The 57671-nt window shown below is 39.1% G+C and carries 52 protein-coding genes and 1 other annotated feature; of the genes, 2 read left to right on the top strand and 50 right to left on the bottom strand.

Going from position 1 to position 57671, the window contains the following annotated elements:
- Positions 1-1847 precede the first annotated feature (1847 nt).
- From opp4C to FH508_RS05005, 19 genes are all read right to left on the bottom strand, one after another.
- Positions 1848-2756 carry an oligopeptide ABC transporter permease gene (gene opp4C, locus FH508_RS05095; RefSeq protein ID WP_173477826.1) on the bottom strand — a complete coding sequence of 303 codons (909 nt, stop codon included), beginning with the start codon at positions 2754-2756 and terminating at the stop codon, positions 1848-1850.
- A 13-nt stretch (positions 2757-2769) separates the two neighbouring features.
- A complete protein-coding gene (gene opp4B / locus FH508_RS05090) occupies positions 2770-3735 on the bottom strand; it encodes an oligopeptide ABC transporter permease (RefSeq protein ID WP_173477827.1) in 966 nt (321 codons plus the stop codon).
- A 94-nt stretch (positions 3736-3829) separates the two neighbouring features.
- Positions 3830-5563 carry an oligopeptide ABC transporter substrate-binding protein gene (opp4A, locus tag FH508_RS05085; RefSeq protein WP_173477828.1) on the bottom strand — a complete coding sequence of 578 codons (1734 nt, stop codon included), beginning with the start codon at positions 5561-5563 and terminating at the stop codon, positions 3830-3832.
- Positions 5564-5624: 61 nt separating this feature from the next.
- Positions 5625-6614 (bottom strand): ABC transporter ATP-binding protein, encoded by a 990-nt coding sequence (locus tag FH508_RS05080; protein WP_173477829.1) that lies wholly within the window; start codon positions 6612-6614, stop codon positions 5625-5627.
- Positions 6615-6623: 9 nt separating this feature from the next.
- Positions 6624-7622 carry an ABC transporter ATP-binding protein gene (locus FH508_RS05075; protein ID WP_173477830.1) on the bottom strand — a complete coding sequence of 333 codons (999 nt, stop codon included), beginning with the start codon at positions 7620-7622 and terminating at the stop codon, positions 6624-6626.
- Between the two features lie 720 nt (positions 7623-8342).
- Positions 8343-8972, bottom strand: coding sequence for an orotate phosphoribosyltransferase (gene pyrE, locus FH508_RS05070; protein WP_139860207.1), 630 nt, complete (start codon positions 8970-8972; stop codon positions 8343-8345).
- Positions 8969-9679, bottom strand: coding sequence for an orotidine-5'-phosphate decarboxylase (pyrF, locus tag FH508_RS05065; RefSeq protein ID WP_139860209.1), 711 nt, complete (start codon positions 9677-9679; stop codon positions 8969-8971). Before pyrF ends, pyrE begins: the two co-directional genes overlap by 4 nt.
- Positions 9679-10590: a dihydroorotate dehydrogenase gene (locus FH508_RS05060; protein WP_139860211.1), complete on the bottom strand. Its 912-nt coding sequence runs from the start codon at positions 10588-10590 to the stop codon at positions 9679-9681. The genes pyrF and FH508_RS05060 overlap by 1 nt, the downstream gene beginning before the upstream one ends.
- Entirely contained in the window at positions 10587-11360 is a 774-nt protein-coding gene (locus FH508_RS05055) for a dihydroorotate dehydrogenase electron transfer subunit (RefSeq protein WP_139860213.1), read from the bottom strand. Before FH508_RS05055 ends, FH508_RS05060 begins: the two co-directional genes overlap by 4 nt.
- A 1-nt stretch (position 11361) precedes the next feature.
- Positions 11362-14559, bottom strand: a complete 3198-nt coding sequence (gene carB / locus FH508_RS05050; protein WP_173477831.1) for a carbamoyl-phosphate synthase large subunit — start codon at positions 14557-14559, stop codon at positions 11362-11364.
- Entirely contained in the window at positions 14552-15652 is a 1101-nt protein-coding gene (locus tag FH508_RS05045) for a carbamoyl phosphate synthase small subunit (RefSeq protein ID WP_173477832.1), read from the bottom strand. Before FH508_RS05045 ends, carB begins: the two co-directional genes overlap by 8 nt.
- A complete protein-coding gene (locus FH508_RS05040) occupies positions 15652-16929 on the bottom strand; it encodes a dihydroorotase (RefSeq protein WP_173477833.1) in 1278 nt (425 codons plus the stop codon). The genes FH508_RS05045 and FH508_RS05040 overlap by 1 nt, the downstream gene beginning before the upstream one ends.
- Position 16930: 1 nt before the next feature.
- A complete protein-coding gene (locus FH508_RS05035; protein WP_173477834.1) occupies positions 16931-17809 on the bottom strand; it encodes an aspartate carbamoyltransferase catalytic subunit in 879 nt (292 codons plus the stop codon).
- 207 nt (positions 17810-18016) lie between these two features.
- Complete coding sequence (locus FH508_RS05030; protein WP_173477835.1) at positions 18017-19327, bottom strand: solute carrier family 23 protein; 1311 nt, start codon at positions 19325-19327, stop codon at positions 18017-18019.
- A 20-nt stretch (positions 19328-19347) separates the two neighbouring features.
- Positions 19348-19890: a bifunctional pyr operon transcriptional regulator/uracil phosphoribosyltransferase PyrR gene (pyrR, locus tag FH508_RS05025; RefSeq protein ID WP_173477836.1), complete on the bottom strand. Its 543-nt coding sequence runs from the start codon at positions 19888-19890 to the stop codon at positions 19348-19350.
- Positions 19891-20232: 342 nt separating this feature from the next.
- Positions 20233-21144, bottom strand: coding sequence for an RluA family pseudouridine synthase (locus tag FH508_RS05020; RefSeq protein ID WP_173477837.1), 912 nt, complete (start codon positions 21142-21144; stop codon positions 20233-20235).
- The gene (lspA, locus tag FH508_RS05015) at positions 21141-21620 is read right to left on the bottom strand and encodes a signal peptidase II (protein ID WP_173477838.1); all 480 of its coding nucleotides are present in this window, start codon (positions 21618-21620) and stop codon (positions 21141-21143) included. The genes FH508_RS05020 and lspA overlap by 4 nt, the downstream gene beginning before the upstream one ends.
- A gap of 648 nt (positions 21621-22268) precedes the next feature.
- Positions 22269-23837 carry a sodium/solute symporter gene (locus tag FH508_RS05010; protein WP_173477839.1) on the bottom strand — a complete coding sequence of 523 codons (1569 nt, stop codon included), beginning with the start codon at positions 23835-23837 and terminating at the stop codon, positions 22269-22271.
- 21 nt (positions 23838-23858) lie between these two features.
- A complete protein-coding gene (locus tag FH508_RS05005) occupies positions 23859-24188 on the bottom strand; it encodes a DUF485 domain-containing protein (protein WP_173477840.1) in 330 nt (109 codons plus the stop codon).
- A 245-nt stretch (positions 24189-24433) separates the two neighbouring features.
- Here FH508_RS05005 and FH508_RS05000 point away from each other — a divergent pair, with 245 nt between their 5' ends.
- Positions 24434-25612, top strand: a complete 1179-nt coding sequence (locus tag FH508_RS05000) for an AraC family transcriptional regulator (RefSeq protein WP_173478120.1) — start codon at positions 24434-24436, stop codon at positions 25610-25612.
- Positions 25613-25785: 173 nt separating this feature from the next.
- Here the strand turns inward: FH508_RS05000 and ileS are convergent, their stop codons facing one another.
- The 31 genes from ileS to FH508_RS04845 form a co-directional block, all read right to left on the bottom strand.
- A complete protein-coding gene (ileS, locus tag FH508_RS04995) occupies positions 25786-28554 on the bottom strand; it encodes an isoleucine--tRNA ligase (protein WP_173477841.1) in 2769 nt (922 codons plus the stop codon).
- A 198-nt stretch (positions 28555-28752) separates the two neighbouring features.
- Positions 28753-28975 (bottom strand) — a binding site (T-box leader).
- A 107-nt stretch (positions 28976-29082) separates the two neighbouring features.
- Positions 29083-29607, bottom strand: a complete 525-nt coding sequence (locus FH508_RS04990) for a DivIVA domain-containing protein (protein ID WP_173477842.1) — start codon at positions 29605-29607, stop codon at positions 29083-29085.
- Positions 29608-29702: 95 nt separating this feature from the next.
- A complete protein-coding gene (locus tag FH508_RS04985; protein WP_173477843.1) occupies positions 29703-30491 on the bottom strand; it encodes a YlmH family RNA-binding protein in 789 nt (262 codons plus the stop codon).
- Positions 30492-30595: 104 nt separating this feature from the next.
- Positions 30596-30874: a YggT family protein gene (locus FH508_RS04980; RefSeq protein ID WP_173477844.1), complete on the bottom strand. Its 279-nt coding sequence runs from the start codon at positions 30872-30874 to the stop codon at positions 30596-30598.
- A 20-nt stretch (positions 30875-30894) separates the two neighbouring features.
- Complete coding sequence (locus FH508_RS04975) at positions 30895-31392, bottom strand: cell division protein SepF (protein ID WP_173477845.1); 498 nt, start codon at positions 31390-31392, stop codon at positions 30895-30897.
- Entirely contained in the window at positions 31376-32080 is a 705-nt protein-coding gene (locus FH508_RS04970; protein ID WP_173477846.1) for a YggS family pyridoxal phosphate-dependent enzyme, read from the bottom strand. The genes FH508_RS04975 and FH508_RS04970 overlap by 17 nt, the downstream gene beginning before the upstream one ends.
- A gap of 170 nt (positions 32081-32250) precedes the next feature.
- Positions 32251-32487, bottom strand: a complete 237-nt coding sequence (locus tag FH508_RS04965) for a YlmC/YmxH family sporulation protein (RefSeq protein WP_173477847.1) — start codon at positions 32485-32487, stop codon at positions 32251-32253.
- A 175-nt stretch (positions 32488-32662) separates the two neighbouring features.
- Entirely contained in the window at positions 32663-33436 is a 774-nt protein-coding gene (sigG, locus tag FH508_RS04960) for an RNA polymerase sporulation sigma factor SigG (RefSeq protein WP_173477848.1), read from the bottom strand.
- Between the two features lie 114 nt (positions 33437-33550).
- Positions 33551-34258: an RNA polymerase sporulation sigma factor SigE gene (sigE, locus tag FH508_RS04955; protein WP_024362133.1), complete on the bottom strand. Its 708-nt coding sequence runs from the start codon at positions 34256-34258 to the stop codon at positions 33551-33553.
- A 13-nt stretch (positions 34259-34271) separates the two neighbouring features.
- Positions 34272-35105, bottom strand: coding sequence for a sigma-E processing peptidase SpoIIGA (locus tag FH508_RS04950; protein ID WP_173477849.1), 834 nt, complete (start codon positions 35103-35105; stop codon positions 34272-34274).
- 201 nt (positions 35106-35306) lie between these two features.
- Positions 35307-36476: a cell division protein FtsZ gene (gene ftsZ / locus FH508_RS04945; protein ID WP_173477850.1), complete on the bottom strand. Its 1170-nt coding sequence runs from the start codon at positions 36474-36476 to the stop codon at positions 35307-35309.
- A 53-nt stretch (positions 36477-36529) separates the two neighbouring features.
- Positions 36530-37813, bottom strand: a complete 1284-nt coding sequence (gene ftsA / locus FH508_RS04940) for a cell division protein FtsA (RefSeq protein WP_173477851.1) — start codon at positions 37811-37813, stop codon at positions 36530-36532.
- A gap of 95 nt (positions 37814-37908) precedes the next feature.
- A complete protein-coding gene (locus tag FH508_RS04935; protein WP_173477852.1) occupies positions 37909-38280 on the bottom strand; it encodes a small basic family protein in 372 nt (123 codons plus the stop codon).
- Positions 38201-39007, bottom strand: coding sequence for a DUF881 domain-containing protein (locus tag FH508_RS04930; protein WP_173477853.1), 807 nt, complete (start codon positions 39005-39007; stop codon positions 38201-38203). The genes FH508_RS04935 and FH508_RS04930 overlap by 80 nt, the downstream gene beginning before the upstream one ends.
- A gap of 149 nt (positions 39008-39156) precedes the next feature.
- A complete protein-coding gene (locus FH508_RS04925) occupies positions 39157-39885 on the bottom strand; it encodes a DUF881 domain-containing protein (protein WP_173477854.1) in 729 nt (242 codons plus the stop codon).
- Entirely contained in the window at positions 39863-40717 is an 855-nt protein-coding gene (locus FH508_RS04920) for a cell division protein FtsQ/DivIB (protein WP_173477855.1), read from the bottom strand. The genes FH508_RS04925 and FH508_RS04920 overlap by 23 nt, the downstream gene beginning before the upstream one ends.
- 22 nt (positions 40718-40739) lie before the next feature.
- Positions 40740-41819, bottom strand: a complete 1080-nt coding sequence (gene ftsW, locus FH508_RS04915) for a putative lipid II flippase FtsW (protein WP_173477856.1) — start codon at positions 41817-41819, stop codon at positions 40740-40742.
- A gap of 40 nt (positions 41820-41859) precedes the next feature.
- Positions 41860-43209, bottom strand: a complete 1350-nt coding sequence (gene murD / locus FH508_RS04910; RefSeq protein WP_173477857.1) for a UDP-N-acetylmuramoyl-L-alanine--D-glutamate ligase — start codon at positions 43207-43209, stop codon at positions 41860-41862.
- Complete coding sequence (gene mraY, locus FH508_RS04905; protein WP_173477858.1) at positions 43206-44180, bottom strand: phospho-N-acetylmuramoyl-pentapeptide-transferase; 975 nt, start codon at positions 44178-44180, stop codon at positions 43206-43208. Before mraY ends, murD begins: the two co-directional genes overlap by 4 nt.
- Positions 44181-44305: 125 nt before the next feature.
- On the bottom strand, positions 44306-46222 hold the full coding sequence (locus FH508_RS04900; protein WP_173477859.1) for a stage V sporulation protein D: 1917 nt from the start codon (positions 46220-46222) through the stop codon (positions 44306-44308).
- Positions 46223-46280: 58 nt separating this feature from the next.
- Positions 46281-48497: a penicillin-binding protein gene (locus FH508_RS04895; RefSeq protein ID WP_173477860.1), complete on the bottom strand. Its 2217-nt coding sequence runs from the start codon at positions 48495-48497 to the stop codon at positions 46281-46283.
- Positions 48494-48862 (bottom strand): cell division protein FtsL, encoded by a 369-nt coding sequence (gene ftsL, locus FH508_RS04890; RefSeq protein WP_173477861.1) that lies wholly within the window; start codon positions 48860-48862, stop codon positions 48494-48496. Before ftsL ends, FH508_RS04895 begins: the two co-directional genes overlap by 4 nt.
- Positions 48863-49813: a 16S rRNA (cytosine(1402)-N(4))-methyltransferase RsmH gene (rsmH, locus tag FH508_RS04885; RefSeq protein WP_173477862.1), complete on the bottom strand. Its 951-nt coding sequence runs from the start codon at positions 49811-49813 to the stop codon at positions 48863-48865.
- A 60-nt stretch (positions 49814-49873) separates the two neighbouring features.
- A complete protein-coding gene (mraZ, locus tag FH508_RS04880) occupies positions 49874-50305 on the bottom strand; it encodes a division/cell wall cluster transcriptional repressor MraZ (RefSeq protein WP_139860193.1) in 432 nt (143 codons plus the stop codon).
- A 253-nt stretch (positions 50306-50558) separates the two neighbouring features.
- Complete coding sequence (bshC, locus tag FH508_RS04875) at positions 50559-52175, bottom strand: bacillithiol biosynthesis cysteine-adding enzyme BshC (protein ID WP_139860192.1); 1617 nt, start codon at positions 52173-52175, stop codon at positions 50559-50561.
- 99 nt (positions 52176-52274) lie between these two features.
- Positions 52275-52670 (bottom strand): DUF3397 domain-containing protein, encoded by a 396-nt coding sequence (locus FH508_RS04870; RefSeq protein ID WP_139860190.1) that lies wholly within the window; start codon positions 52668-52670, stop codon positions 52275-52277.
- Positions 52667-53569 (bottom strand): ketopantoate reductase family protein, encoded by a 903-nt coding sequence (locus FH508_RS04865; protein ID WP_173477863.1) that lies wholly within the window; start codon positions 53567-53569, stop codon positions 52667-52669. Before FH508_RS04865 ends, FH508_RS04870 begins: the two co-directional genes overlap by 4 nt.
- A gap of 388 nt (positions 53570-53957) precedes the next feature.
- Positions 53958-54335, bottom strand: a complete 378-nt coding sequence (locus FH508_RS04860; protein ID WP_173477864.1) for a transcriptional regulator — start codon at positions 54333-54335, stop codon at positions 53958-53960.
- A 110-nt stretch (positions 54336-54445) separates the two neighbouring features.
- Positions 54446-55213, bottom strand: a complete 768-nt coding sequence (locus FH508_RS04855; protein WP_173477865.1) for an enoyl-CoA hydratase/isomerase family protein — start codon at positions 55211-55213, stop codon at positions 54446-54448.
- A 225-nt stretch (positions 55214-55438) separates the two neighbouring features.
- Entirely contained in the window at positions 55439-55612 is a 174-nt protein-coding gene (rpmF, locus tag FH508_RS04850) for a 50S ribosomal protein L32 (protein ID WP_010858320.1), read from the bottom strand.
- 24 nt (positions 55613-55636) lie between these two features.
- Positions 55637-56170, bottom strand: coding sequence for a YceD family protein (locus tag FH508_RS04845; protein WP_139860422.1), 534 nt, complete (start codon positions 56168-56170; stop codon positions 55637-55639).
- A gap of 259 nt (positions 56171-56429) precedes the next feature.
- Here FH508_RS04845 and FH508_RS04840 point away from each other — a divergent pair, with 259 nt between their 5' ends.
- Complete coding sequence (locus FH508_RS04840) at positions 56430-57641, top strand: nucleotidyltransferase (protein ID WP_139860424.1); 1212 nt, start codon at positions 56430-56432, stop codon at positions 57639-57641.
- Positions 57642-57671: the final 30 nt, after the last annotated feature.

Below are 57671 nucleotides of genomic sequence, written 5' to 3'. Positions count from 1 at the left end.
CCCTCGCTCCGCGGAATTACTCTCTCACTTCGCGGAATCGGCCCCTCGCTCCGCGGAATTACACCCTCAACCCGCGGAATCACACCTCGCTCCGCGGTATCAGCCCTCGCTTCGCGGAATCAGCCCCTCGCTCTGCGGAATTACTCCCTCAACTCGCGCAATCACACCCTTGCTCTGCGGAATCAACCCCTCGCTCCGCGGAATCAATCCTCTCTCCGCAGAATCACACCTCACTTCGCGGAATCAGCCCCTCGTTCCGCGGAATTACTCCCTCAACCCGCGGAATCAGCCCCTCGCTCTGCGGAATTACTCCCTCAACCCGCGGAATCACACCTCTTCACGGAATTACTCCCTCGCTCCGCGGTATCACACTCTCGTTCCGCGGAATTACACCCTCGCTCCGCGGAATTACTCCCTCGCTCCGCGGAATCACTTCCTCAATCCGCGGAATCACTCCCTCAACCCGCGGAATTACACCCTTGCTCCGCGGAATCACACCTCACTTCGCGGAATTACACCCTCAACTCGCGGAATTACTCTCTCGCTTCGCGGAATCAGCCCCTCGTTCCGCGGAATTACTCTCTCACTTCGCGGAATCGGCCCCTCGCTCCGCGGAATCACACCTCACTTCGCGGAATCAGCTCCTCGTTCCGCGGAATTACTCTCTCGCTTCGCGGAATCAGCCCCTCGCTCCGCGGGATCAGCCCCTCGCTCCGCGGAATCGGACTCATCCCATAAAATCAACCTTCGCTTTGCGGGATCAGCCCTCGCTTCGCGGAATCACACCTCACTTCGCGGAATTACACCCTCAACTCGCGGAATTACTCTCTCGCTTCGCGGAATCACACTCTCGTTTCGCGGAATCAGCCCCTCGTTCCGCGGAATCACACCCTCACCCCACGGAATTACTCCCTCGCTCCGCGGAATCACACCTCGCTTCGCGGAATCACACCCTCGTTCCGCGGAATTACTCCCTCGTTCCGCGGAATTACACCCTTGCTCCGCGGAATTACTCTCTCGCTTCGCGGTATCAGCACTCACCCCATGGAATCAATCCTCACTTCGCGGAATCAGCCCCTCGTTCCGCGGAATTACACCCTCAACCCGCGGTATCAGCTCCTCGCTTCGCGGAATTACTCCCTCGTTCCGCGGAATCACACCCTCAACCCGCGGCATCACACTCTCGTTTCGCGGAATCAGCCCCTCGTTCCGCCGAATTATACCCTCGCTCGCGAAATCACAGCCTCACCTCGCGGAATTACTCCCTCGCTCCGCGGAATCAATCCTCTCTTCGCAGAATCACACCTCACTTCGCGGAATCATTCCCTCGTTCCGCGGAATTACTCCCTCGCTTCGCGGAATCGGCCCCTCGCTCCGCGGAATTACTCCCTCGCTTCGCGGAATCAACCCCTCGTTTCGCGGAATTACACCCTCAACCCGCGGAATCACACCTCACCCCGCGGAATTACACCCTCAACCCGCGGAATTACTCCCTCGCTTCGCGGAATCGGCCCCTCGCTCCGCGGAATTACTCCCTCGCTCCGCGGAATTACACCCTCAACCCGCGGAATTACTCCCTCAACCCGCGGAATCACACCTCTTCGCGGAATCAGCTCCTCGCTTCGCGGAATCAATCCTCGTTCCACGGAATTACTCCCTCGTTCCGCGGAATTACTCCCTCACCCCGCGGAATTACTCCCTCGCTTCGCGGGATCGCACTCATCCCCTAAAATCAACCTTCGCTTTGCGGGATCAACTCTCGCTCCGCAGAATCCCCCTTCTCCACACCAACAGCAAATGGCACCTATCAAAGTTTGACTTTGATAGGTGCCATTTATTTACCAACATTATCTTCTTGATTTTGGATTCATTGCATCTTTTAGTCCTTCTCCGATAAAATTGATCGATAAAATGACTAATGTAATGGCTGTTGCTGGTGGAATCCAGATCCAAATTTTATCTCTTAGCACGTCTGAGTTTCTAGCCTCGGCTAGCATATTTCCCCAACTTGGTGTATCTGCTGGCACACCGAAGTTTAAGAAGCTTAATGCCGACTCAATAACAATTGTTACCGCCATTAATAATGTAGCTTGTACAATGATTGTAGAAGCGACGTTCGGTAATAAATGTTTCATAATGATTTTCGATGATTTACAGCCGATTGACTGTGCAGCTAAAATGTACTCATTTTCTTTTTCTGCAAGAATTCGACTTCGTACAACACGGGCAACACTACCCCAGCTTAATACGGAAATGACAATGATTAACGTCCATAAGCCTGATACTTTACCAACTAAAATCGTATTTAGCACGATCACAAAAACTAGTAATGGGAACATTAATACAAAGTCAGTGAAACGCATTAAAATTTGATCGATTTTGCCCCCAAAATAACCTGAAATAGACCCTATAGTTGTCCCAATTAAAACAATGAAAAACATACAACCTATACCAACCGTTAAAGAAGATTTACCTGCATAAAGCATTCGTGTAAATACATCACGGCCATTTGTATCGGTTCCAAGCCAATTCTCACTGGAAGGTGGTTGGCTAATTTTCATAAAGTCTACACGCACGATATCTTTTGTCGTAATATATGGTGCTAAAAACGATAGAATAATAACGATTAGTAAAAAAATAAGGCTTATCATAGCTAATTTATTTTTAACGAACTTTCTTCTCGCTATCACCCATGGAGAGGGGCTTTTATTCGGTGTTTTTGATGCAGACGCTTCTTGTTTTGTTATAATCTCCACATTTTTCCCCTCCCTAATCTAGTCTAATTCGCGGATCTACTATACCATACAATAAATCGGCTACTAAATTCCCAAAAAGTGTTAAGAACGAAAGTAACATAGTTATCGACATCATGACCGCATAATCTCTTCTACCAACGGAATCTAAAAATAGTGCGCCTATTCCGGGATAAGTAAAGATGGTTTCTGTTATTACTGCACCGCTTATTAATGTCGCGATGTCAAAACCAAGAAAAGTAATAATCGGAATAATCGAATTTCTTAAAATATGCTTGTTGTAAATTTTTGATTCCTTTGTTCCTTTTGCTCTCGCTGTACGTACGAAATCTTTTCTACTGTTTTCAATAATATCGTTTCGTAAAAATTGCGTATAGGATGCCGTTCCCATTAATCCTAAAACAAGTGCTGGTAATAATACGTGATGGACCCTACTTAAATAGTAAGCAAACGTTCCTTCTTGAAGTCCTACGCCAACTGAGCCGTTGAATGGGAACCATCCTAGTTGGAAAGAGAACACATAAATGGCTACAATACCAGCGACAAACGATGGAATCGCTAAAGCCAAATAATTGTATGAAGCTATTAAATTATCACCAAGTGTATAAGGCTTTCTCCCTGCATACATGCCCATGAAAAAAGCAAATATATACGTAAAAATTAAAGAGGTTACTGCTAAAAATAATGTATTCGGAATTCGTTGTGCAATAACATCTACTGCAGGTTTTTTATAAACTGTTGATTTGCCAAAATCCCCTTGTACAAAATTAGACATCCATCTTCCATATTGCACGATAATTGGATCATTATAGCCTAACTTCTCTCTCATTTCCTCGATGTATTGTGGGTTTGTATTTGAAGGATCAATTTCTCCCGCAAATGGATCTCCTGGCATCATTTTTGCTAAGAAGAACACAACTAACGAAATAAGGAGTAACAATGGAATCATGCCGAGTAATCTTCGAAGTGTGTATTGAAGCATGTGACGTCCCCTTATCAATTAAAATTTACTACTATCAGGCTCCTTAAAAGAGCCCAATAGTAGTAGGTTTCTCAGCCTTTTTTAGGCATTAAATTTACTCGACAATATGCCATTTATAAACGTCTGTTTGGAAACCAACAGCGTTAATATGAACACCTTGTAGTCGGTTGTTAATACCATATAAATCTAGGTTTTCCCATAATGGAAGTGCTGGTAATTCTTCGTTGAAGTACTTTTGCCAATCAACATAAACTTTTTTACGGTAGTCTTTATCAAATGCCGCTTCGCTTAACGCTTCTTTTAATAATTTGTCGTTTTGCTCATCTACATAACGACCGTAGTTCCATTCTGCATCATTTGCCCATAAACCAGATGGATCTGGATCAGAACCCATGCTCCAAGAACCGAAGAATGCCTCTAATGCAGCATCATCATTATCTTTCATTTCATTGTACAAGTTAAACTCTACTAAGCTACCTGTTGCTAATTCAGTTTTTACACCAATATCATTCCAAGATTGGATGATTGCTTGTGAACGACCTTCAAATGCTGCTGGTCCTGCATAGTGTCCAAATGAAATTTTAAATGGTTGGCCTTGTGGATCTTCAACAAATCCATCGCCATCTTTATCCACATAGCCTGCTGTTTTTAATAGTTCTTTTGCTTTATCTACGTTAAAGTCATATGCATTTAAATCTGAAGCATCTGCAGCAGTCCAGAAAGTAACTGGAATAACTGTATTCGCAACTTCAGCTTTTCCTTCTAAGAAAGCATCGATCATTGCTGGACGGTTAAGAGCATATAATAGTGCCTGACGTAATTCTTTTGAATTGAATTTATCAAAATCTGCTACATTTTTAAGAGTAGCTTGATCACGATGACCAAAACGAAGCCCGATATAAGAATAGCCTACACCAGTCGTTTCTTCGATACGTACATTGCTTAATGCTGAAAGCTCTTTCACAGATTGTGGTCTAATATCCATGATGTCGATTTCTCCGTTTTGGAACGCACCCGCAGCTAATGATGGGTCAATAACTTTTACAATAATACCATCAAGCGCTGGTTTCCCTTTCCAGTAATCATCAAAACGCTCTAATTCAGAATACTCGCCGTCCACAACTTTTTTCACTTTAAACGGCCCGTTTCCTACAGGTGTTTCACGCACTTGTTTTGATTCACTTAAATCTTTAACTGCAATGCCTTCATAATGTTTCTTTGGCATTGGATATTGCCAAATGCTCTCTAGATTATTAATTTTCACTTCTTTAAATGTCACTTTAATTGTATAAGGATCAACAACTTCAATTCCTGAAATTGTATCAGCTTTTCCTGCTTTTTTATCTTCTGCCCCTTTTACACCTTCAACATAATTAAAACGAGGACCATCATAATCAGGGTCTGCTAACGTTTCTAATGCAAATACCCAGTCTTCCCCTGTTAATTCATCACCATTGTGCCATTTTACGCCCTTTTCAAAGTTGAATGTATACGTTAATTTATCTTCACTAATATCCCACTTTGCAAGGTTTGGTATATATTCTAACTCATCATTTACATCATAAACGCCATCCATCATGAAGTTTTGAATATATGCATCCACAATACTTCCCGCGAATGCAGGGTCAAATACGCCCTCTGGCGCTTGGTCTGTACCGAATGTTACAACGCCACCTTCTTTAGCATCAGTCGTTGTCGTTACTGGTGTTTCCGTATCCTTTCCTGTATCTTTGTCGTCCGTTTTCGATGAATCATTATTACATGCTGCTAGGAACAATGCCATGACGAGCATAAGTAAAAGTGACCATAATGTTTTAGTCTTTTTCATTTTTTTCCCCCCGATAATTTTTTATTTTGAAAAGCATTTTATCCTTTTTTTTCTTGCCAGCTTAATATAAATGGCAAGCAACTTTGTGATCTGGCTTCACCTCCTTTAATACTGGTTTTGTTAAGGAACATTCCATCATGGCCTTTGGGCATCTTGGATGGAATGGGCATCCTTGCGGAGGATTAGCTGGGCTCGGTACATCGCCCTGTAAAACAATGCGATTGCTTTTTTTCCGAGGATCTGGCACGGGTATTGCTGAAATGAGCGCTTGAGTATATGGATGCAACGGTTCATCATAAATGCTTTCCTTGTTCGCAATTTCAACAATATTGCCTAAATACATCACGCCTATGCGGTCACTCATATGTTTAACAACGCTTAAGTCGTGGGCAATAAATAAAAACGTTAAATCAAACTCATCCTGCAACTCTTTTAGTAGATTCAATACTTGAGATTGTACGGAAACGTCTAAGGCAGAAACTGGTTCATCGGCAATTATTAGCTTTGGCTTAAGTGCTAATGCTCTTGCAATACCAATTCGTTGACGTTGACCACCAGAAAATTCATGTGCATATTTATAATACGCGTCCTTCGGCAGCCCTACTTTTCTCAATAATTCAATGACTTCTTCTTTTAAAGAATCCAACGATTTGTTGTGGAAATTCATAATAGGCTCAGCTACGATACTGCCAACCATTTGCATTGGATTTAATGAAGCATAAGGATCTTGGAAAACCATTTGGATATCTTTTCTTATTTCTCTTAATGATTTGCCTTGTAATGTCGTAATATCCTGACCATTAAACACGATTTGTCCTTCTGTAGAATCTAACAATCTAATAATCGTTCGGCCAGTTGTTGATTTTCCGCAACCAGACTCACCAACTAACCCTAATGTTTCACCATTTTTAATAGAAAATGATATATTATCTACAGCTTTCACGTGTCCGACTGTTTTTTTGAGAAATCCACCTTTAATCGGGTAATAGGTTTTTAAGTTGTTCACTTCAAGCAAAGTTTCTTTATGTTGTTTGATTGTCGTATCAGTCATGTTGTTACCTCACACCTTCTCTAGGATAGAACCTTCATATAGTAAGCACGAAACCTCATGACCCTCGCCAATATGGACAAGCTGAGGTGTTACCGTACTACACTCTGGTTTCACTGACGGGCATCTATCGGCAAATCGACAGCCGACTGTCGGCATATTTTTTAAAGATGGCACAATACCTTGAATTGTCGTTAGCTCACTAACCTCAATATCAATACGTGGAATGGATGCCATTAATAGCTTTGTATAAGGATGCTTCGGATTATAAAAAAGATTGTCCACACTCGTACGCTCTACAATTTTTCCAGCATACATAATGATGACTTCATCACACATTTCTGCCACTACACCTAAATCATGCGTAATTAAAATAATAGACATATCATTTTCCGCTTGAATTTTTCTTAGCAGTTCAAGTATTTGGGCTTGTACAGTTACATCTAATGCAGTAGTAGGTTCATCAGCAATTAAAAGCTTTGGATGACAAGCGATGGCAATTGCAATCATGACCCTTTGTCGCATCCCACCTGATAGTTGATGTGGATATTCATCGACAATTTTATCTGGTCTTGGTATGCCTACACTTTTTAATAATTCAATTGATTGCTTTCTTGCTTCTGTTTTCGAGATTGGTAGATGGTTTAATAAAATCTCCTCAATCTGATTGCCAATTGTAAATACAGGGTTTAAAGATGTCATAGGCTCTTGGAAGATCATACTAATATCTTTGCCTCGTATTTTATTCATCTCATCACTTTTGTAGCCTTCAATATTTTTGCCTTGAAACTTTATTTCTCCTCCAGTAACTTTGCCAATCCCTTGAGGAAGTAATTGCATGATTGATAGTGACATCACACTTTTCCCACAACCAGATTCCCCTACAATACCTACAATTTGGCCTGGCTTAACGGTAAACGAAACGTTATCAACCGCGTGATATATTTCTCCGTCTATATCAAAACCAGTTTTAAGGTTTTTCACTTCAAGCATTAAATTCATTTCACTCATCACACCTTTTTGTATTTTTTCTAAATAGAAATATGTAGTAATAACTTACGATGACAAACTTTTCTGATTCAATATTCAGAAAAAAGATTCAAAAATTGATTAAACTTATTTCAATATTATTTCTACTCAAATTTTTAATAGTTTTCATCTTATTCAATTAAAAAACATATTAATAAATTTTTTACAGAAGAAACAAAAAAGCATCTAACTATATACTTATGGAATTATCTGAAAATTATTCATATTGCTATTTTATATAGAAATAATGCATTTAATCAAGAGTTTTTTTACAACACTCATAATGTTATATACATAATAAACCATACAACTATTACAAAAAATTATATATTTTTTCTATTCTTTACAAACATATATTTGCTAGCCTTCTTATTTTTTCTATTATCCATCATTTATTTATTATTTAGATATAATAATAATCAATACCCTATTTCATGCTCTCCCTACTTAAAGCATTCTTTTATTTGGTAAACTTGAATATTTTAGGAACAAATCTATAATTCTGTTTATTTACAATATTCAATTATTATCTTTATATAGTTTTTCGGTTTAAAGTATTAACAACAAAAAGCACTTTTTGCTACAGTAAAAAACTATTTTTTTATTAATTTTTCAAAACGTACATCTTCATAAAAAAAACGATCATCGGCTAATCTAACCGTGATCGTTTTTTTAAAGTTCTTCTTATTATTCTATTTAACCTTATAGTTCGCCAGCTTTCAGTTTTGCATGCCAATCTTTTAAAAATGGAATATCTTCCTCTTTAATAGCACCTGATTCGTTCGCTGCTTCAATTAAATAATCAAAGTTTGTTAAAGATACATATTGGATGCCAGCTTCTTCAAATGCTTGCTCAGCACGTGGTAAATTATATGTGTAGACACATACGACACCTAGTACCTCACAACCTGCTGCACGTAAAGCTTCTACTGCTGTAATAGAGGAACCACCTGTTGACACAATATCTTCTACTACAACGACTTTTTGACCCGCTGCGTATTTTCCTTCAATTTGATTGCCACGGCCATGCTCTTTTGCCTTTGAACGAACGTACACCATAGGTAAGTCTAAAATGTCACTTACCCACGCAGCATGTGGGATACCTGCTGTAGCAGTACCCGCTACGATTTCTGTAGCCTCAAAATTTTCTTTAATGATTTTTGCTAAGCCGTTTGCCAATTGCTTACGGATCACTGGATCTGAAATAGTTAAGCGAGTATCACAGTATATCGGTGATTGAATGCCTGATGCCCATGTGAAAAGATCTGTTGGATTTAATTCAACTGCGCCTACCTTTAGCATAGCGTGTGCGATTTCGTTTTGTAATGTCATTTTGTTGCCTCCCATAATTCACTTACGATTTTATATGCTGCCACTGGATCTTGGGCGCCTGTAACGGCACGCCCAACTACGATTAACGAAGATCCATCACGTTTTGCGCCATCTGGCGTAGCGATACGTTTTTGATCGTGTGCGTCACCACCAGCTAAACGAATACCTGGTGTGACACGTAAGAATTCCTCACCGCACACTTCGGCGATTGCCTGTGCTTCATGAACCGAGCAGACAACACCATTTAAGCCTGCTTGTTTTGTTAAGCTAGCATAATGTAATACAGATTCTTGTAATGTTAGTGCAATTTTTTGCTCTGTTTGCATTTGCACTTCAGTAGTAGATGTTAATTGTGTCACAGCAATTAACGCTGCACGCGCTCGACCCGCTGGTGTACCCGCTTCTAGGCCTTCGAGTGCTGCTTCCATCATTGGGCGACCGCCTGCTGCATGTACATTGACTAAATCTACCCCTAATTTTGCTAAACCTTTCATCGCTGAGCCAACAGTATTTGGAATATCATGTAGCTTTAAATCTAGGAAAATATCGTGACCTAAATCCTTCACTTTACGTACAATATCAGGACCTTCCTGCATATAAAGCTCCATACCAATTTTTACGAAAAGAGGCTCTTGAAAATGTGCTAAAAACTTGAAAACTTCCGCCTCACCTGGGAAATCAAGTGCTAGTATTGGTTTTGTATTCATTAACGATGGCTCCTTCCGATTATGTCCGTAATATGCTCTACGCCTAATGCGTCAAGCTTTGCTGGTAACTCCTCAATGATGTTCGGGCAAACGAAATGGTCTACAAAATTGGCTGTCCCAACTGCAACTGCTGATGCACCTGCTGACATAAAGTCAATAACATCTTGCGCTTCGCTCACTCCGCCCATTCCAATAATCGGAATATTAACGGCTTTATATACCTCATATACCATACGAATGGCAACTGGTTTTACTGCTGGACCAGATAAGCCTCCTGTACCATTTGCAATAACTGGTTTACCTGTACGCTCATGTAAACGCATGCCGATTAAAGTGTTAATCATCGTAATACCATCCGCTCCGCCTGCTTCCACTGCTTGAGCGATTTCTACGATATTCGTTACATTTGGTGATAATTTTACGTAAACAGGTACTTCTGAAACAGCTTTTACTGCCGCAACGAGCTCTCGTGCTGTTGCTGGGTCTGTACCGAATTGAATACCCCCACATTTTACATTCGGGCAAGAAATATTCAGTTCTAGCGCTTTTACATTCGGTGCTGCAGAGATGCGACGTGCAACTTCCACATAATCTGCTGTTTCAGTTCCAGCTACATTGGCGATGATTGGCACATCATAGCCTTCTAAAAACTTTAATTCTTCATTCATTACTTTTTCAATACCAGGATTTTGTAAGCCAATGGCATTTAGCATCCCTGCTGCTGTTTCCGCTACACGTGGTGTTGGATTGCCAGGTCTTGTTTCCACTGTTGTTGCTTTAATCATAATAGCGCCAAGCTTCGATAAATCGTATAGCTGTGCATATTCACGACCAAAGCCGAAGCAGCCTGAAGCTGGCATAATTGGATTTTTTAAATTTAAGCCAGGTATTTGGATATTTAAACGACTCATAATGCCACCGTACCTTTCGGGAATACTGGACCGTCAGAGCACACTTTGACATAGTCTTTTTCAATTTGATCTGTTGTCTTGCATACACATGCGAAGCAAGCCCCAATGCCACATCCCATGCGCTCTTCAAAAGATAAGTACCCTTCTTTTTCTGGGTAGAAGCCTTCTAACGCTTTTAGCATTGGTAGAGGACCACAAGAATAGAACACATCAAACTCGGGTGCACGCGTTTCTAACACGTTTGTTACAAAGCCCTTCGTTCCTTTCGATCCATCTACTGTTACGTAATGCGTTTCACCAAGTGCATTAAACTGCTCCTCATAGAAGCAAACATCTTCTGATTGGAAGCCTAATACATGGATTGTTTTCACACCACGAGCATGAAGCTGTTTGGAAAGTTCATGTAAAGGTGGTACACCGATGCCGCCACCAACTAACAATGCAGTCCCACCTGCCTTTACAGCGTCGACTGGGAAGCCATTACCAATTGGGCCAAGGACATTGACTAACTGCCCTTCACGATTTGTTGCTAATACTTGCGTTCCTCGACCTTCCGCACGGTAAATCATTGTAAATTCACTGTTGTCTTTATCTATGTTTGCTATACTGATTGGTCGACGTAAAAGCGGCTCCAATGAATCTGACACCTTTACATGGACAAACTGGCCAGGAGTCATATCCTGAACCAGTTCACCACGAAGTGTCAATTCGAAAATGTTTGTCGCAATTTGCTTTTGAGAGACGACCGTCATTTTCTCTTGACGAATCATATTAATGTACTACCTCCGCTTTTGGCATTTGTTCTGCTGTAAATGTCATTGATTCAATTACACGCAGCATTGCTTCTGCTGTATCTAATGAAGTTAAGCAAGGTACGCCATTTTCTACAGATTCACGACGAATTCGGAATCCATCACGAGCTGGTTGTTTGCCTTTTGTTAATGTGTTGACTACTAACTGTGCTTCACCGTTTTGAATTAAGTCTAATAGCGTTTGGCCTTTTGCACCGATTTTACCTACAACATCTGTACGTACGCCTGCTGCTTCAAATGCTTGTGCTGTACCTTCTGTCGCAACGATGCGGTAGCCAACTGTTGAGAAGCGTTTGGCAAGTGCAATTGCTTCTTCTTTATCCTTATCAGATACAGTGAATAATACTGTGCCTTCTGTGCGAATTTCCATGCCAGCTGCAACTAAGCCTTTGTAAAGGGCTTTTTCTAAAGTGGCATCTTTCCCCATTACTTCCCCGGTTGATTTCATTTCAGGCCCTAATGTAATGTCCACGCGGCGTAATTTTGCGAATGAGAATACTGGTACTTTCACAAACACACCTTTTTGCTCTGCTGCTAAGCCTGTTGGATAGCCTTGTTCTACGATTGATTTACCAAGAATGGCTTTTGTTGCAATGTTTGCCATTGGAATGTTCGTAATTTTACTTAAGAACGGTACTGTACGAGATGAGCGAGGGTTTACCTCAATCACATATACTTCACCATGTGAAATTACATACTGGATGTTCATTAAGCCGATGATACCAAGACCTTTTGCTAGACGCGTAGTATAGTCGACTAACGTATCTTTTTGCGTTTGTGTTAATTTTTGTGGTGGGTATACAGAAATCGAGTCACCAGAGTGTACCCCTGCACGTTCGATATGTTCCATAATACCTGGGATTAATACATTTTCACCGTCACAAATCGCATCTACTTCAATTTCTTGACCTGTTAAGTATCGGTCTACTAAAACTGGGTGATCAGGTGAAGCCTCAACAGCGTTTTCCATATAATGTTGTAATTCTTCTTCGTTATAAACAATTTCCATTGCACGTCCACCTAGTACATACGAAGGGCGTACTAGCACTGGGAAGCCTAAGCGTTCACCAATCGCAAGTGCTTCTTCTGTTGATACAGCCGTTTCACCTGGAGGCTGTGGAATGTCTAATGCATGTAATGCTTGTTCGAATTTATCGCGGTTTTCAGCACGATCGATGTCTTCTAGCGATGTACCTAAAATTTTCACACCATTTGCAGCCAATTTATCAGCTAGGTTAATAGCTGTTTGACCACCGAATTGCACAACTACGCCAATTGGTTGTTCTAAATCGATAATGTGCATTACGTCCTCGATCGTTAATGGCTCAAAGTATAATTTATCTGAAATTGAGAAGTCAGTTGATACTGTTTCTGGATTTGAGTTAATAATGATTGCTTCATAGCCTGCTTCTTGGATAGCCCAAACTGAGTGCACTGTAGCGTAATCGAACTCTACTCCTTGACCGATACGGATTGGGCCTGACCCTAATACGATGACAGATGGTTTATCAGACTTGATAGATTCATTTTCTTCCTCATAAGTGCCATAGAAATATGGTGTTTCTGATTCGAACTCTGCTGCACATGTATCCACCATTTTATAGACAGGGACAATGCCATTTTCTTTACGATATGCATAGATTGCTTCTTGCGTTGTGTCCCATAGTTCCGCGACTTTTTTATCCGCAAAGCCTAAACGTTTTGCTGTACGTAATACTTTTTTATCGTTTTTATTGTCAGCAAGTGTTTGCTCCATATCTACGATGTTTTTGAATTTATTTAAGAAGAATAAGTCGATTGCAGACCATTCATGAATTTGCTCGATTGTTACTCCGCGGCGCAATGCTTCTCCGATGAAGAATAAACGCTCATCGCCCGCTTTACGGATGCGTTTTTCAATCCAAGAATCAGAGTTATCTTCAGCATGTTTTAGCTCTAGATGAACTTGACCTGTTTCAAGTGAACGTACAGCTTTTAGCATTGCTTCCTCGAACGTACGACCAAGCGCCATTACTTCCCCAGTAGCCTTCATTTGTGTGCCTAGGTTACGTTTTGCTGATTCGAATTTATCGAATGGCCAGCGTGGAATTTTCGCGACGATGTAGTCTAATGCTGGCTCGAAGCAAGCGTAAGTTGAACCAGTAACTGGATTTTTAATTTCATCTAACGTTAAGCCTACTGCAATTTTTGCTGCTAGCTTCGCAATTGGGTAACCCGTTGCTTTTGAAGCTAATGCAGATGAACGAGATACACGTGGGTTTACTTCGATTACATAGTAGTCGAAGCTATATGGATCAAGGGCTAACTGTACGTTACAGCCACCTTCAATTTTTAGTGCGCGAATAATTTTTAGTGAGATATTACGTAACATTTGGTTTTCGCGGTCAGAAAGTGTTTGTGTTGGTGCTACTACGATTGAATCACCTGTATGAATACCGACTGGATCGACATTTTCCATGTTACAAACAACAATTGCATTGTCAGCTGCATCACGCATTACTTCATATTCAATCTCTTTAAAGCCCGCAATTGATTTTTCAAGTAAGCATTGTGTCACTGGCGAATATTTCAAACCTGATGTAACGATTTCTTCTAAGTCTTGATCGTTATAACAAATACCGCCACCTGTACCTCCAAGTGTGAATGCAGGGCGCACGATTACTGGATAACCGATTTTTGCGACAAAGTTTTTCGCTTCATCTAAGTTATGGATAATGTCTGACTCAGGTACTGGTGCACCAAGTTCGTACATTAAGTTACGGAATAAGTCACGGTCTTCTGCTTTATGGATAGCATCAAGTTTTGTACCAAGAATTTCGATATTTAGCTCATTTAAAATTCCTGAGTTGTCTAACTCGATTGCCATATTTAAACCTGTTTGACCACCTAGTGTTGGTAGGATTGCATCTGGACGTTCTTTACGTAAAATGCGTGATACAAATTCTAGTGTGATTGGTTCAATGTATACTTTATCTGCAATTTCAGTATCTGTCATAATTGTTGCAGGGTTTGAGTTTATTAAAATAACGCGGTAGCCTTCTTCTTTTAATGAAAGACAAGCTTGTGTGCCTGCATAGTCAAATTCTGCTGCTTGTCCGATGACGATTGGGCCTGACCCGATTACTAAAATAGTTTCTATATCTGTACGTTTAGGCATGTTGTTTCCCCTTCCCTGCTTCTACTTCCATCATTTCAATGAATTCATCAAATAAGTGGTTTGAATCTTCTGGTCCTGGTGATGCTTCTGGGTGATATTGTACCGTGAAAATCGGATATTTCTTATGACGTACGCCTTCACAAGTACCATCATTTAATGCGATATGTGTTAATTCTAAATCTGTATCTTTTAAAGACTCAATATCGATTGCATAGCCATGGTTTTGAGATGTTAAATCTGTACGACCTGTGCGTAAATCTTTTACTGGATGGTTACCACCACGGTGACCGAATGGTAATTTAAATGCCTTTGCGCCACTTGCTAATGAGAATATTTGGTGCCCTAAGCAAATACCGAACATTGGCACTTTTCCGATTAAATCGCGTACAGTTTCGATACCTTCTGCAACGTCTTCAGGATTCCCTGGACCGTTTGACAGCATAATGCCATCTGGATGCCATGCTAAAATTTCTGCTGCTGGTGTGTTGTAAGGAACAACGAGTACATCGCAATCACGTTTATTTAATTCACGAAGAATACCATGCTTCATACCGTAGTCAATTAATACTACTCGTTTGCCACGACCTGGAGATGGGTATGCAGCCTTTGGCGATACTTCGCGCACATGATGTGTAATGGCTGGTGTCGCTTGTAGTTTTGCGACGGTTTCTTCTACATTCACTTCTTCGTCAGCCGCTGTTAATATCGCTTTAACAGATCCTTTGCTACGAATAATGCGTGTTAATTTACGTGTATCAATACCTTCAATCCCTGGGATATCTTTTGATGTTAAATATTCATCAACTGTTAAATCACATCTGAAGTTTGACGGTGTTTTTGCTAGTTCGCGAACTACAAATCCACGAATTGCAGGTGTAATAGATTCGAAATCATCACGGTTAATACCGTAGTTACCGATAAGTGGGTATGTTAACGTTACGATTTGTCCGTAGAATGAAGGATCTGAAATCGTTTCTTGATAACCTGTCATCCCTGTTGTGAATACGATCTCACCTTGTGAAGCTCGCTCGCTACCGAACGCTGTGCCTGTAAATACTGTGCCATCTTCTAAAATAAGTAAACGTTTTTTCATTACTCTGCCTCCTGGTATACGATATTACCTTCAAAAATAGTTACTACTGGCCAACCTTTCGCAACCCAACCATTGAATGGTGTATTGCGACCTTTTGATACAAAACCTTCTGCATCAATTGTTTGTTCTTTCTTTACATCAATTAAAACCATGTCTGCTGATGCACCCACTTCTAACGTTCCGTATGGTAAGTCAAAAATTTGGGCAGCTTTCACAGTCATCCAATCAATTAATTGCTTTAAAGTCCATTTCCCTGTTTCAACAAATTGTGTATATAACAATGGGAAGGCTGTTTCAAAACCGACGATGCCAAATGGTGCGCCCACCATACCGCAACATTTTTCTTCTATTGTATGTGGTGCATGATCTGTTGCGATGCAGTCGATTGTGCCATCAAGGAGTGCTGCATGTAGAGAATCTTTATCGTCCGCACCGCGTAATGGTGGGTTCATTTTCCAGTTCGCATCATCTGATGGAATATCCATCTCTTCAAGTAATAAGTGGTGTGGACAAACTTCTGCAGTGACGCGAATGCCTGCTGCTTTTGCGTCTCGCACTGAGCGCACAGATTCTTTTGTTGATACGTGACACACATGGTAGCGTGCACCTGCAGCTTCGGCAAGAAGAACATCGCGTGCGATTTGAACAGATTCACAAATGGACGGAATACCTGGTAACCCTAGCTCCTTGTTGCGCTTGCCCTCATGCATGACACCATCATAAATTAATGAATTATCTTCACAGTGTGCTACAACAACCATGTCATGCTTTGCTGCATCCTGCATTTGTTCGTACATCGTTGAAGCTAATTGGATTCCTACTCCATCGTCTGAGAAAGCGACAGCACCATGTGCTTTTAATTCCGCGATATCCGTACGAACTTCACCAGAAATGTCTTGTGTTAATGAGCCATATGGCAATACACGAATCACTGCACTTTCTTTTATAAGACCGTTAATTAGTTGCATGTTTTCTACAGTGTCAGGCACTGGTTTTGTATTCGGCATTGCACAAATCGTTGTAAAACCACCTTTAGCTGCTGATGCAGAGCCTGTGGCAATTGTTTCTTTATGTTCAAAACCTGGCTCGCGCAAATGTGTGTGTACATCTACAAAGCCTGGAGCAACAACTAAACCGTTTCCTTCGATAATTTCCGCACCAGCTACATCGACCTCTTGTCCAATGGCAGTAATTTTGCCATCGACCATGGCGATATTCACTGTATGCAGTTCACCTTGTTCATTTAACATTTGCACATTTTGAAGTACTTTTGTCATGTTATTCTCTCCCTTGTAAAATTGTTTCGATAATTGCCATGCGTGTATATACACCGTTACGTACTTGCTCAAAAATGCGAGAACGTTCGCATTCAACTAGCTCTGATGCAATTTCTACATCACGGTTAACTGGTGCAGGATGCATAATAATTGCTTTTTCCTTCATTTTCTTCTCACGTTCCACTGTCAATCCGTACTCTTCATGATAGCTTTCTTTTGAGAAGCTTTTATTTACTTTATGACGTTCATGTTGTACACGAAGTAACATAATGACATCGCTTATTTCGATTAAATCATCCCAAGAATGATGTGCGTTGAAATCTCCTGCCCATTCTTCGGGGCACAGGAAGTGCACATTTGCTCCTAGTCGTTGTAGCGCCGAAGCATTTGATTTCGCGACACGACTATGCGATATATCTCCCGCGATTGTGATATTTAACCCTTCAAAAGAACCAAACTCTTTTTTTATCGTATACAGATCAAGTAATGATTGTGATGGATGTTGACCAGCGCCATCGCCTGCGTTTATAACTGCAACATGAATGCCTTCTAGTAGCTCGTTATAATACTCATCCTCTTTTGCTCGGATAACGACCGCATCCATGCCAATCATTTCTAATGTTTTGACTGTGTCGTACATCGTTTCACCCTTTGTCACACTTGAAAAGCCTGCGTCAAACGGGATTACAGTACAGCCGACTTTCCGCTCTGCCATCTCAAAGCTCGTTTTCGTTCGGGTACTTGGTTCAAAAAATAAGTTTGCAACGTTGTAAGCACGAGATAACGATGATGTTTCGCCATTTTCAAAAGCCTGCGCACGATGTAAAATGCTGTTAATTTCTTCAGTTGTTAAATGTTCCATTGATAATAAGTTCTTCATCATGTACCTCCATTAGATTGTGTGTCATGAACGTCTATGTATGACGTTCTTCATTATTTAAGTGTCTAAATAATGTAAAAGCCCCGCTGATGTCATCAGCGAGGCATAAGGAGGCGTGACAAACTATAGTAAGCTGTATTGCTTACTGATTGCTTGTCCACAACTTCCCTTTTTTTGCCTCTCTGGACAATTCATTAAAAGGTACTACTATGAATTATTATTTTGATTGTAAGGTACTGGTATATCGGCTTCTTTTTTGCCTGGTAAAACCGCGTTTAGCACAACTCCGATAATGGCTGCTAACGCCATACCTTCTAGACTTAGAGATTCTGTGACGATAAATTTCGCACCGCCGATACCTATTACTAGAATAACAGAGGCAATCACTAGATTGCGGCTGTTCCCAAAATCAACATGGTTATCTACTAGCATACGTAAACCGCTTGAAGCGATAATACCGAACAGCAGAATGGAAACTCCGCCAAGAACAGCTGTTGGAATTGTTGCGATTACTGCCATTGCTTTCCCGAAGAATGACAGGACAATCGCTACCACTGCCGCTCCTGCTATTACGTACACACTGTAAACACGTGTGATTGCAAGAACACCGATGTTTTCGCCGTACGTTGTTTTTGGTGGACCTCCAATGAACGCACTCACTAATGTCCCAAAGCCATCACCTAGTAATGAGCGATGTAAGCCTGGTTCTTTAATATAATCTCGATTTACTACTTTTCCTAGTACAAGCTGGTGACCGATATGCTCTGAAATTGTCACAATGACAATCGGTACCATCGCTAGTAAAATCGTAGATGTAATCGTAAAGTCATAATCTATACCTGGAATGATGAAATGTGGTACTGCAAACATCTTCGCTTCTTTAATCGGCTCGAAGTTGACGATACCAATACAGATTGAATATACATAGCCTACGATCAGGCCGATTAATATCGGCATTGTACTTAAAATCCCCTTAAAGAAGATTGTAAAAATGATTGCCGTAAATAATGTGACAAGTGCTGCTGAGAAATGCAGTAAGTTATACTCTCCATCAACATTCATCGCCATGCCTACTGCTGTTCCTGATAAGCCAAGGCCGATCACCATAATAACTGGACCAACTACGATTGGAGGAAGAATTTTCATAATCCATTTATAACCGCTCTTCCAAATGATGAGTGACACAATGCCGTAGGTAACACCGACGGCCATCGCCCCTATCATAGCGTTACCTGGGTTGACACTTAAGCCATTGTCATCTAAACCGCCTGCAGCAAGTAAAATCGGTGCGATAAAGGCAAACGATGAGCCTAAATATGCTGGTACTTGAAACTTCGTAATTAATAAGAAGAACAATGTGGCAATCCCGCTTGTTAGAAGGGCGATTGCTGGGCTAAGTCCTACTAGCTGTGGTACTAAAATCGTTGACCCGAACATGGCAAACATGTGTTGAAAACTTAATGTCACCAATTGGACTGGAGTCGGTTTATCATTTACATCTAACACTGCCTTTGACATAACGTTTCCTCACTTTATAGTTAGTCTTCTTTATAAATAATGACGCAATCTTCACCGTCAACTTCAGTTAAATTAACAACGATCCGCTCTGTTCCAGATGTCGGCACATTTTTTCCAACATAGTCCGCTCGAATTGGCAACTCTCGGTGGCCTCGATCAATCAATACTGCCAGTTGAATTTGGGCTGGTCGTCCTAAGTCCATTATGGCATCTAATGCAGCTCGAACTGTGCGGCCAGTATATAGTACATCATCAATTAAAATTATTTTTTGGTTGGCAACAACATAATTGATATCAACTTGCTCGACATGTGCTTGCTCATTTTCATGCTTTGTCGTTAAATCATCTCGGTAAAGTGTAATGTCTAGCTCACCAGTACGAATCGCTTTACCTTCTATTTTTTCGATACGCTCCGCTAAGCGTCTCGCTAGAAAGGCACCGCGCGTTTTTATACCGACTAATATACATTCATCAATGCCTTTATTACGTTCAATTATTTCATGTGCAATACGTGTTAATGCTCTTGTCATCGATGGCCCATCTAATAGCTCATTTTTTGACATATTTTGTCCTCCTCTCTAGAATCTATTTTCAGTGTTGTCCATAATGCGCAACTTTTATCAAAAAGAATTCCTGATGAAAGCTTTGTAGCACATTCGGATTGTTACGCGATGCTCCCTAAGTCGTTAAGCATCATTGTCAACGGCATAAAAAAACCTCTCGAGGCGAATAGCCTGAGAGGGTTGAGTACGTGTTTAAATAGCATGTCGAAAAAATTTGCAGCACAAATTTTTGCAACACGTTCACATGTACCTTCTCAGCCTCTCTGGACTGCCATTAAAGGTGAATATTAAATTAAAGTCGTTCATTCACTTTCGTTAGTATAGACCTTCTTTAAATATTCGTCAATCCTTATTTCGTAATTCCTCTAATAATTGTACATAATCGACAGGAAGTGGTGCTTCAAACTCCATATATTCACCTGTTGTAGGATGATTAAATCCTAAAATTCCTGCATGTAATACTTGTCCACCAAAATCAATTGTCTTTCTCGGTCCATATTTTGGATCACCGACAAGTGGGAAACCAATATAATTCATATGCACGCGAATTTGGTGTGTACGTCCTGTTTCAAGGCGGCATTCTACAAGTGTGTAATCACCGAAACGTTCAATAACTTGGAAGTGTGTTACCGCATGTTTTCCTTTATCAACAACTGCTTGCTTTTGACGATCCTTTTGATCGCGGCCAATCGGTGCGTCAATCGTCCCTTTATCATGTGCAATATGTCCATGAACAAGAGCTGTATATTTACGCGTTACCGTTTTGTTCACAAGTTGATCGACTAACGATTCATGCGCCACATCGTTTTTCGCTACCATCAGTAAACCTGATGTATCTTTATCAATACGATGTACAATACCTGGGCGCATTACACCATTAATGCCCGATAAATCTTTACATTGATACATTAAACCATTCACAAGTGTACCTGTCATATGACCAGGCGCAGGATGGACAACCATACCCTTTGGTTTGTTGACAACGAGCACATCCGCATCTTCATAAACAATATCAAGTGCTAGGTTTTCAGCGATTACATCTAAAGGTTCTGCCTCTGGCACGATGATTTCTACTACATCGCCTGCTTTTACCTTATATTTCGCTTTTACTGTCTCACCATTTACTTTAACAATTCCTTCTGTAATCCAATTGCTAATTTGTGTACGAGACCATTCTGTTTGTATACTTGAAATCGCTTTGTCAATGCGCTCTCCTTGCTGTTGTTCTTCGATTGTGTATGATACTTGCGTCATTGTTTCACCTGTTTCTTTTCTTTTTTATCTTCGGCGATTAAACCAATCATTAATACGACAACGGCAATTGTTAATGCTGCATCCGCAATATTAAAAATTGGGAAATCGTAATTCATAATAGGGATTAATACGTCGACAAAATCTACTACTTCTCCTCTAAATAAACGATCAATAAAGTTACCAACGGCGCCGCCCAATAACAGCATTAAACCCACTTGGAAAAGAGGCTTGCCCTTTGCTTCTTTATGATAAAAGTAAATGATGGCGCCAATAACAGCAATTGTCACAATGGAAAATAACCACATTTGCCCTTCTAGCATTCCCCAAGCTGCACCTCTATTGCGATGCGATAAAATGCCAAACCATGGATCCCATACGGAAATGCGTTCACCAAACTCCATATTTTTCACAATTAGCCATTTTGTCCATTGATCTAAAATAATCACAAAAGCGGCCAATCCATAATATTTATACACAGCTATTCCTCCGATCACTCAACATCTTACCTATTCTACCATAAGAGCTTATATAGCAATAACTAATATAACATGAAAATATGACGGAAACACAAGGCTGTGGCCCAAAAGCAAAAATCGGCGTGCTTAATCAATCGTTCTGTCAAAAAAATCACATAAACGCCATGCCTTGTCCAAAAAAGTTCAATAAGTTGTCCCCTATTTTGGACGACTTCTACGTAAAATAGGAAGCCGTTGATTGCCGTTCCAGACGCTCCCTTTCCGCAGGCACAGCTCCAACTAATTTTTGCGGCAGAAGCCGCAAAAATGGATTTTCTGCTTGTACTGTTCCCGCAGGAGTGTCGCACCTTCCACTCCAATTAACTAGTATCGCCTGCTAACCTAAAATAGACTGCTCCTAAAAAATACATGAGGTGATGATAACTCTTTTTGCCTTTCCTCCCAAAAGTATCCGTGTTGGGCTTGCCTCGTGGAAAATATCCAACTTTGCATAGCCCAATAGACGATTGCGGACACATTACTTTAAAAGAAGCATTAATTGATTGACTCAAAATAAAAAGACAGTAGACCAACTCCATCTTCTTTGAGTTGGTCTACTGTCTAAGCTTTTTACAATTTATTACTAAATAGTGAAAGTTGTATCAGGACCTATACCGTTTCAGATTCTTTCGAGTGTACGCGCTTCATAAAATCATTTACATCTGCAGGGACTTTCCGATCTAACAATGACACAATAATGACAGACAGGAAACCTACTGGAACTGTTATAATACCTGGAATTTTAAATTGTAAGAAACTCGGAAGTGTTCCTGGTAAAAAAATCATCCACATGGAGACAACAAGTCCAATCACCAATCCTGCAATAGCCCCTTTTTCAGTCATCCCTCGCCACCAAATTCCTAAGATGAAAATCGGTGTAAATGTACTCGCAGCAACTGTAAATGCTAAAGCGACTAAATGACCGATAGAAGCATCTTTAACAAGTAAACCTAGACCGCCATAAAGAATACCTAAAATAACAATAGCTACTTTTCCAGCAACTACTCGCTGTTTTTGCGTAATATCTTTTTTCATAAAGCTAGCATATAAATCATGTGCTAATGCACCAGAGCTTGTAATAAATAGGCCTGATAAATTAGAGAAGATAGCAGCAAATGCCCCAGCAATAACGAGGCCGAGAAGCCAGTCGCCTCCTAAGGCAAGCGCAGTTGTTGGAATAACCATGTTATTGCCACCAAGTACTAAATCTCTCATTACTTCTTCACTCGCACTACCTGAGATGAAAATAGCACGACCAACAACGCCTAAAAATACTGCTAATAAGAAAAACGTACTAGCAATTCCGATGGCCATTAAAGCGGATTTACGGGCAGCCTTAGCACTTGGATTTGTATAAAAACGCAATAAAATATGCGGTAACCCAATAGTACCTAGCGCTAAACCGATTGTCATACTGATTGTTTGCCAAAACGTTGGGAAATAAAAGCCTGTCCCCGTCCATGCTGCACCATCAAAGTTTACATCACTACCATCCAATGCATAAGGTGATGTACCTGTAATAGGACCGTTAAAAGAATTAATAGCTGCTAAAATTTTATCGTAATGCAAGCCCCCATACATTGCTGCAATAAGCATGACAATGAACGCACCTAGACGAATCCAAAGCTCGAGCGCCTGGTTGATTGTCGTCCCTTTCATTCCGCCTATTCCTACGTAGAAAATCATCACTACACATGTAAAGATAATGCCGAATTCATAAGATGTACCAAAAAACATACTTAATATTTGTGCTGCCCCTAATAGCTGTGGAGCCGCATAAAATCCTGAAATCGCTAAAACAACAATAACTGCGGCTAAGCGTGCTCGTCTACTATGAAAGCGATAGGCTAAAAAGTCTGCCACTGTAAATGCACCAAAGCGTCTTAATGGGCCCGCAACAAAAATAGCTAGTAAAGTTAAACCGATGGAGAAGCAAAATGCATAATATGCACCATCATAGCCTAACTGAAATGTTAAACCAGCAATTCCTAAAAATGTTGCTGCACTTAAATAGTCTCCTCCAATGGCTGACCCATTCGTAAACCATCCGAAACTCCGTCCCCCAACGAAGAAATCAGATGCCGTTGTATTTTTTTTCGTTAAATACGTAATGTACACAATCGTTCCCATTAGTGCAATGGTCAACAACATCTTTGGTTCTAATAGCGTCTCAATCATTCAACTGCCCCCTTTAATGAACTAGTTATTTGACATTTCATATTTTTTCAAACGTTTTTCATATAAAGCCGTATGCACATAAGCAATAACAAAGGCCATCACCATCATGACAATTGTTGTGACAAACCATGTTACAGTCATGCCTCCCCATACTTTCTTAAAGGCAAATTCAGGAGCGAACCAATTCATTACTGGGATACTAAAAATTAAAATAAAGTAAAATACCGTTAAGCTAAAGCCTGTAGTAAACTCATCCTTCATAATTTTATGTGTTGTCGGATCTAACGGTGGCAAATCTCTAACATCCACAGTTCCCGCTTCCACATACTCATAATCATGACTCCCCGCCATAGTACTAACCCCCTTTAGTCTAGGTGAATAATTATCTGAAATTTCAAATTATTATTCACTACAACTATTCTATTCTATTTTTCTAATAATATAGGTACAATATTTTGCTGTATTAGTACAAAATATTGCTATTTTAAGTTAAAATACTTTTATTAAACTTCTTTTTATTTTTGGATTTTAGAAAGGGGCTGTTTAGCATTTTAAACGTCGTATGGTACGTTGAGAATTCAATTGAGAAACAGCAAATGATAGGATGGTTAGAAGAATTCCTCCCGTATACATTTATCGAATGTACACAACCAAGCGCACAAGAGGTGGCAATTTTCGTCTATGAAATTAACCATTTATTTGATTGGGTAAAGGTCAAACGATTAAAGAAAAATTATCCTAATAGTATTATTGTCCCTATTGTTGCAGTACACTTAACCTATTCAGCAGGTATTGCCATTGAATTAAATTTACTAGCACTTCTTATTAAACCTTTGCAAAAACAAAAATTTTTACGAATTGTAAAAAAGCTTTATGCATCCTATAAAGATCAGCAAGCAAGTACCGTTACGATGCTTGAGCTGTCACAACAAATCCCTCACAATCATACATCACCATTTCGCGAAGCTTTTTTGAGACGGCTAATACGGGGAGAAATAAACAGTGAACAGGAAATTGTACAAGCTTCATCGTTTTTATCTTCTGACTGTATTCCAAATATCGTATTTTTAATCCAAGGCTATGTAGATGCTCAACAAAACCGACCGATACTACATGACGCAAGTAGTGTAATTACCAATATTTTTCGTCAGCATTTTTCGGACAAAGCCCCGCTGTCCTTTTTAAATTTTGAGCGATATTTATTAGTGCTCATGCGGATACCGCAGACGTATACATCATTTAAGCATTGGACAGATGGTGTCACTACTTTAATGGCTGTTATCGAACTTTTGAAAAGAGATTATAATATCCACCTTTTTATAGGCATCGGTGGTGTTTTTACGCACGCTATGCAAGTTAAAGAATCTTACAGTCAGGCTAGAAAAGCTCGTAGAAAACCACCTGTAGATAATATTCACATACGATTTTATGAAGATTTAACAAAACATGAACAGCTACAAAAGGCTATTCAATATATTGAGGAGCATTACGATGAGCAGCTAGTTGTTAGTGATGTCGCCAAATCAATTAATTTTAGTCCTACTCACTTTAGTCGCTTATTTAAAAAAGAAACTGGTCGTAATTTTGTTGATTATGTAGCGTTTACTCGCATTATTAAAACACTCCCTTCCTTACGCAAGTTTGACTACACCATTGAAAAAATTTCAGCAAGTTCTGGTTTTAATACACCCAATTATTACAGTCTTACTTTTAAAAAATATGTGGGGATTTCACCAACCGACTACCGCAATACAATTGAAATATTGTTTAAGTAAAGATGATACTGAATGTTTGGTTGCTAAACAGCTTCGTGCAGACTTCCTCGCTTACCTCCCATTCAATGATCCTTTCCACTATCGTACGAAGAAATCGGTATGTTCAAAGCTAGTCAAACATAAAAAAAGAGCAGTCGATTTCATCTCGACTGCTCTTTTTTATTTCATCATTTTTATACGTAATACTTCTCAACAACTTCTGCACAGCGAGCACATACTGTTGGATGTGCATCATTCGCTCCAACTGTTGCCGAAATTGACCAGCAACGCTCACATTTCTCACCTGTTGCTTTTTCAACAACAATTGATACATGTTCTAAAGCTAGTGCTTCAGCAGGAGCTGATTCGATTGGTGCTACCCCAAAATTAGAAACGATTGAAAGCTGTGCAAAATCAATGTTTGCATCATTTAATAATGCTAAAACTTCTGGTTTTGCATAAACTGTTACTTTCGCTTCAAGAGACTTACCAATTGTTTTTGCATTACGTGCTTCTTCTAATGCTTTTAGAATATCATCACGTACATCAATAATTGTTTCCCATTTTTCACGTAACTCATCGAAGTTTGCTTGCTCATCTACTGAAGGGAAGTCCGTTAATTGAACTGATACCTCTTCCACAACACCTTGTGCATGTAAATAAGACCAAACTTCATCCGTTGTATGTGGAATAATTGGTGTCATAATTTTTACTAATGTCATTAATGTATCGTAAATAACTGTTTGCATTGCACGACGATCGTGATTGTCATGACCTTCAATATAAACAACATCTTTAGCGATGTCCAAGTAGAATGAAGATAGTTCTACAGCAACAAAGTTATTAACCGCATGGTAGACAGCAGCAAAATCATAACGATCATAAGCGCTACGCACTGTTTTTAATACATCTTGTAGACGCATGTAAATGTATTGATCCATTTCACGTAAATCAGCATACGCTACACGGTCTTTTAGTGGATTAAAATCAGCTACATTGCCGTGTAAGAAACGGAATGTATTACGGATTTTACGGTACACTTCAGATACTTGCTTTAACATATCCATTGAAATACGAACATCAGCAGTATAATCTACTGAAGCTACCCATAGGCGTAAAATATCTGCACCGTATTGATCCATTACCTTTTGAGGAATAATTACATTTCCTAATGATTTACTCATTTTGCGACCATCGCCATCTAAAACGAAACCATGCGTTAATAGACCTTTATATGGTGCATAGCCATTAATTGCGACAGACGTAATTAATGATGAGTTAAACCAGCCACGGTGTTGGTCAGAGCCTTCTAAGTAAAGATCTGCTGGATATTTCATACCACGTTCTACTAGTACACCTTGGTGAGATGATCCAGAGTCAAACCATACATCCATAATATCGTTTTCTTTTGTGAATTCACCATTTGGACTACCTGGATGTGTAAAGCCTTCTGGTAATAATTCTTTTGCTGTCATTTGGAACCAAATATTTGATCCATGCTCACGGAATAGTGAAGAAATACGCGCAATTGTTTCTGGTGTAATAATTGGCTCACCATTTTCAGCATAGAAAATCGGAATTGGGACACCCCATGCACGTTGACGAGAAATAACCCAGTCTCCACGGTCACGAATCATATTATAAAGACGCGTTTCACCCCAAGCAGGTGTAAATGCTGTTGATTTAACCGCTGCTAATAATTCATCACGGAATGCATCGATTGACGCAAACCATTGTGGTGTTGCACGATAAATAACTGGTTTTTTCGTACGCCAGTCATGTGGGTAAGAGTGCGTAAAGAAGTTTAATTTTTCTAATGCGCCAACTTCTTCTAATTTGGCTGTAACCATTTTATTTGCATCATTGTAGAAGACACCTTCAAAGCCTGGTGCTTCATCAGTATAACAACCGCTATTATCCACTGGGCTAAGAATTGGTAAACCGTATAACTTACCAATTTGATAGTCATCTTCACCATGTCCAGGAGCTGTATGAACACAACCAGTACCCGCTTCAGCCGTAACGTGCTCACCGACCATGACAAGTGAATCACGGTCATAGAATGGATGTTGTGCTACGATGCGATCTAAAGCTTCCCCTTTTACTTCTTGGATCACTTCGTAAGATTCCCATTCAAGCTCTTTTGCCACTGTTTCAAGTAATTCTTTTGCAATAATGAACTTTTTATCCGCTACTGCTACAACAACATAGATGAATTCTGGATTTAGAGAAATCCCTAAGTTTGCTGGTAATGTCCAAGGCGTAGTAGTCCAAATAATAAATTGCGCATCAGCTGGTACAACACCTTTTGCATCTTTAATCGCAAAGCTTACATAAATAGAAGCTGATTTTACATCCTTATATTCAATTTCAGCCTCTGCTAATGCAGATTCTGAAGATGGTGACCAGTACACTGGTTTTAGGCCTTTATAAATATAGCCTTTTTCAGCCATTTTACCGAACACTTCAATTTGTCGAGCTTCAAATTCTGGTTTTAACGTAATATATGGGTTTTCCCAATCACCGCGAATTCCTAATCGACGGAATTGCTCACGCTGATTGTCGATTTGTTCATATGCATATTTTTCGCAAAGCTCACGGAATTCAGCAATGGACATTTCTTTACGTTTTACACCTTTGTTTGTTAACGCTTGCTCGATTGGTAAACCATGTGTATCCCAGCCAGGAATATAGTTAACATGGAAACCTGTCATTGAACGATGGCGTGTAATCATATCTTTCAGTACTTTGTTTAAGGCATGACCAATATGGATATCACCATTTGCATATGGAGGGCCATCATGTAGAACGTACTCAGGACGACCTGCTGTACGCTCCATTTGTAATTTATTGATGTCCATCTCATTCCATTTTTCTTGCATTTTTGGTTCATTCGCTGGTAAATTTCCACGCATTGGGAAATCCGTTTTTGGCATTAGTAAGGTTTCTTTATATTCAACCATTTGTTAATTCCTCCTTTATTTTTTGCAAACAGAGAACAATTGCTAAGCATTTCATTACATTGGACAAATTGTTGTGAGCACCAAGCAAAAGTAAATATGACACATCTTGTGCCAGTATTTTAAACTGCGCCTTTTTGCTATACTTTCCTAGTGACACGCAAAACAATCCAATAACAACAAAAAAGCCTCTCAATCCCTAAAAGGGACGAGAAGCTTGAACTCGCGGTACCACCCTAGTTGTAGTACATAATTGTACTACCGCTTGAAAGCACGTTAACGTTGTGCGCTCCGAAATAACTTACTTAACGTTCAGTTATTTAGCTCAGAAGTGATTTTCTTTGTTAATTGCTTGTTTGGGCTCCCACTATCCCCAAATCGCTTTACTACACCTAACAAATACTGTCTTCGTCTCTGCCTATATGCATATCTGTTCTTTTTAATTACTATGACAATAGTATATGGAAATCCATGTATGGCGTCAAGTCATATTCATTCGATGACTACTTCACTTTTTCGTCAATGGACCATTTAAATTTCTTCTGATTCTTGTGCATCCTCAACTGAAGACTGAATTTCTGTTAGATCAATATCATATTGCAATAAATGATCCCAGTCGTCTGCATTCAGTAAATCCAATTGTGCTTCGACAAGCATTTTAAAACGATTGCGGAAAACTTTGGACTGCTTTTTCAGCTCATCTATTTCTATTGTTACTTTACGTGCTTTCGTTAACGCCTCATTAATAATACGGTCGGCATTTTTTTCAGCTTCTTTTACAATTAGCTTTGCTTCTTTTTGTGAATTTCTTCGTACTTCATCTGCTGCCTCTTGTGCGACAACAATTGATTTTTGTAATGTTTCCTCTAAAGAATTAAAATGTCTCGCTTGCTCTAAAGCCATTTCTAATTGCTTATCGACATCTTTTTTTTCACGTAGTAATTTTTCATAATCTTTAATGATTTGATCTAAAAATTCATTTACTTCATCTTCAGCATATCCCCTGAAAGATTTTGTAAACTCCTTATTATGTATATCAATAGGTGATAATGGCATACGATCCTTCTCTCCTTTACAAGTACATTCGTAAGTTCTATTATACAATTGTTCTAACAACTTAGCAGTAAAAATAAATAGAAATTACATGTTTTTTAGCCTTTTTGGGTCAAACGACCGATTTGTAAACGAATTTTATCTTTCTTTGTTCGGCCTTCTGTCATTATTATTTTTACGCGACCACTACCTCGTACTGATAAAATATCACCTTCTTGACATTCAAATGCAACACTATCTCGTTCAGTCCAGTTTACACGCACTTTTTTTCCAGTAATAAGTGCTTGTGCTTTTTGACGAGACACTTTTAATACTGTTGCGATAATGACATCTAAACGCATAGAAGAAACGGTATGGGATTCTTCCTGCCAATCGTCTTCATTGTCAATAAGCGCTTGTGACTCTTTAATTGATTCTACGTGTACTTTTATTTTGCCTATCCCTGTTAAATGAAGGCGTACATAGTCTGCTACTTCTTCAGCCACAACAAACTGTACTTGTTGCTCATTCACCCGAATATCTCCGAATTTAGCTCTATCTAATCCTAATGATAATAGAGCACCGAGAACATCTGGATGGCGCAGTTGTACAAATCTTGCAGGATAGTGAATAGTAAATACTGTTAACTGATAATCTTCCGCTTGCGGTTCGAAATATGTCGGGAAAATTAGCATACGTTGACGTTCTGCTTCATGAAACAAGCCATCACTAGTCGTTTGAAGCATATTGTTCTGCGTAATAACAGACTTTACGATAAAGCGCTGCCTTGGATCTAAAAAATCTGTAAGTTTCGGAGCATAGCGATCTTCCACCTCACGTTGCCAGCTTACTACTTGCTCAATAAAAGGCTGCTCGTCCTTCCTAAAATGTTGTATTAAATGCTCCATTTATTGTTCACCCCATCTACCTCATCCAATTGAAACTATTAGTTTAGTTAAGTCTAGTATTCCCTTTTTACACAAAAAATCCCCACTAATTGTGAGGATTTTAACTAAAACATAAAGAATATTTTTTGAATCACAATAAAAAGCCCATTTTTAATAAAATTCAACATAAAAATTGCCACGATCGGAGAAATATCAACCATACCAATAGGAGGAATGATCTTTCTGAAAAGCCCTAAATATGGCTCGCATAGTCTTTCAAGAAAACGGCCAATCGCTGAACTTTGGGCGGCTGGTACCCAAGACATTAAAACATATGCTACTAGCATAAATGAGTACACAGTAAACGCTAAATCCACATAATGCAAAATTATATAAAAAGTCATATAAACTACAATCCTCGCTATTAATTATCGTCTAAAATAAAATTCGAAATTTCTCCAGATACTTCTACATTATCTGGTGTGCATAAAAATATATCTTTCCCTATACGCTGAATGTCTCCACCTAGCGCATAGACGGTACCGCTTAAAAAATCAATAATTCGAATACCTTGTTCTCGTTCGATTCGTTGCAGATTAACAATTGTTGCTCGTTTGTTTTTTAAGTTTTCAGCAATATCCTGAGCCTCTGCATAAACTCTCGGTTCTACCAATACAACCTTTGCACCTTTTGTATTCATAGCTGCTTGTAAACTAACAATATTATTATTGGCTGTTGTACTTTGCGGTACAATTTCATGAATCTGTGCCTTACGTTCTTTGATAACCTTTTTAGATGGTTTAGCTGCATGAATCGGTTGTTGTTGCACGGGTTGTTGCTGTTGAATAGGAGCTTGCGTGATTTCTTCTTCTAGTTCTTCTTCAAGATAAAAGAAGTTTTTAATTTTATTTTTCATGCTCATCCTGTTCCCCTCTTTCATTTCCAACAAGAGCCGTTCCGACTCGAACGAATGTAGCTCCTTCCTCTACCGCTATTTCAAAGTCATTAGACATGCCCATTGATAACTCGGTACAAGGCGCGTGTGCGAATCCTCGTTCGGCTATTTGCTGTTGACATTGTTTTAATTGTTTAAAAACAGAGCGAATAATTGATTCGTCCTCTGTATTTGGTGCCATAGTCATTAAACCTACAACTTGAATTTTCGAGAAGTTTTGTAAAGATTCAATAAAAGTTACTGCGTCCTCTGGTGTTAAACCATGTTTTGATTCTTCACCTGACACATTAACTTGTACAAAACATTTTACCTGTTTTGTTGCTCTTTTTTCAATTTCTTCTGCTAAGCTTAGACGATCCAATGAATGTAAGTAATCAATTTCATTAATAACTTGTTTTACTTTTCGCGTTTGTAGTGATCCAATATAATGCCAATGTACATTAGCTTGAATGGCTTCAATTTTTTGTTTTAAGCCTTCAGGACGATTTTCACCTAAATGTATAAGCCCTGCATCAATTGCTTCTTGTGTTCTCTCAACGGAAACCTCTTTCGTAACAGCAATAATTTGAACATTAGTTGCCTCACGATTTGAACGCTGTTGTGCTGCTTGTATTTGATTATTAATTTTGTCTAAATTTGTTAAGATTTTCGTCACTTTTTTCCCAACTTTACAACTTAGTTTCCTTTATTGTAACAAGCAACTCTTTATTTATCAATGAATAGCCTGACCTATAAATGCTTATACATTTTCGCTGCTCACACTAAATGAGGGGCTACAGACTTACTGTTCGGAAAATAGGAGCGAGCAGCACAAATGCCATGTTTCTACGATAATGCCTTTACTAGAATGACATCTTTGCCGACTACAAGAACATCCTTCATATACACTTTTCTAATCGATTCTTCGCCTCTGAAGAACCCTAAATATTTTCGAGGCTCTGCAATCATAAACGCCGTTACATAGCCCGTTTCTTTTGATACTTCTGCATCTACAACAAAGCCTAAAAAACGTCCATTCCCTGCTTCTATTACTTCTTTTTGCTGTAACATTGAGAAACGCATTTGTATCCCTCCTACTAAATCAATTACCATTGTGTTTATGTTGAGCTAAAACAATTACAATGCTTTTTGATTAGTTGCAGTATTGCATATAAAAATGTATGACTACAATCTTCATGTTTAGACGAACGCAATGAAGATAAAATGCGCACCGAAGTTTCGGGTGCGCATTGTCTACTTACTTATAATCTTTCTGCATTGTTTCAATGGCATTTTTTTCTAGACGTGAAATTTGCGCTTGAGAAATCCCTAATTCTTTTGCAATTTCAGTTTGTGTCTCACCATAATAAAAACGCTTAGCTACTATCATTTGCTGACGTACATCCAATTTTTGCAAGCTATCCTTTACTGACACGTAGGCAACCCATTGATCTTCCGATACATCATCATCCCGTAATTGGTCCATCATATAAACAGCGTCTCCACCGTCTGCATAAATGGGCTCTTGTAATGAAACTGGGTCTTGAATGGCATCTAAAGCAAATAATACATCTTCCTTTTTCATGTCAATCATTTCTGCGATTTCTTCAATCGTTGGTTCACGCAAATTGTCGGTTATCCATTGTTCCTTTGCCTGCATCGCCTTATACGCAATATCTCTAAGAGAACGAGAAACACGTAGTGCATGATGATCACGCAGATGGCGACGAATTTCACCAATGATCATTGGTACAGCATATGTTGAAAATCGTACATTATGCTTCAAATCGAAATGATCAATAGCTTTCATGAGGCCAATACAGCCTACCTGAAATAAATCATCTGCCTGTTCACCCCTGTAGGCAAATCGTCCGACAATACTTAGCACTAACCTTAAATTGCACATTACAAGCTCTTCCCGAATCTCGGTTTCTCCTGCTTGTAATCGAATGAAGAGTTCCTTCATTTCTTCGTGCTTTAAAATTGGCAAAGTCGATGTATCTAAGCCGCAAAGATCTACTTTTGTTCGCATATTCGATTCCTCCGGATGTTATTCTCTGACTAAACCGTTACATCAGTTTGTCCGACAGAATCGAGAATATGCAGAAAAAATGCGTCCAATTTTAGGTAGGATAAATTTCCCTCTCTAAGATATTGGCTGATTCAAATTTTCTCGTAAATCTTGTATAATTTTCTTTTCTAACCTTGAAATATATGATTGCGAAATGCCTAAATGATCTGCTACTTCTTTTTGCGTCATTTCGATTTTACCGTTTAATCCGAAACGACATTCCATAATATATCGTTCACGTGCACCTAATAAATTAATGGCATGGAACATATGCTGACGTTCAATTTTCTTTTCAACATTGTCTAAAATAATATGTTCCTCTGTCCCTAAAATATCAGACAATAATAACTCATTTCCATCTGCATCAGAATTTAGTGGTTCATCTAGTGAAACTTCACCCTTCATGCGACTTGTTTTACGTAAATGCATCAAAATTTCGTTTTCAATACAACGTGATGCATACGTTGCAAGTTTAATATTTTTATCGGTATTGAACGTTTCAATCGCCTTTATTAAACCAATCGAACCAATACTAATTAAATCTTCAATCGGCGTACCCGTATTATCAAAACGTCTAGCAATATAAACAACAAGACGTAAGTTACGTTCAATAAGTGTATCTCTAGCTCGTAAATCTCCGTTCATAAAGGATGCAATGACTGTGACTTCTTCTTCTCGACTTAGTGGCACTGGCAATGAATCATTTCCCCCTATATAGTACGTTTCACGACTCCGAAACTTACCCCATAATTTTTTCAAGCTAGCAAGTAGCCTAAGAAGCAATAGTTCTCCCCCTCTATGAGTTATTTGAAAGCGCTGAAAAATGTAAAATTGCTGCTGTGCTATGCGGAAAATTTTTAGCTTTTTTTGTTAATACGATATATTCATTTGTTTTTACTTGTGATGACTCTCCTTTAATGTGTAATTCATCAAAGCGAAAGCCTAAGACAACGGTTTGTTGTTGCACTGTATTGACATGAATAAATCGAATTAGTCGCTGATAATCTACTGAAAACATCGATACATCGTAAGGATCTGTTTCCTGCCATTGTAATAATGCATCTTGAATTGCTGTTGGTAAATAAGGTCGTAGTGCCGAATACGAAACAAAATGAACAGGTTTTCCTGACAACGGCTCGATACATTGATTCCCTGTATCTACGAATGCCGAAAGTGGGATAACTTTATCAAAAACCTTTAAGGTCGTTTGAAATACAAACTGTCCACTTACACGCTCCAGCTTTACAAATCCCCATTGCTTATAAAATATAAGAAGATTACCAAATGCTAGCAACAAGCAAAGTACAATAAAGTGAATGACAGAAAGATTCTTTAAATACGGTTGTAATGCTGTTAACAGTCCGCCAATAACAATCGTTGCAGTCAGTACAATAGGACCTTGCTTTTGAAAACTTCGAAGTTTAAAGCGAAAAGCTAGACCAATTAGTACAATGAAACTTAGTACAATCGTAAGCAGCATGTGACCACCGATTACAGCTATAAAACTACTAATAATTGAACTCATTAATAATCTCGTACTCTTTACATGTACGCCTGTAACTTTTGCTGTAAACGTCAATATTGCTAAATTATAAAGCGTATTAATGAGCACCAGCCATTCTCCATACATAACAGCCGCCTCCTACTTACAAAGTTAGCATGCCAGCGCCACAAATATTGTCAAACAATCGCATGATTTCCTTAAAATGTTTTGACAAAAAACATCGTTTCCTTACACAAAAAGTGCCTGACACGCAAACAATTCAGAATTGTTTGCGTGTCAGGCACTTAAAAAAACTCGTATTTTACAAATGTAAAATACGAGTTTTGTTTATCCACGATTTTTACGGTTACGTAAAAATGCAGGTACTTCTAGCATATCATCTTGTGCATAATTTTGATGATTTTGACGCTGTGGTTGTTCTTGCTGTACATGTATCTCTTGACGCTGCTCACGAATCGGTGCTTGTTGTTGAGGCGCAGCTTGTCGATTATTATTAATGTTGTTAATGCTTGGTCGAGCATTTCCTCGATGTTGTTGTAACGCTTCTTCTGTGAAGCCAGTCGCAATCACGGTTACGATAATTTCGTCTTTTAAATTCTCGTTAATAACCGAACCGAAAATCATGTTAACTTCTTCATCTGAAGCCGATGCAACGATATCTGCAGCTTCTTGTACTTCAAATAAGCTAAGGTTAGAGCCACCTGTAATGTTCATTAGAACACCTTTAGCGCCATCAATTGAAGATTCAAGTAATGGGCTTGAAATAGCTTTTTTAGCAGCTTCTGCAGCACGATTTTCACCTGTTGCAATACCGATACCCATTAAGGCAGAACCTTTGTTAGACATAATTGTTTTTACGTCGGCAAAGTCTAGGTTAATCAGACCTGGTGTTGCGATTAAATCGGAAATACCTTGTACACCTTGACGTAAAACGTTATCCGCTTCACGGAAAGCTTCAAGCATCGGAGTCGATTTGTCGACAATTTGTAATAGCTTGTCGTTCGGAATGACGATTAATGTATCGACAGCTTCTTTCATACCGCCAATACCACCGATTGCTTGAGTTTGTCGTTTGCGTCCTTCAAAAGTGAATGGACGTGTGACAACACCAACTGTTAGTGAGCCTAAATCACGTGCAATTTGTGCTATAACTGGTGCAGCACCAGTTCCTGTGCCTCCACCCATTCCAGCTGTTACGAATACCATATCCGCACCGCGTAATACTTCTTCTAGTTGTTCACGACTTTCTTCAGCCGCTTTTTTCCCTACTTCTGGATTAGCTCCAGCTCCTAAACCACGCGTAAGTTTTGTACCGATTTGCAGCTTAATTTCTGCTTTCGATAAATTTAAAGCCTGTGAATCTGTGTTCACTGCGATAAAATCAACACCTTGTACACCATGCTCTATCATTCGGTTAACAGCGTTGTTACCGCCACCACCCACACCAATGACTTTTATAACTGCAAGTTGATCAACACTTGTATCAAATTCTAACATTCTTTTTTCCTCCCACGGTAACTCGACTCTGTATCATTCATTACGCATTCAAGTTAATCAAAAAATTTATCAAATAATTTTTTTGCTCTACCGATTACGCTTCCTTTTGATTCTGAAGGTGTAGCATATTCTTGCTTTTTAGATGCTGGTGCTTGAGCACCGACAACCGCATACTCAATAGGCTGCGTATTCGTACCTTTTCCATAAAAATCATCTTCTAGATAGGCGTAACGAATCAGTCCAACTGCCGTCGTAAATGAAGGCTCTCTAACGCCAATATAATCTGGAGTATATATTCTAACACGCGTTTGCAGTATTTGGCGTGCTAATTGAGCTATACCATCTAGCTTTGCCACACCACCTGTTAAAACAACACCACCTGGCAAATCTCGAACGCCTAGACGTGCTAACTCATCAATTACTAGTTCAAATAACTCTTCTAATCTAGCACCAATAATTTCTGATATAAAGCGTTGGCTGTACTGATCCCTTGAATCTGTACCAACAACTGGCACTTCAAAAAGTTCCTCGTCTGAAGCATCATCGTAAAAGGCATGTCCAAATTGGTGTTTAATTTGCTCCGCTTGATCTGTCGGTGTTTTTAAAACAATTGAAATGTCTTTTGTAATATGATCCCCACCTACTGGAATGACCCCAGTATGTGTCAGTAGCCCCTCTTCAAATACCGCAATAGTTGTTGAGCCGCCACCTAATTCAATAAAGGCTGTACCTTGGTTTTTTTCATCTTCCGTTAATGCAAAATAACCAGCCGCAAGTGGTTGTAAATAAATCTCTCTAATGCTTAATCCCGCTTTCTCTACGCAACGAAGTACATTGTGTAACAACGTTTTAGAGGTCGTAATCATTGTCGCATCCATTTCGAGACGAATACCAATCATACCTCGTGGGTCTTTAATTTCGTCTAAATTATCTACTATAAACTGTCTTGGAATGATGTTGACTAATTCACGTTCAGGAGGTATTGACATGACTTGTGCAGATTCTACCACTCTGTCTAAATCATCATCTGTAATTTCTCTATTTTCACTATTTACAGCGACAACACCTTTAACTAGTTGTAACATCGTCTGATTAGCTGGAACGCCTAAAACGACCTCATCGATTTGATAACCTGTCATTCGTTCTGCTTGTTCTACTGCTTTTCGAATAGATTGAACTGTTGCATCAATATCAACAATTGCACCTTTTCGAACCCCATTCGATTTTACATTGCCGACCCCAATTACATGTAATTGTCCGTCGCTCATTTCACCTATTAATACTTTGATAGAAGAAGATCCTATATCGAGTGATATATATAATTCTTGATGATTCAAATTCGCTGCACCTCCTTGAAAATGCTCTTAATTTCATTCTATTGTAAATCTTGCCTAATGTCTAAGCAAATCGAGTATTTTGGTCAATTTTTCTCTCATTCTATGGAAGTTTTTTTCTTATTGTGACGTTTCTCATCTAACCGAGTTAGTAAAATACGCCTAATTATTGCTATGTTTTGGAATAAACGTACTCCAAAGGCGAAAATGGCAGCTAAATACAAGTCCACCCCTAAATTCACCCCTATGAACGCCAATCCTGCCGCAAGAACTATATTAAAAAAGAAACCTGATACAAATACTTTATCGTCATATACTTGTTGTAATTGAGCTCGAATGCCTCCAAATAACGTATCTAATGCAGCCAGCACTGCTATTGACAAATAATTTTCATAGATAGAGGGAATTTGGATATTTGTTAACAAGCCTAGTGCTAGTCCAAATACCAAACCTAAAAATGGTAGCCACATATATTAATCTCCTTTTTTTTTTGACCTCTGTTAAATAATCATTCGTCAATGGTTGATCGAATGCCGGTATAGTTAACTGTGCAGTAGGCTCCTCTATCACTAATTTAAAATTATCTAAATAAAATGAATCGATAAATGATGAAGCTTGAATAGAATTATACATTTTTTGTGCTGCCTTAAAAGTGCTTGTCCCAACATAAATTTCGAAGGGTGGTGATGAAAGTGCCACACTATTCACTGTTGTTTTCCCATTGATGTCTCTGATGGCTGATGTATGAACAATGCGATTCCCATCAATGGCAACACTAGCAGCATCATATTTAAATAATTCATTTAGTAATTGGGTAAGTAAATCTGGAGAGATCTCTTTCATTTCATACCCCATTGCAACTAATTCTGGTGCTGGCTCCACTCGGAGTACTACCCCTGGACCTGTAATATCCGTTAAGCCTGCCTGCTGTTTTAATTGATTGACTGTGTCATTTAAAACAACTTGTAAATTAGCTTTTTCAGATTGCTCATAGCGACCCATTACCTCATTAAGTGAGCGAATATCTGCTAATAATGTGGAATGCCTTTGCTTTTCTTCTGCTAATTCCTCTCGTATGGCCCAAATATCTCGTGTATCTCGCTCAGCTGGTTTTTGAATGGTATTGTATTGTACCGCTATCATCAAACCGATAATAAATAGCACGATCGTTATTCGGGTGTACATATTTTTTTTCAAAATAGCCCCTCCTAGACGCATCGCAAACAATTTCTCCTTGATATCGTTAAATTTAGATGTTGAACTGTAATATGAACAATTTTTATCTAGGACATCCGTGGGAGGCTTTACCTAATTTTCATCCCATGTTATTTATGGAATAACAGTCGTTAACTTTCTACTTTTACATTTGGCATTGTTAACTTTTGGTTTTCTTCTAATGACACGACAATATTGTCATTTAACAGTTGATCTACTACGCCACCACTTAAGTTCAGTGAAGCACGGAGTGTTGTTGAATCCCCTATAGCCTCAATTACAAAGGGGGCAGGATGTTGCTTGCCGTCAATTGTAATAACAGGTCCATTACATCTTATATAAGAATTGGCCATGACCCGTTGCCCGTTAATGGCAATCGCCTGTGCTCCAGAAATTTTTAATTCATTCAATAATTTAAACACATGGCTTTCATGGACGATATAATCATTAGGATTTACAGATTTAGGGTCGTAATCACCATCTTGAAGCGTTATACGTATACCCTTTCCTTCTGAACTTAAATCACCTAATAGTAAACGTAAGTCTTCTGCTTCTTGAACTAATTGCTTCGATTCCTTTTCATTCGAGGCGAAATCTTTTTCGTAATTCCGAATCTTTTCTTGTAACTTGTTCGCCTCTTCTGTGAGTTCTTTATTGCGCTCTTGCTGTTCAATCAGCTCCTCACGATACGTATCTTCTTGCTCAAATAGCTCAGTTTTAATGGAGCTAGTTTGTCGATTGTCTTTTGCTTGGTTGTAAGAATAGCCGATGATAAACCCAGTAGTTATACAAACGATGAGGAGCTCAAATTGTTTCCTCGTAAAGAAGTTCCCTTTGCTATTCTGTTTCTTGTTGTTCATCTTCATTCACTTCCTGGTTGGCCGCATTTTCATCAGGGTTGTCCTTTTTTGCATCAGGGTTGTCCTCCATATCAATGCTGACTTTATTGTACTCATCATTAAATGGACGGTAATATGAGCCAACCTCGATGTCGATAACACCCTTTTCTAAATTTGCTATTTGCGCAACAATTGAAGGATAATAATTTAGCTTATCAGCTAATGTTGGAATAACTGCACGAACTTCATAGCCGTCATTCATATAAAGCTTGACCGCATTAGGATTAGCCTCATTACTATTCGTATTTACTTGTGAGATTAAAGCTAATACCTCTGGTTTTAACCGTGCTAATTGTTCTACAAGCTTGTTAATGGTTTTTTCTCCTGTAATGCCCATAAATACCGGTGCATCAATTGGGATATTGTCGCCAGCTTGTTCAAACTTCTTCCCGTTCTCCAACAATGGGTAGTAAGTTCCGTCACCAGCTAGATACGCAACTTTTTTCCATTCCTTAATATCAATCGTGACGCCGCGCAGCCATTTACGCTTGACATGAGCCTCTTGCACCCATTTGTCTTTTAGTAATGCCTGCTCTACATCTTTTACCGTAAAACCCCACATCGACTTTCCTGGTGCAAGGGTACTAGCCTCCAGATAATACTGTTCGTCAGCTAGTTGGGCACCGTTGACCGTAATGCTTTTAATATCACTGTAAGGAGATTGAAAATAAAGGAGTACAGCTAGCACTAAAAAGAAAAGTAATATTAGGACAATGAATTTGCGATTTGTACGCTTTTTTCGTCGCTGTTTTAGCGTAGGAATGCGATCTTCTATATCAATTACTTTCTCCATAAAAAGTACTCCTCCTTTATATTTATTTCGCTAATTGATAAATAATACCTATTATTAACCACATTGTTACTAAAGATGTTCCACCATAGCTAATAAAAGGTAATGTGACACCCGTTACAGGAACCAATCCGATAACGACAGCTATATTTAAAAACGCCTGTACAGTTAACATTGTCACAAGTCCAATAATGGCATAATAGGATGTTCGTGTTTTAGCCTGTACCGCAAATTTATAACCAGCGTATATTGTCAGTACAAATAGTGCTAAAATAACGAGCCCACCTACCAAACCAATTTCTTCTAAAATAATCGCGTAAATAAAATCATTTTGCGGCTCAGGTAAATAAAGAAATTTTTGCCTACTTTGACCAAAGCCATGTCCAAAAATCCCAGCAGGGCCAATTGCCATTAAAGATTGTACAGCTTGAAATCCACTTACTAATGGGTCTGCCCAAGGATCGAGAAACGCTTCAATACGTTTAAGTCGATACGGGGCTGTTGCAATCAACCCAACTAATCCAGCAACTCCAGCTACCATTATCATCGCATAAAGCTTTAATGGATACCCTGCCACAAATAACAATAAAAAAACTGATACTACAAGTATAAATACAGAGCCAAAATCAGGCTGAAGCATTATTAATACAACGGGTAATACCACGATTACAGCATGTCGCCAATTAACGATTGGCGTACCAGTTTTGTGCTGCGCCAATATATGACTGATGTACACTAGCACTGTAATTTTCGTTAGTTCAGCAGGCTGTATCGTTAAAGGGCCTACACCAATCCAGCTTTGAGACCCATTTCGTTCAAGTCCAATGCCTGGTATCAGTACAAGGACTAGTAACACTAACGAAAAAATATACGCCATTTTCCAAAAGGATTGCTCTTTTAATATGTTTAATCGAATGGTAATAAAAAACACTACGATGCCTACCACAAAATACATACTTTGTTTCATATAAAACGGCATCTTTCCACTATAATGAACGGCACTCCAATAGGTACCTGCAGAATAGACGAAAATAATGCCGATTATTGATAGCATCAATGTTGTGACGAGCAATAAATAGCTTTCTTTCCCTCTCAGTAATGCCATCCTTCCACATCAAGTATATTCTAAAATAGTTACAGGCTCATTACAGCTTCATTACAGCATCAATAAAAACATCGCCACGTATTTCAAAGCTGTCATATTGATCCCAACTTGCACAAGCTGGTGATAGTAGAATAATGTCTCCTTCTGCCGACATCGGCGCAGCATAATGAACAGCATCTTCTACATTTTGAGCAATGACCGTTTGCGAAACCCCACAAGACTTAGCGAATTCCACAAAACGTAAGCCCGTTTCACCGAACGCCACAACGCCTTTTACATGCCCCATACAAGGTCGTAGTTCTTCAAAAGAATGTCCGCGGTCTAAACCACCCGCAAGTAAAATTACAGGCGCTTGGAATGCGTCTAAAGCACTTTTTGTTGCTAAGCAATTTGTTGCTTTAGAGTCATTGTATATTTTTCGACCATTCCACTCGCGGACAAATTGTGTACGGTGACGAACACCGCCAAACTTTGCTAATACTTCTTCCATTTTTGCTTTGTCACAGCCAATTAATATACAAGCTGCTACAGCTGCAAGAATATTTTCTAGATTGTGTTTACCAGGCAGCGCAATATTCGCTCGATCCATAAATGGCTCACCTTGCCAATAGATTGTCGTATCATCAGCGCTAATCCCTTGTTCAGTGCGTCCATTAGAAGAAAAAGGCACTTTTTTTGCATTGGATTTTGCAGCATAACCTACAACAATTGGCTGATCCGCATTATAAATGAAATAATCATTTTCATCCTGATTTCGTGTTACACCAAACTTTGCTTCAGCATAGTTATCAAATGTCCCATGATAATCAAGATGGGCATCATAAAGATTTGTTAAAATAGAAATTTTTGGTTTAAAAGTTTTTGTACCCATAAGCTGGAACGATGAAAGCTCCGTAACGATAACGTTATCTTCTTGTGCCTCTCTTGCTACACCGCACGCTACTGTGCCGATATTCCCTGCGATTAATGGTTTTTTCGCACCATTTTCTAACATCTCAAAAATTAATGTTGTAGTTGTCGTTTTACCATTAGATCCTGTAATACCTATAAATGGTGCTTCACTAATTAAATAAGCAAGCTCTATTTCTGTCCAAACAGGTATTTCGCGACTAATTGCATCCGCTACAATTTTATTGCTATAAGGGATACCAGGGTTTTTAACAACTAGCTCAAATCCTTCATCAAGTAAATCCTCTGGATGACGACCACAAATAACCGTAATGCCTTTTTGCAGTAGACCTTGCGCATCAGGGCTTTCATCAAATGGCTTTGAATCATTGACTGTTACAAAGGCGCCAAGCTCATGTAAAATCTCCGCTGCTGCCACACCACTTTTAGCTAGGCCTAAAACAAGGACTTTTTTATGTTGTAAATCTGTATATTCTCTCATAAGAACGCCTCCGATAAGACTGCAATCAATGCTACTGCTAAAGCAGTTGACCAAAATACAAGTACAACTTTCCATTCTGACCAACCTGATAATTCAAAATGATGGTGGATAGGACTCATTTTAAATATCCGTTTTTTACGAATTTTAAAGCTACCCACCTGTAAAATAACAGAAAGTGTTTCGATGACAAACACTAAGCCAACTAATAGTAGTAAAAACTCTTCTTTAACTAATACCGATACCATGGCTAGCGCACCACCTAGTGCAAGTGAGCCAGTATCTCCCATAAATACTTTTGCAGGGTTTGCATTGAAAAGTAAAAATCCTAATAATGCACCTGTTACTGCAAATGTAAATAACGCGATATCTGCTTGACTTTGGAATAGTGCAATAACACCAAATGCCGCAAAAGCAATCGATGCCGTCCCTGCCACAAGACCGTCCAAACCATCTGTTAGGTTGACAGCATTCGAAAACCCAACTAACCAGAAAATTAAAAAGGCTACATAAAACACACCTAGATCAATTGTAAAATCTGTAAAAGGAATGGCTAAAGTTGTATCAAAAGAACTGAAGTGCAATAGGAAGTATGCAAGTATCGCAATAACGATTTGCCCTACTAACTTTTGAATCGATGTTAAACCTAAGTTACGTTTAAAAATGACCTTCAGGCCATCATCTAAAAAGCCAATTAATCCGAAACCTGCAAGTACAAGTAGAAGGACCACCGTTTGCGTTGTTAATAAATCTAAAAAGCTTCCAATCGCCACCGTTGTGAGAATGATGGCTATTAAAAAGATAATGCCGCCCATAGTCGGTGTGCCAGCTTTTTTCATGTGTGATTTTGGTCCTTCTTCACGAATACTTTGCCCAAACTTCAATCGACGAAGAAGCGGAATACTAATTGGTGCCAAGATAACTGTTACTATAAAAGCAATAGCTAAAATGGTAAGTGTTGTTGCGAGTTTCATTGAAAAATCTCCTTTAAATCTTGTTTCACTTTCTTCTTCACGAAAAAAGTACAAACCCTCATATATTTATTACTACCCTTCATAATAATAGTGGTTCTTTCCCTTTTTTTAAAGGTAAAGTTACGTTAGTTCACTAAATATAAATGAATGGTGCCATCTTGCTTGATAACACTATCCACTTCAGGTAATTGACTACCAATTTTAGTCCCTTCCCCATGCCATTCAATGCGGAATGGATAATGTTGCTTGGCAATATCATCCTTCGTTTGTCCTATGAAACTCGGTACTTTCACAGTAAGTGGGTCACCCCAACGATAATCTTTTTCAAGCTGTTCCTTCGATTTTTCAATGCCAACAAATGGTGCTGCATCTTCAATAATTTGGCCGACGATTGGAGCTGCTACAACACCACCAAATTGTGTTGTCTTTTTCGGATTATCCACTGCTACATACACGACAATTTGTGGATTGTCTGCAGGCGCAAATCCTATAAATGATACGATATATTCACCATCTTTATACCGCCCATTTTCAACTTTTTGAGCTGTACCTGTTTTGCCTCCAATACGCAGACCATCTCGATATGCTTGTCGACCTGACCCTTTCGCAACAACCGACTCTAATGCCTCACGTACTTTTGCAGATGTTTCCTCACGAATTACTTGCCTTTTAATAACTGGTTCTGTTTCATTAATCGTTTCCCCAGTATCTGGGTTAAAGATTTTTTTCACAACATATGGCGTATAGAGCTTGCCCCCATTGACGGCTGCAGCTACTGCTTGCACTTGTTGGATTGGTGTAACTGCTACACCTTGACCGAATGAGGTTGTCGCTTGTTCCACAGGGCCAAATGCGTCTTTAGAAAACAATATCCCTGAAGCTTCACCAGCGATGTTGGAACCAGTTTTTTCTCCAAAACCAAAGTCTTTAATATACTGTAATAATTTTTCTCCGCCTAAGCGTTGACCTAATTCAATAAAGCCTGGGTTACAAGAATTTTGTACGACTTCTAAAAATGTTTCATGCCCATGACCTTCACGCTTCCAGCAGCGCAATCTAGCACCTGCAACCATTGTATAACCTTGATCGTAAAATGTATCTTTTTCTAAATCTACCAAGTTCTCTTCTAGAGCGGCACTGAGTGTAATAATTTTGAAAGTTGAACCTGGCTCATATGTCATCCAAACAGGTAAATTTCGGTTATAAATAACAGGCTCGACTAACTGATATTCTGCAGGATGAAAAGTTGGATATGAGGCTAAAGCTAGTATTTCCCCAGTATTTGGATTCATAGCAATCGCCATTGCTTGGTCAGCTTCATAGCGTTCCATTGCTTGTGATAGCTCACGTTCAACAACTTGCTGAACATCTACATCAATTGTTAGCTCTATCGTTGCGCCATCTTCTCCAGCTTTCCATGCACTTGCGACATTTGGTAAGTTATTACCTTTCGCATCTGTGAAAAGCCGTATGGCAGAAGAATTTGCTTGTAATAGCTTGTCGTATTCATATTCTATCCCAGCTAGCCCTTGCGCATCATAACCTGTAAAACCTAAAAAGCGAGATAGTAACGTACCATACGGATATTCCCTTGAGTAATCTACACCACTATATAGTCCTTCAATTTGCATCCCTTGCAATTCAACAGCCTTCTCATAGGAAATATTTTTCCCTTCAGGCGCTAGCTTTACTAAGTACGCCTTTTTCTGCATCTTTTCCAACAGTTTTTGTTCATCTACTTCAAGTACTTGTGCAATTTTCGCTGCCGCTCCTGCAATATCTTTGCTTTGTGACGGCATAAAATACAGTGTAGGCGCTAGCTTGTTCGTCACAATACTGTTACCATCTCGGTCCGTAATATGTCCGCGTTCATTTGCAAATGGAATTTCACGATCCCAGTTCTCTTCTGCTTTTTGCGTTAACTCTTTTTGGTCAAACACTTGCAAAACAAATAACCGAATGACAATTGCAACCGCTACACACATAAACAAAACATATAAAATACGTAAACGCTTTTTGGAATGGATAGAAATCCACTTCATTCGACATCACACCTTGTTTTTTACAACGTATGAAATAAAGTGGACTTCTATTCAGTGACTATTCATCATCTACTTGTTCAACTTCACCTTCAGATGGCGCTTCTACGTCTTGTACAAAGCTTTCAGCAGGTGTTTTCAATTTCACTACAATAGGTGAACTATCTGAAATCACCGTACCTGCAGATACACTTTGACTGACTGCAAAGCCCTCTCCAACAACTTCAATCTGAAGACCTGACATTGATTTGAAAACTAATAGATTACGCAACGACCAATCAGTAAAGTTTGGTAGCGCGATATCACCTTCAGTTTTTAAAAATACAAAACTTCCTTTTACAAGCTTTTGTCCACCTTTTGGATATTGCTCTATAATTTTTCCACCAGTCCCGACAATAATAGGATTCAATCCATCATTTGCTAGCTCTACCTGAATAGCTTCTGCATTTTGACCAGTATAATCATTTATATTTACATGATCTACATGCTGTACATCGTCTGGACTAATATTTAAATGTTTTAAACTATTGAGCATAACAGGCTTAAATATTTTTGACACAGGTACCGAGCCCAGTTCCCCTTTAAGCTTTGGCTTTTCAACTGAAACATACATAATTAGTTGTGGATCATCGTAGGGTGCCATTCCTAAAAATGAGTACAAGAACTCATTAGCGCCCCATGAATAGGTACCATTAGCCTTTGGAATTTGGGCAGTACCTGTTTTTCCTGCTACTTGATATTCATCGAGTACAAAATCCTTCGCTGTCCCGTATTCTGCCGTTAATGTAGAAGCTAATATTTCGCGTACTTGTTTCGCTGTATCCGCCGAAACAGGCTGTCCCTTTTCAACAGGCTCATGCTGTTGAATCGTTTCATCCGTTGCTGAATCTACTATCCTATCAATAACATATGGCTGCATCATCTTACCGTCATTGGCAATCGCAGTCATCGCTTGTATAAGCTGTATCGGTGTCACTGTTGAACCTTGACCATATGTCGTTGTCACTCGTTGAATTGGATACTTCGATAAAATAGTACCCGTTGCTTCATTCGGTAAATCAATCCCTGTTTTCTTACCAAAACCAAATTTATCTAGGTAGTCGACAAATACCTCATCACCAATACTTTTCAATAAATTGGCCATCGCTGTATTTGATGAGCGTTGGAAACCTTCTAAATACGAAATTTTACCCCAACCTACTTGATTATGATCTCGAATTGTTCTGTCATGCACAGTGTATTGCCCTGACATATACTCATCATATGGCGCCCATTTGTCAGTATCGATAGCAGAAGCAAGTGTGAACGTCTTCATCGTTGACCCTGGTTCCATCGTTTCTTCTGTTACGGCATTGAGCCATTTCATATTCGAACTATCTCGTGTATCGGGGTTGAAAGTCGGACGCTGTGACATTGCTAAAATTTTCCCAGTTTTCGGCTCAGCTACTACAACTATCATAGATTCTGGATTATACTCCTGCTCTACTTGCGTCATCGCATCCTCTACGAAACTTTGAATAGTTTTATCAATCGTCAAAAAGATATTATTGCCGTCTTTAGCAGGTGTAACCATTTTTTCACTATTCGGCAATAAATAACTAAAAGCGTCTGTTTGATATTTAACCTTGCCGTTGACACCCGTTAATTCCTTGTCATACGTAAGCTCTAAACCCATTTTCCCTTTCGTCGTTACAGTTCCATCCTTATTATCCTCTTTCAATGCAAAGCCTATTAGATGCGAAGCAAAAATACCGTTTGGATAATAGCGTTTTAAATCGCTAACAAACAAAATTCCAGGTAATTTCAAGTCCTTAATTTTGGTCATTACTTCATGGTTAATGCCCCTGCCCGCAACGCCAAACTCCACCTGATATGGCAGTGTTCCATCACTGCGCAGCTTTGTTAGCCGCTTATAAATATCATCTTTTTCCATCGGTATATATTCTTCTAAAACTTCCGCCGTTTTTTCAGGATCTACAACATGATGTGGATTCTTTTCATCTGTAGTAGCCTTATCGCTGACTACAGCTATCAATCGATAACTGAGAGTATCTTCTGCAATAACTTGTCCATTTCTATCTAATATTTTCCCTCGGTTTGCTGTTATTGCACTTTCCTTGTTATATTTAGCTGCTGCCTTTGCAGCAAGCGCTTGCCCTTCAACTTCACCTGTCGCCTGCAACGTAATCATTCTCGTAAATAATAGAAAAAAGAGCCCTCCATAAAAAACTAGTAATAGAAAGGCTCCCCATTGGAATCGAAATCGCTTTTTTTTCATTCTCCCGGCACTACCTTTACATTTTTCTCATTTTGAGTTAAACCGAGTTCTTTTGCTTTTTTCCATATATTTTCGTATGTAGAAAGTTCACTTACACGAACTGTCAAGTCAACATTCTGTTTTGCAATCTCATCTGCCTCTGCTTCGATTTTTTGAATGTCCATGCTTGTCGTTTGAATTGCTGCTTGGTTGTTCAACACTAGTACTGACAATACAACAATAATGCTTACTAGTGCTAATAGCATCATCTTTTCAAACTTCTGGTTCGTTTTTTTACGACGTATGATAGTGGGTTGTGGACTAGGTGGTGTTAACGGTTGTTGCACATGTTGCTGTTGGTGCTGCCTTACACGAACTGCTGCCATTTACTCACGCCCTTTGTCGTTAATTTTCTCCACCACTCTAAGCTTTGCTGAACGTGCTCGATTGTTTACTGCTAATTCTTCCTCAGAAGGTAGAATCGGCTTTCTAGATACAAGCTTTAAAGTCGGCTTCATGTCATCTGGAATTACCGGTAAATTTGGTGGTAATTCAGGTAAGGATGACGCTTCCTTAAAAATTGTCTTGCATAGGCGGTCTTCCAATGAATGGAATGTAATAACACTAATGCGTCCACCTACGTTAATCATATCAATCGCATCGACTAATGAATCCTCCGCTGCACCTAGCTCATCATTTACAGCAATACGAATTGCTTGGAAGATGCGCTTTGCAGGATGTCCCCCTTTACGGCGAGCCGCTGCTGGTATACCCTCTTTAATTAGTTCCACAAGTTGTCCCGTTGTTTCAATCGGTGCCGTTTTACGAGCCTCTTCGATTTTACGAGCTACTTGCTTAGAAAATTTTTCTTCCCCATAACGGAAGAAAATACGGACTAAATCTTCGTATGCCCATTCATTAACGACATGATACGCTGTAAGCGCAGCCGTCTGGTCCATACGCATATCAAGTGGGGCATCATGATGATAGCTAAAACCACGTTCTGGTGTATCTAATTGTGGAGAAGAAACACCTAAATCATATAAAATGCCATCTACCTCTTGGATACCAAGGGCTAATAGCTCTTCTTTTAAATAGCGGAAATTCGAATGCACAAATGTTACACGCTCTATATAAGGAGCTAAACGAACTTTCGCATTTTCAATGGCCGTTGTGTCTTGATCAAAACAAATTAGACGGCCTTTATCTGATAATTGTTGTACTAAATATTCACTGTGTCCTGCTCCACCAAGCGTACAGTCCACATATACACCATCAGGATCGATGTTCAATCCGTCAACAGTTTCTTTTAATAACACGGTTGTATGATCGAACATACCAATCGCTCCCCTCAGGCCTTTACTTTTTCAACTGACGTTTTCACGTTTAATACAAAGTTAAAAATCAAAGCCAATCATATTTTCTGCAATTTCATTAAAAGATTGTTCAGACTCAGTGAAATAAGTTTCCCAAGCATCTTTTGCCCATATTTCAATTCGATTCGAAACACCTAGCACAACACATTCTTTTACTAGATGTGCGTGTTGTACTAACGTCGAAGGAATATTAATACGACCTTGCTTGTCTATTTCTACTTCCGTCGCACCTGAAAAGAAGAACCTTGCAAAAGCACGAGTATCTTTCTTTGTCATTGGTAAACCTTTTAATTTTTCTTCGAGTTTTCGCCATTCATCCATAGGATAGCCAAATAAACAATTATCAAGTCCGCGTGTCACAACAAAGGTTTCACCTAAGGCTTCACGAAATTTTGCGGGTACGATTAATCGTCCTTTTGCGTCAACAGAGTGTTGATATTCTCCCATGAACATGCTAGTCACCCCACTTTATTAAATAATGTACCACATCGCCCCACTTTCCTCCACTTTTTTTAAAAAAAACTTGACATTCTCACCTTTTATGTGTGTTTAGACCTTTAAGCGAAATTTTATTTTGTGCTAAAGGGCATAAAAAAAGAACTACCCTTAGTAGGATAGCTCTCTATTTTCCTGTTAAACCGACAAATTTCTTCAAATCTATAATTCCAACATGCCTTTAATAGTTCTAAAGATACATTTTTTATTCTTATAAATAAAGTAAATAGTGGTGATTTCCAACGCTATATGTTTTCTTGAGCATTTCATCAATTAACGTAGGTCCAAACTCATTGATATATTGATAAGGATTATAAGAACGTTCTTGGAACCCATCATTTGGATATAGCTCATTTTGTAATGTCATAAATTTACGGATAGTCGTCTCATGCTTGCTCAGCACCGTTTGTTCTACCTTTTGTTGCAAATACTCAAACTGCCTCACATGATTTTCTTTATTTTTTTCAAGTATTTTATCTAGCGACATATGTTGTTGCGCGAAATATTGCTCAAGAGTAGCGTATTTTTCTAAAACTAGTTGTTGCATCTCTAGTATTTGACGTTTCGCCTCATCATCTTGAACTTCAGCAATAAATTGCTCCTTCAACGCCGTCGCCTTGCCATCCAATACATCCGTTACTGTTAAATGATATTCACCCAATAGTTGTTCTACATGTCGTGTAACAATCGTAATATTGAGACGTGGTGCAAAAATTGGCATTTGTAAACCTAATATAGAAAAGGCATCCTTTAATGTTGCCCAATATGCAAGCTCACCTGGTCCACCAACAAACGCCAAAACAGGTAACGTCATTTCTTGCATTAATGGACGCGTTACAACATTATTACTTAATTGCTCTGTGTGTTTTTCCGCAATTGTTAATAACTCTTCACGTGAAAGTTTGATATTTGCGGCTAAATTGATAAATTGATCGTGTCGTCTTTCTAGTAAAAAACGTTCTCCATCTTTGACATAGAACAGGTTCGCTGCATCATCAGTTGCTAAAATCGGCTTCCCGTAACCAGCACTTTCCAATACCGCTTCCTTTTCCGTTACTAGTTTTGCAATTTCCTCACTATGGTTGATAAGCTGCACAAAATTATTACGTTCGTAATGACGGAAGTTCACATCTGCCGCATCAATCATGAGCAGCCCTTCTTCTTTAAACAACTCATTCATTAGTCGCGCAAAGAAATCTGTGAATGTTTCACTATTGTTCAATGCCTCCAATAGTTGATTGAACATTTTTTCAGTGTGTGCTGTTTCTCCAAAATCCTTAATGATCGTATTAATTAATTGAACCATCGCTTCTTTGTTTATGCTTGTTGTCGATGCCATTGTTTTTCTTCGCGAACGTTCACCATACGCACGTTTTTTAATATCCATATCATGCATTGTAAATGTATGGTTAATTTCCTCTAAGTCATGATCTTCTCCAGCTATCCAAAAAATAGGCACAACTGGTCGTTGAAGCTTTTCACTTTGTTCTTTTGCTAATGATATAACCGAAATTGCCTTATGAACCGAGTAAAGAGGGCCAGTTAATACACCCGCTTGTTGCCCACCGACAACCGCAACAGCTCCTTGCTCTAGTTGTTGCAAATGCTCATTCGTTTTTTCTGATAAGCCAAGCGGCTCCATAAACTGACGAATTATTGCTGTTAATTCTTTTTGGTCACACGCTCGTTGCTCCAAATATTTCGCCCGCTTTTCAAACGATTTATCATTATACTCATATTCAAAAAACTCATGAATGGCAGTATTTGGCGACCAATAATCTGCTAGCACACGATTTTTCACGGGTACTTGGATTGACTCCAGTTTCATTTAACACAAACTCCTCTACTCACTAAATCATCGTATTCCTTGTAAACATTTTAATGCTATTATTTTAACGCTTCTGTCTCCAACATGAAAAGAAAATGCTTATACAGAGTGTAAATATTCTACAACAGATTGAATCATGCCGACTATACAAATCAAAATATATGCTGCGCTAAGTACTAAAAATAAAAAACGCCAAATTTTCCGCAGTAGCGGCTTTACCTCAATTTCTCTTTTTGTACGCCAGTCTATATATGTAAAAACAATTGCCAGTATTATTGCTAGCATTATTAAAATAGCCCCAACATTCACTCCCCACAGCACTCCAATTGCCAACGGTACTGAAAAAAACAAGCAGAACGTTGTTACATCAGATGCGGCTCCAAAGGCATGGGTACCACGAATATTAACCTTTCGACTAATAACATAGACAATGCCAAATAAAAGAATTGGACAAAAAATAATAACGCTGATGACTATATGTAAAAAATCTTTCAAGATTGCCCACCGCTCTCTTCAAGCGCTAGAACTTGGTGATATAAAGTTCGCAATGTAGGTAATGGGTAACCATTTGCAGCAGCTTTTTGTAAAACTGCCCCAACAATTGTTTCTACCTCACTTTTTCTCCCTTGTATACGATCAGCTAGCATAGATGAGGTATTCGCCGCTGTTTTTTCACACAAAGCGATTACTGCTGAAAACGGAATAGTACTTTCAATGCCTTTAAAAGCCTCTGTTAGCTCTTGATATATGGTATGCATTAACAAGTATGCGTGCTTATTCGTAACTAACTCCCCATTCTTCATTTGCAAAACAGCTGTTATCGGGTTAATCATACAATTGAAAACTGCTTTTTCAAAAAGCATTTGTTCGGCGTTTTCAACCAACTCTATTGGAAATAACGGATTTTTCAAGTGTAGCAACTTTTCAAATACAACACTACTTCCACGCGCTACTCCTATTTTGCACAAACCCACGCCTCTATGTTGAACAGTTGTCAAATCAATAGTTTGCGCACCGAAAGAAACTGAGCAAAATGCAATTGTATTTTGTGGTAAGCGCAATGCCTCATCAAAATGCGCTAGTCCATTTTGTACAAACAATACTGGCACTTCCTGAGGGAAACCTAATAATTGTTTATAGATATTTTGTAAATGACCATATTTTACAGCTACTACTATTAAATCTGGTCGAGGGAGCATCTCTAACTCAACGCTAGAAGCAATTTGATGGATTGTCTTTGTACCATCTATATGGACTCTCGTTATATGCTTCAAATTAAGCTCATCGGCTTGTTCTTGTCTTCTTACAACTAACGTCACATCGAAACAAGCCTCTACTAAGAAACTAGCCATTAGCTGACCGACTGCACCAGCTCCAATAACTACTACATTCACAACGTTCGCCACCTCCACTTAATGTAAAGAGGCTATCTAAACAGTAATAAAAAAACCTTTAAACAGCCTAAACTGAAGTACTAAACAACTTCTCCAGCATTTACTTGTCTCGTTCTACAATACCATAAACACCATTTTCTTTACGCCATAGAAGGAGGTGCCTCAGAAATTCATCTGAGACACCTCCTTTTCAGGTGTTTCTATTATACAAGATTAGCTGGTGTTTATGATACAAGAATGGTTATTTTCATCCAATGTAGGTAAAATGTTGAGTCGACGTTAGCGTTTACATTCTATGACTTCTTTTGCATCATTTTCTTAAAAGACCTTACTCTTTCTTTGAAAAAGAACGTAACGATCTACTTACAATCATTTTCCCTTCGACCCGTTAATCTTTCATTAAAGAATAGCCTTGCTGTAACCACTTCACTAGCTTTTCATGTTCATTTTGTAATTCCCGATGTTTAATCTCAAGACTTTGATAAGCTTCTGTCAATTCATCAAAACTCGTTAACGCTAATTTCAAATGACTTCGCATAGATTGTTGAGGTTGATTGCGAACAGCTAAAAGCGATTGACTATATTGCCCGCGTAACGTCTTGTTCCAACGAAAACCACACGCTTGTTTTGTACGTCCAAGTTCATCCGCAGCCATTTCAAATGCCTCTAACTGCGTTTTCCCATTTTGCACATTATGCAAGACGATTTCTGCTAATCTTTCATCGTCTTCCTTCGTCCATTGATCTTTTCTTTTTTTCAGTTCCATAATCTATCACCCTCACATTTTTTACTACTATATGCGTTATCAGGCAAAATAGAATCACAGGACGAAAAAAGACAGTGATTATGTTTGAATGTAATCACTGCCACTATACGCTATTTATTGTTCTTTTTAGTTAGAAAATTATTAACTGCCTCATGATGTGCTTCGCTCTCCCACAATTTTGCACATGTGCGAACTTCCTCCATTACACGCTCATACATATTACGTTCACGCCATTTAAGAAGTTCAATTTCTTTATATGCCTTGTGCACAGAAGGATGAATTTTACGCATATGTTCAATAAAATCATTTAACGCAAGTTGCTTCGATCCCTCAAATACGCGCATCGCCCAACCAATGTCATATAGTAATTCAGCTGGATATGGCTTTGCATCCACTAGCATCTTCATTGCGCGATCATGACGTAAACCTCGTTCAAATAAGTATGTACCGCCACCCCATCCACTTGTAATTGCTAATGTTCCTTGAATAAAGCCACATTTAGCATGACTCGCCACTAAGCGAAAATCACAAGCAGTCGCTATCTCACAACCTCCACCTACAGCTGTTCCATTGATTAACGCAATCGTCGGTACTGGCAATGTAGCAAGATCATATAAAATCTCACCCATCTTACTTAACATACCAAACGCTTCATCTTCCGTTTCAAGGGAATGAAACTCCGATAAATCGCCACCTGAACAAAAGGATTTTTCCCCCGCTCCTGTCACGACTAAAAAACGTACATCGTCATGATTTTGTATATATGTAATTACTTCCCGAAGACCATTCATTACCTCATCGTTCACAGCGTTACGCTTTTCCTCACGATTTATAGTAAATGTCATAATCCCATCTTGATTGTCAATTATATAAGCCACTACTGTTCCCCCTTAGTCCCCTTCAATTATGTTTAGTGTAATCGGAGCCAACTAAAAACCCCTAAGCCCCCACTGACTACAAGTTAAATAAATTGTATCACACAATTATTATAGTACTATATAACTTTATAATATTTATTAAAAATTCTGTCACTTCACATAAACAAAAAGGCTAGTAAAGAGCCATGGTCTCTCTACTAGCCTTTTAAGTGAGCAAACACTGTATTATTTGCTTACTACTTCTTTACCTTTGTATTGTCCGCAAGCTTTGCAAACACGGTGTGATAATTTTGCTTCACCACAGTTTGGGCAAGCTACCATACCAGGTACAGATAGTTTGAAATGCGTACGACGCTTTCTTTTTGCAGTTTTAGAAGTTCTTCTAAATGGTACAGCCATTGATGGCACCTCCTTACAGATCGTCTATTCGTCTGTTTGATCAAAATACTTAGCTAAATCAGCTAGTCTTGGATCCACTTTTGGTTCGTCAGTTTTTTTGTGAAGTTCCACGTCTTCATCAGTTGCGTAAGACCAGTTTTTACCACCATGCACTTGTCCTTCGGTATTCTCTTTGAATACTTGCATTGGTACCTCAAGAAGAACTAACTCCTCAATAACTGGCTTCATGTCGATAACATCACCATCTAGATAGTGAATATCACCGTCATCTTCCCCTCTTTTTTCTTCGTCAATCCAGCTGAACATTTCAACTGTCTCAACGTTGATAGGAAACTCAACATCTTCCCAAGTGCGAGCACACGGGAGTGTTAACGTAGCTGTCACAGTAAGCTGACAAGTCATTTGCGATGCACCGAATGTACATAGCCCTTTTACATGAACGGGCGAAATTGCTCGAATATCCTGGTTTCGCTCCATCACCTCATCCAATTGGACATAGGTATCGATCGGCATTCCGTCTTGACGGTATTTAGATAATTGATGAATTGACCATTTCATTCGTTTAATCACCTCGAGACAACACTGTTGATTATATAATGTGTAAAAATAGATGTCAAGATAATTTCTTGTCACCACTCGAAAACCCACCTATAATTAAGTACATCATAATTATGCTACTTAGCCACAATACACAACCTATACAAAAATTTCAATAGCAATGTGCAAAGAATAGCTAAAGGCACTATAAAACTATTTGTAGCAACCTGATTGGTCAGAAACAAGTAGCACCAAATAGAAATAAAGGGGGTTTTACGTAATGAAAGCAGTTGGTATTGTTGTTGAATATAATCCTTTTCACAATGGACATGCTTATCACTTAGAACAGGCAAAAAAAGTAGCGCAAGCAGATATAGCAATTGCTGTTATGAGCGGTACATTTTTGCAGCGCGGTGAACCTGCCATGGTAGATAAATGGACACGTACAAAAATGGCCCTCGCTAGCGGAGTTGATATTGTAATTGAGCTACCGTATGTCTATAGTACCGCACCCGCTACGGATTTCGCAAAGGGGGCGATTGCATTATTATCGGCAATTCGCTGTGATGCTTTTGCTTTCGGTAGCGAAGATGGCTCAATACAACCCTTTATGAATACGTACCAATTAATTACGAAGCACCGCACCGAATATGACGCACTTATTAAAGAAAGCGTTAAAACAGGTGTTAGCTATCCTAAAAGCTTACATTATGCCTATGAACAGCTTTCACAAAAGTTTCCTGCTACATACATTGACTTAGCACAACCAAACAATATACTAGGCTTCCATTATATTGAAGCGGCTATGACACTAGGGAGTGCTATTAAGCCTTTAACGATTCCACGTATAGCAGCAGGATATCACGACGCTATGCAGGAGGGCGCATCGATTGCAAGTGCCACTGGCATTCGTAAAGCACTTGCTACGACAGGCACATTACAAAGCGTTCGTGATGTACTCCCGCAAGCTTCCTTTCATTATTTGCAAGATTGGTATGAGCAACATAAAAATTTTGCTAGTTGGGAGGCGTTTTGGCCGTTTTTACAGTTTACCCTTATTCGGCATACAGCAAGTGAGCTAACGCGCTATGCGGAAGTAACAGAGGGCATAGAGCACGCACTACTAAAAGCAGCGAAGACGAGTAGCTCATTTAGTAGCTTTATGGAGAAAATAAAATCTAAACGCTATACTTGGACACGTCTGCAACGCATGCTGACACATATTTACACTGGTTTTACGAAGGAGCAACTTAAGAGCTTCCAATCCCCTTCTACAATTCGATTACTTGGCATGAGTACGCAAGGACAAGCGTACTTAGGTATGCATAAAAAAGACTTTACATTACCGTTAATAAGTCGCGTTGCTTCTACAAATGATACTATGCTCGCTGTAGATATACACGCTGCTGAAGTATATAACTTTAGTATAGAGCAAGGGTCCCAGAAATCCCCATTACCAAAAGATTTCCAAACGCCACCAATTCGATTTTAGCAAATTAATACGATGCAACGTCTTCACAGC

Origin of the sequence: Lysinibacillus sp. CD3-6 (assembly GCF_006351725.2) — a bacterium.
Lineage (GTDB): Bacteria > Bacillota > Bacilli > Bacillales_A > Planococcaceae > Lysinibacillus.
Note: the sequence above shows the minus strand (reverse complement) of the source record. Positions and strands in the feature narration are given on the sequence as shown.

Coding starts and splice junctions, on each gene's coding strand:
- opp4B (WP_173477827.1), bottom strand. CDS start 3,735: ATGCTTCAATACACACTTCGAAGATTACTCGGCATGATTCCATTGTTA.
- opp4A (WP_173477828.1), bottom strand. CDS start 5,563: ATGAAAAAGACTAAAACATTATGGTCACTTTTACTTATGCTCGTCATG.
- FH508_RS05080 (WP_173477829.1), bottom strand. CDS start 6,614: ATGACTGATACGACAATCAAACAACATAAAGAAACTTTGCTTGAAGTG.
- FH508_RS05075 (WP_173477830.1), bottom strand. CDS start 7,622: ATGAGTGAAATGAATTTAATGCTTGAAGTGAAAAACCTTAAAACTGGT.
- pyrE (WP_139860207.1), bottom strand. CDS start 8,972: ATGACATTACAAAACGAAATCGCACACGCTATGCTAAAGGTAGGCGCA.
- pyrF (WP_139860209.1), bottom strand. CDS start 9,679: ATGAATACAAAACCAATACTAGCACTTGATTTCCCAGGTGAGGCGGAA.
- FH508_RS05060 (WP_139860211.1), bottom strand. CDS start 10,590: ATGAGTCGTTTAAATATCCAAATACCTGGCTTAAATTTAAAAAATCCA.
- FH508_RS05055 (WP_139860213.1), bottom strand. CDS start 11,360: ATGATTCGTCAAGAGAAAATGACGGTCGTCTCTCAAAAGCAAATTGCG.
- carB (WP_173477831.1), bottom strand. CDS start 14,559: ATGCCTAAACGTACAGATATAGAAACTATTTTAGTAATCGGGTCAGGC.
- FH508_RS05045 (WP_173477832.1), bottom strand. CDS start 15,652: ATGAAAAAACGTTTACTTATTTTAGAAGATGGCACAGTATTTACAGGC.
- FH508_RS05040 (WP_173477833.1), bottom strand. CDS start 16,929: ATGACAAAAGTACTTCAAAATGTGCAAATGTTAAATGAACAAGGTGAA.
- FH508_RS05035 (WP_173477834.1), bottom strand. CDS start 17,809: ATGAAGAACTTATTATCAATGGAACATTTAACAACTGAAGAAATTAAC.
- FH508_RS05030 (WP_173477835.1), bottom strand. CDS start 19,327: ATGTCAAAGGCAGTGTTAGATGTAAATGATAAACCGACTCCAGTCCAA.
- pyrR (WP_173477836.1), bottom strand. CDS start 19,890: ATGTCAAAAAATGAGCTATTAGATGGGCCATCGATGACAAGAGCATTA.
- FH508_RS05020 (WP_173477837.1), bottom strand. CDS start 21,144: ATGACGCAAGTATCATACACAATCGAAGAACAACAGCAAGGAGAGCGC.
- FH508_RS05010 (WP_173477839.1), bottom strand. CDS start 23,837: ATGATTGAGACGCTATTAGAACCAAAGATGTTGTTGACCATTGCACTA.
- FH508_RS05005 (WP_173477840.1), bottom strand. CDS start 24,188: ATGGCGGGGAGTCATGATTATGAGTATGTGGAAGCGGGAACTGTGGAT.
- FH508_RS05000 (WP_173478120.1), top strand. CDS start 24,434: ATGATAGGATGGTTAGAAGAATTCCTCCCGTATACATTTATCGAATGT.
- ileS (WP_173477841.1), bottom strand. CDS start 28,554: ATGGTTGAATATAAAGAAACCTTACTAATGCCAAAAACGGATTTCCCA.
- FH508_RS04990 (WP_173477842.1), bottom strand. CDS start 29,607: ATGCCATTATCACCTATTGATATACATAATAAGGAGTTTACAAAATCT.
- FH508_RS04985 (WP_173477843.1), bottom strand. CDS start 30,491: ATGGAGCATTTAATACAACATTTTAGGAAGGACGAGCAGCCTTTTATT.
- FH508_RS04980 (WP_173477844.1), bottom strand. CDS start 30,874: ATGACTTTTTATATAATTTTGCATTATGTGGATTTAGCGTTTACTGTG.
- FH508_RS04975 (WP_173477845.1), bottom strand. CDS start 31,392: ATGAGCATGAAAAATAAAATTAAAAACTTCTTTTATCTTGAAGAAGAA.
- FH508_RS04965 (WP_173477847.1), bottom strand. CDS start 32,487: ATGCGTTTCTCAATGTTACAGCAAAAAGAAGTAATAGAAGCAGGGAAT.
- sigG (WP_173477848.1), bottom strand. CDS start 33,436: ATGCGAACAAAAGTAGATCTTTGCGGCTTAGATACATCGACTTTGCCA.
- FH508_RS04950 (WP_173477849.1), bottom strand. CDS start 35,105: ATGTATGGAGAATGGCTGGTGCTCATTAATACGCTTTATAATTTAGCA.
- ftsZ (WP_173477850.1), bottom strand. CDS start 36,476: ATGTTAGAATTTGATACAAGTGTTGATCAACTTGCAGTTATAAAAGTC.
- FH508_RS04935 (WP_173477852.1), bottom strand. CDS start 38,280: ATGTGGCTACCATTTTTAGGTTTGGTATTTGGACTAGCACTAGGCTTG.
- FH508_RS04925 (WP_173477854.1), bottom strand. CDS start 39,885: ATGAACAACAAGAAACAGAATAGCAAAGGGAACTTCTTTACGAGGAAA.
- FH508_RS04920 (WP_173477855.1), bottom strand. CDS start 40,717: ATGGAGAAAGTAATTGATATAGAAGATCGCATTCCTACGCTAAAACAG.
- ftsW (WP_173477856.1), bottom strand. CDS start 41,819: ATGGCATTACTGAGAGGGAAAGAAAGCTATTTATTGCTCGTCACAACA.
- murD (WP_173477857.1), bottom strand. CDS start 43,209: ATGAGAGAATATACAGATTTACAACATAAAAAAGTCCTTGTTTTAGGC.
- mraY (WP_173477858.1), bottom strand. CDS start 44,180: ATGAAACTCGCAACAACACTTACCATTTTAGCTATTGCTTTTATAGTA.
- FH508_RS04900 (WP_173477859.1), bottom strand. CDS start 46,222: ATGAAGTGGATTTCTATCCATTCCAAAAAGCGTTTACGTATTTTATAT.
- FH508_RS04895 (WP_173477860.1), bottom strand. CDS start 48,497: ATGAAAAAAAAGCGATTTCGATTCCAATGGGGAGCCTTTCTATTACTA.
- ftsL (WP_173477861.1), bottom strand. CDS start 48,862: ATGGCAGCAGTTCGTGTAAGGCAGCACCAACAGCAACATGTGCAACAA.
- rsmH (WP_173477862.1), bottom strand. CDS start 49,813: ATGTTCGATCATACAACCGTGTTATTAAAAGAAACTGTTGACGGATTG.
- mraZ (WP_139860193.1), bottom strand. CDS start 50,305: ATGTTCATGGGAGAATATCAACACTCTGTTGACGCAAAAGGACGATTA.
- bshC (WP_139860192.1), bottom strand. CDS start 52,175: ATGAAACTGGAGTCAATCCAAGTACCCGTGAAAAATCGTGTGCTAGCA.
- FH508_RS04860 (WP_173477864.1), bottom strand. CDS start 54,335: ATGGAACTGAAAAAAAGAAAAGATCAATGGACGAAGGAAGACGATGAA.
- rpmF (WP_010858320.1), bottom strand. CDS start 55,612: ATGGCTGTACCATTTAGAAGAACTTCTAAAACTGCAAAAAGAAAGCGT.
- FH508_RS04845 (WP_139860422.1), bottom strand. CDS start 56,170: ATGAAATGGTCAATTCATCAATTATCTAAATACCGTCAAGACGGAATG.
- FH508_RS04840 (WP_139860424.1), top strand. CDS start 56,430: ATGAAAGCAGTTGGTATTGTTGTTGAATATAATCCTTTTCACAATGGA.